This window comes from Paucibacter soli, from assembly GCF_037482845.1.
Taxonomy (GTDB): Bacteria; Pseudomonadota; Gammaproteobacteria; order Burkholderiales; family Burkholderiaceae_C; genus Paucibacter_B; species Paucibacter_B soli.
Genome location: NZ_JBBHJW010000011.1, coordinates 165,090 through 220,319, shown reverse-complemented (window position 1 = coordinate 220,319; position 55,230 = coordinate 165,090). Strand labels below are relative to the sequence as shown.

Annotated in this window: 53 protein-coding genes and 1 riboswitch (2 of these 54 running past the window's edge); of the genes, 27 read left to right on the top strand and 26 right to left on the bottom strand. The window is 67.5% G+C overall.

Annotation, left to right across the window (positions count from 1 at the left end; genetic code table 11):
• A riboswitch (cyclic di-GMP riboswitch) is annotated at positions 1-46 on the top strand (it extends 52 nt beyond the left edge of the window).
• 42 nt (positions 47-88) lie between these two features.
• The gene (locus WG898_RS21805; RefSeq protein WP_339604885.1) at positions 89-1,873 is read left to right on the top strand and encodes a S8 family peptidase; all 1,785 of its coding nucleotides are present in this window, start codon (positions 89-91) and stop codon (positions 1,871-1,873) included.
• A 21-nt stretch (positions 1,874-1,894) separates the two neighbouring features.
• Here WG898_RS21805 and WG898_RS21800 read toward each other — a convergent pair whose 3' ends face one another.
• Complete coding sequence (locus WG898_RS21800) at positions 1,895-2,695, bottom strand: substrate-binding periplasmic protein (RefSeq protein ID WP_339604884.1); 801 nt, start codon at positions 2,693-2,695, stop codon at positions 1,895-1,897.
• Positions 2,696-2,809: 114 nt separating this feature from the next.
• Between WG898_RS21800 and WG898_RS21795 the strand changes: the two genes are divergently transcribed.
• The 10 genes from WG898_RS21795 to queE all read left to right on the top strand — a co-directional run bounded on the left by WG898_RS21795 (position 2,810) and on the right by queE (position 14,305).
• Positions 2,810-4,255, top strand: coding sequence for a wax ester/triacylglycerol synthase family O-acyltransferase (locus tag WG898_RS21795; protein WP_339604883.1), 1,446 nt, complete (start codon positions 2,810-2,812; stop codon positions 4,253-4,255).
• A gap of 53 nt (positions 4,256-4,308) precedes the next feature.
• Positions 4,309-5,142 carry an esterase/lipase family protein gene (locus WG898_RS21790; protein ID WP_339604882.1) on the top strand — a complete coding sequence of 278 codons (834 nt, stop codon included), beginning with the start codon at positions 4,309-4,311 and terminating at the stop codon, positions 5,140-5,142.
• On the top strand, positions 5,142-6,023 hold the full coding sequence (locus WG898_RS21785) for an alpha/beta fold hydrolase (protein ID WP_339604881.1): 882 nt from the start codon (positions 5,142-5,144) through the stop codon (positions 6,021-6,023). Before WG898_RS21790 ends, WG898_RS21785 begins: the two co-directional genes overlap by 1 nt.
• 106 nt (positions 6,024-6,129) lie before the next feature.
• Positions 6,130-7,671 carry a methyl-accepting chemotaxis protein gene (locus tag WG898_RS21780; RefSeq protein WP_339604880.1) on the top strand — a complete coding sequence of 514 codons (1,542 nt, stop codon included), beginning with the start codon at positions 6,130-6,132 and terminating at the stop codon, positions 7,669-7,671.
• A gap of 53 nt (positions 7,672-7,724) precedes the next feature.
• Positions 7,725-8,750, top strand: a complete 1,026-nt coding sequence (locus WG898_RS21775; protein ID WP_339604879.1) for a S1/P1 nuclease — start codon at positions 7,725-7,727, stop codon at positions 8,748-8,750.
• Between the two features lie 51 nt (positions 8,751-8,801).
• A complete protein-coding gene (locus WG898_RS21770) occupies positions 8,802-9,263 on the top strand; it encodes a (2Fe-2S)-binding protein (RefSeq protein ID WP_339604878.1) in 462 nt (153 codons plus the stop codon).
• Positions 9,260-11,524: a xanthine dehydrogenase family protein molybdopterin-binding subunit gene (locus tag WG898_RS21765; protein WP_339604877.1), complete on the top strand. Its 2,265-nt coding sequence runs from the start codon at positions 9,260-9,262 to the stop codon at positions 11,522-11,524. The genes WG898_RS21770 and WG898_RS21765 overlap by 4 nt, the downstream gene beginning before the upstream one ends.
• A gap of 81 nt (positions 11,525-11,605) precedes the next feature.
• Positions 11,606-12,301 (top strand): class I SAM-dependent methyltransferase, encoded by a 696-nt coding sequence (locus tag WG898_RS21760; protein WP_339604876.1) that lies wholly within the window; start codon positions 11,606-11,608, stop codon positions 12,299-12,301.
• A gap of 262 nt (positions 12,302-12,563) precedes the next feature.
• Positions 12,564-13,670 carry a 6-pyruvoyl trahydropterin synthase family protein gene (locus tag WG898_RS21755; protein WP_339604875.1) on the top strand — a complete coding sequence of 369 codons (1,107 nt, stop codon included), beginning with the start codon at positions 12,564-12,566 and terminating at the stop codon, positions 13,668-13,670.
• Positions 13,667-14,305: a 7-carboxy-7-deazaguanine synthase gene (gene queE, locus WG898_RS21750; protein ID WP_339604874.1), complete on the top strand. Its 639-nt coding sequence runs from the start codon at positions 13,667-13,669 to the stop codon at positions 14,303-14,305. The genes WG898_RS21755 and queE overlap by 4 nt, the downstream gene beginning before the upstream one ends.
• Before the next feature lie 7 nt (positions 14,306-14,312).
• On the opposite strand, the gene WG898_RS21745 is transcribed toward queE, so the two are convergent.
• The gene (locus WG898_RS21745) at positions 14,313-15,647 is read right to left on the bottom strand and encodes a dicarboxylate/amino acid:cation symporter (protein ID WP_339604873.1); all 1,335 of its coding nucleotides are present in this window, start codon (positions 15,645-15,647) and stop codon (positions 14,313-14,315) included.
• Positions 15,648-16,075: 428 nt separating this feature from the next.
• On the opposite strand from WG898_RS21745, the gene WG898_RS21740 reads away from it, so the two are divergent.
• The 6 genes from WG898_RS21740 to WG898_RS21715 all read left to right on the top strand — a co-directional run bounded on the left by WG898_RS21740 (position 16,076) and on the right by WG898_RS21715 (position 18,896).
• Positions 16,076-16,393: a nucleotide pyrophosphohydrolase gene (locus WG898_RS21740; RefSeq protein WP_339604872.1), complete on the top strand. Its 318-nt coding sequence runs from the start codon at positions 16,076-16,078 to the stop codon at positions 16,391-16,393.
• A 6-nt stretch (positions 16,394-16,399) separates the two neighbouring features.
• The gene (locus WG898_RS21735; protein WP_339604871.1) at positions 16,400-17,068 is read left to right on the top strand and encodes a 3'-5' exonuclease; all 669 of its coding nucleotides are present in this window, start codon (positions 16,400-16,402) and stop codon (positions 17,066-17,068) included.
• Positions 17,069-17,163: 95 nt separating this feature from the next.
• Positions 17,164-17,682: a GNAT family N-acetyltransferase gene (locus WG898_RS21730; protein WP_285234510.1), complete on the top strand. Its 519-nt coding sequence runs from the start codon at positions 17,164-17,166 to the stop codon at positions 17,680-17,682.
• A 101-nt stretch (positions 17,683-17,783) separates the two neighbouring features.
• On the top strand, positions 17,784-18,176 hold the full coding sequence (locus WG898_RS21725) for an AbrB/MazE/SpoVT family DNA-binding domain-containing protein (RefSeq protein WP_339604870.1): 393 nt from the start codon (positions 17,784-17,786) through the stop codon (positions 18,174-18,176).
• A complete protein-coding gene (locus WG898_RS21720) occupies positions 18,173-18,628 on the top strand; it encodes a PIN domain-containing protein (protein WP_339604869.1) in 456 nt (151 codons plus the stop codon). The genes WG898_RS21725 and WG898_RS21720 overlap by 4 nt, the downstream gene beginning before the upstream one ends.
• Positions 18,629-18,677: 49 nt before the next feature.
• Positions 18,678-18,896, top strand: a complete 219-nt coding sequence (locus tag WG898_RS21715; protein ID WP_339604868.1) for a hypothetical protein — start codon at positions 18,678-18,680, stop codon at positions 18,894-18,896.
• A 16-nt stretch (positions 18,897-18,912) separates the two neighbouring features.
• Here WG898_RS21715 and WG898_RS21710 read toward each other — a convergent pair whose 3' ends face one another.
• Positions 18,913-19,962 carry a hypothetical protein gene (locus WG898_RS21710; protein ID WP_339604867.1) on the bottom strand — a complete coding sequence of 350 codons (1,050 nt, stop codon included), beginning with the start codon at positions 19,960-19,962 and terminating at the stop codon, positions 18,913-18,915.
• A gap of 120 nt (positions 19,963-20,082) precedes the next feature.
• Here WG898_RS21710 and WG898_RS21705 point away from each other — a divergent pair, with 120 nt between their 5' ends.
• The gene (locus WG898_RS21705) at positions 20,083-21,060 is read left to right on the top strand and encodes a helix-turn-helix transcriptional regulator (protein WP_339604866.1); all 978 of its coding nucleotides are present in this window, start codon (positions 20,083-20,085) and stop codon (positions 21,058-21,060) included.
• A 4-nt stretch (positions 21,061-21,064) separates the two neighbouring features.
• Here the strand turns inward: WG898_RS21705 and WG898_RS21700 are convergent, their stop codons facing one another.
• The 3 genes from WG898_RS21700 to WG898_RS21690 form a co-directional block, all read right to left on the bottom strand.
• Positions 21,065-21,640 (bottom strand): cob(I)yrinic acid a,c-diamide adenosyltransferase, encoded by a 576-nt coding sequence (locus WG898_RS21700; RefSeq protein WP_339604865.1) that lies wholly within the window; start codon positions 21,638-21,640, stop codon positions 21,065-21,067.
• A gap of 44 nt (positions 21,641-21,684) precedes the next feature.
• Entirely contained in the window at positions 21,685-23,628 is a 1,944-nt protein-coding gene (locus WG898_RS21695; protein ID WP_339604864.1) for a methyl-accepting chemotaxis protein, read from the bottom strand.
• Between the two features lie 160 nt (positions 23,629-23,788).
• Positions 23,789-24,028, bottom strand: a complete 240-nt coding sequence (locus tag WG898_RS21690) for a hypothetical protein (protein ID WP_339604863.1) — start codon at positions 24,026-24,028, stop codon at positions 23,789-23,791.
• Positions 24,029-24,177: 149 nt separating this feature from the next.
• On the opposite strand from WG898_RS21690, the gene WG898_RS21685 reads away from it, so the two are divergent.
• Complete coding sequence (locus tag WG898_RS21685; protein ID WP_339604862.1) at positions 24,178-25,599, top strand: FAD-binding oxidoreductase; 1,422 nt, start codon at positions 24,178-24,180, stop codon at positions 25,597-25,599.
• On the opposite strand, the gene WG898_RS21680 is transcribed toward WG898_RS21685, so the two are convergent.
• The 6 genes from WG898_RS21680 to WG898_RS21655 all read right to left on the bottom strand — a co-directional run bounded on the left by WG898_RS21680 (position 25,596) and on the right by WG898_RS21655 (position 33,334).
• On the bottom strand, positions 25,596-26,624 hold the full coding sequence (locus WG898_RS21680) for a hypothetical protein (RefSeq protein WP_339604861.1): 1,029 nt from the start codon (positions 26,622-26,624) through the stop codon (positions 25,596-25,598). The genes WG898_RS21685 and WG898_RS21680 overlap by 4 nt on opposite strands.
• Before the next feature lie 96 nt (positions 26,625-26,720).
• Complete coding sequence (locus WG898_RS21675; RefSeq protein ID WP_339604902.1) at positions 26,721-28,229, bottom strand: SpoVR family protein; 1,509 nt, start codon at positions 28,227-28,229, stop codon at positions 26,721-26,723.
• 86 nt (positions 28,230-28,315) lie between these two features.
• Positions 28,316-29,596 carry a YeaH/YhbH family protein gene (locus tag WG898_RS21670; protein ID WP_339604860.1) on the bottom strand — a complete coding sequence of 427 codons (1,281 nt, stop codon included), beginning with the start codon at positions 29,594-29,596 and terminating at the stop codon, positions 28,316-28,318.
• 13 nt (positions 29,597-29,609) lie between these two features.
• Positions 29,610-31,532, bottom strand: a complete 1,923-nt coding sequence (locus WG898_RS21665; RefSeq protein ID WP_339604859.1) for a PrkA family serine protein kinase — start codon at positions 31,530-31,532, stop codon at positions 29,610-29,612.
• Between the two features lie 337 nt (positions 31,533-31,869).
• Complete coding sequence (locus WG898_RS21660) at positions 31,870-32,769, bottom strand: ParB/RepB/Spo0J family partition protein (protein WP_339604858.1); 900 nt, start codon at positions 32,767-32,769, stop codon at positions 31,870-31,872.
• 16 nt (positions 32,770-32,785) lie between these two features.
• Entirely contained in the window at positions 32,786-33,334 is a 549-nt protein-coding gene (locus WG898_RS21655; protein WP_339604857.1) for an RBBP9/YdeN family alpha/beta hydrolase, read from the bottom strand.
• A 55-nt stretch (positions 33,335-33,389) separates the two neighbouring features.
• On the opposite strand from WG898_RS21655, the gene argC reads away from it, so the two are divergent.
• Entirely contained in the window at positions 33,390-34,331 is a 942-nt protein-coding gene (argC, locus tag WG898_RS21650; protein ID WP_339604856.1) for an N-acetyl-gamma-glutamyl-phosphate reductase, read from the top strand.
• Positions 34,332-34,333: 2 nt separating this feature from the next.
• Positions 34,334-34,762 (top strand): GNAT family N-acetyltransferase, encoded by a 429-nt coding sequence (locus WG898_RS21645; RefSeq protein WP_339604901.1) that lies wholly within the window; start codon positions 34,334-34,336, stop codon positions 34,760-34,762.
• Positions 34,763-34,768: 6 nt separating this feature from the next.
• On the opposite strand, the gene WG898_RS21640 is transcribed toward WG898_RS21645, so the two are convergent.
• The 4 genes from WG898_RS21640 to mnmG are packed head-to-tail and all read right to left on the bottom strand — an operon-like array spanning position 34,769 to position 39,006.
• Complete coding sequence (locus WG898_RS21640; RefSeq protein ID WP_339604900.1) at positions 34,769-35,560, bottom strand: GNAT family N-acetyltransferase; 792 nt, start codon at positions 35,558-35,560, stop codon at positions 34,769-34,771.
• A complete protein-coding gene (locus tag WG898_RS21635; RefSeq protein WP_339604855.1) occupies positions 35,560-36,330 on the bottom strand; it encodes a ParA family protein in 771 nt (256 codons plus the stop codon). Before WG898_RS21635 ends, WG898_RS21640 begins: the two co-directional genes overlap by 1 nt.
• Before the next feature lie 37 nt (positions 36,331-36,367).
• A complete protein-coding gene (gene rsmG / locus WG898_RS21630) occupies positions 36,368-37,027 on the bottom strand; it encodes a 16S rRNA (guanine(527)-N(7))-methyltransferase RsmG (protein WP_339604854.1) in 660 nt (219 codons plus the stop codon).
• The gene (mnmG, locus tag WG898_RS21625) at positions 37,024-39,006 is read right to left on the bottom strand and encodes a tRNA uridine-5-carboxymethylaminomethyl(34) synthesis enzyme MnmG (RefSeq protein ID WP_339604853.1); all 1,983 of its coding nucleotides are present in this window, start codon (positions 39,004-39,006) and stop codon (positions 37,024-37,026) included. Before mnmG ends, rsmG begins: the two co-directional genes overlap by 4 nt.
• Before the next feature lie 131 nt (positions 39,007-39,137).
• Between mnmG and WG898_RS21620 the strand changes: the two genes are divergently transcribed.
• Entirely contained in the window at positions 39,138-39,410 is a 273-nt protein-coding gene (locus WG898_RS21620; protein ID WP_339604899.1) for a YkgJ family cysteine cluster protein, read from the top strand.
• Here the strand turns inward: WG898_RS21620 and WG898_RS21615 are convergent.
• The 4 genes from WG898_RS21615 to WG898_RS21600 all read right to left on the bottom strand — a co-directional run bounded on the left by WG898_RS21615 (position 39,407) and on the right by WG898_RS21600 (position 43,833).
• Positions 39,407-41,536, bottom strand: coding sequence for a peptidase domain-containing ABC transporter (locus WG898_RS21615; protein WP_339604852.1), 2,130 nt, complete (start codon positions 41,534-41,536; stop codon positions 39,407-39,409). The genes WG898_RS21620 and WG898_RS21615 overlap by 4 nt on opposite strands.
• Before the next feature lie 7 nt (positions 41,537-41,543).
• On the bottom strand, positions 41,544-42,710 hold the full coding sequence (locus WG898_RS21610; RefSeq protein WP_339604851.1) for an HlyD family secretion protein: 1,167 nt from the start codon (positions 42,708-42,710) through the stop codon (positions 41,544-41,546).
• A 116-nt stretch (positions 42,711-42,826) separates the two neighbouring features.
• Entirely contained in the window at positions 42,827-43,000 is a 174-nt protein-coding gene (locus tag WG898_RS21605; protein WP_339604850.1) for a hypothetical protein, read from the bottom strand.
• A gap of 119 nt (positions 43,001-43,119) precedes the next feature.
• Positions 43,120-43,833 (bottom strand): autoinducer binding domain-containing protein, encoded by a 714-nt coding sequence (locus tag WG898_RS21600; RefSeq protein ID WP_339604849.1) that lies wholly within the window; start codon positions 43,831-43,833, stop codon positions 43,120-43,122.
• A gap of 237 nt (positions 43,834-44,070) precedes the next feature.
• Here WG898_RS21600 and WG898_RS21595 point away from each other — a divergent pair, with 237 nt between their 5' ends.
• On the top strand, positions 44,071-44,358 hold the full coding sequence (locus tag WG898_RS21595) for a DUF4902 domain-containing protein (RefSeq protein WP_339604848.1): 288 nt from the start codon (positions 44,071-44,073) through the stop codon (positions 44,356-44,358).
• A 3-nt stretch (positions 44,359-44,361) separates the two neighbouring features.
• Here the strand turns inward: WG898_RS21595 and WG898_RS21590 are convergent, their stop codons facing one another.
• The 5 genes from WG898_RS21590 to WG898_RS21570 all read right to left on the bottom strand — a co-directional run bounded on the left by WG898_RS21590 (position 44,362) and on the right by WG898_RS21570 (position 50,605).
• Complete coding sequence (locus tag WG898_RS21590; protein ID WP_339604847.1) at positions 44,362-45,546, bottom strand: ABC transporter permease; 1,185 nt, start codon at positions 45,544-45,546, stop codon at positions 44,362-44,364.
• Positions 45,543-46,337 carry an ABC transporter ATP-binding protein gene (locus tag WG898_RS21585; RefSeq protein ID WP_339604846.1) on the bottom strand — a complete coding sequence of 265 codons (795 nt, stop codon included), beginning with the start codon at positions 46,335-46,337 and terminating at the stop codon, positions 45,543-45,545. Before WG898_RS21585 ends, WG898_RS21590 begins: the two co-directional genes overlap by 4 nt.
• Complete coding sequence (locus WG898_RS21580; protein ID WP_339604845.1) at positions 46,334-47,812, bottom strand: alpha/beta hydrolase; 1,479 nt, start codon at positions 47,810-47,812, stop codon at positions 46,334-46,336. The genes WG898_RS21585 and WG898_RS21580 overlap by 4 nt, the downstream gene beginning before the upstream one ends.
• A 114-nt stretch (positions 47,813-47,926) precedes the next feature.
• Positions 47,927-48,397, bottom strand: coding sequence for a MaoC family dehydratase (locus tag WG898_RS21575; protein ID WP_339604844.1), 471 nt, complete (start codon positions 48,395-48,397; stop codon positions 47,927-47,929).
• 228 nt (positions 48,398-48,625) lie between these two features.
• Entirely contained in the window at positions 48,626-50,605 is a 1,980-nt protein-coding gene (locus WG898_RS21570; protein WP_339604843.1) for a tetratricopeptide repeat protein, read from the bottom strand.
• 289 nt (positions 50,606-50,894) lie between these two features.
• On the opposite strand from WG898_RS21570, the gene WG898_RS21565 reads away from it, so the two are divergent.
• Positions 50,895-51,068 carry a hypothetical protein gene (locus tag WG898_RS21565; protein ID WP_339604842.1) on the top strand — a complete coding sequence of 58 codons (174 nt, stop codon included), beginning with the start codon at positions 50,895-50,897 and terminating at the stop codon, positions 51,066-51,068.
• Entirely contained in the window at positions 51,065-51,649 is a 585-nt protein-coding gene (locus WG898_RS21560) for an NUDIX hydrolase (RefSeq protein WP_339604841.1), read from the top strand. The genes WG898_RS21565 and WG898_RS21560 overlap by 4 nt, the downstream gene beginning before the upstream one ends.
• Here WG898_RS21560 and WG898_RS21555 read toward each other — a convergent pair.
• Positions 51,646-53,229 carry a thioredoxin family protein gene (locus WG898_RS21555; RefSeq protein WP_339604840.1) on the bottom strand — a complete coding sequence of 528 codons (1,584 nt, stop codon included), beginning with the start codon at positions 53,227-53,229 and terminating at the stop codon, positions 51,646-51,648. The genes WG898_RS21560 and WG898_RS21555 overlap by 4 nt on opposite strands.
• A gap of 98 nt (positions 53,230-53,327) precedes the next feature.
• Here WG898_RS21555 and WG898_RS21550 point away from each other — a divergent pair, with 98 nt between their 5' ends.
• The gene (locus tag WG898_RS21550) at positions 53,328-54,020 is read left to right on the top strand and encodes a DNA alkylation repair protein (RefSeq protein WP_339604839.1); all 693 of its coding nucleotides are present in this window, start codon (positions 53,328-53,330) and stop codon (positions 54,018-54,020) included.
• 27 nt (positions 54,021-54,047) lie between these two features.
• Positions 54,048-55,230: the start of a cation-translocating P-type ATPase gene (locus tag WG898_RS21545; protein WP_339604838.1), read on the top strand. It continues 1,280 nt past the right edge of the window; only the first 1,183 of its 2,463 coding nucleotides appear in the window; it begins with the start codon at positions 54,048-54,050; its stop codon lies beyond the right edge, outside the window.

Here is a 55,230-nt window from a genome sequence, read left to right as displayed (position 1 = left end):
CCGCGCCCCTTGAAATCCCGGGCGCCACGGTAGCGGGGCTGCCAGAGCAGCACGGCCGCTCTGGCCTCGCAGCTTGACGAGGCAGCCCATGAAGTACGTTTTCCTGCTCAGCCTGCTGGCCCTGGCCAGCACCACCCACGCCATGCAAGGCGCCGATGCGGCGCCGACCCAGGACCTGGTGCTGCGCGCCAGCAGCAGCAGCGGCAGCACCGACCGGCTGATCGTCAAGTACCGCGACGGCAACGGCGCCTACCCCACTGCCCGCGGCCGCCTGGCTGCGATGGTGGCGGCCAACCGGCAGGGCGTGGCGATGACGCATTTCCGCCAGACCGCCCATGGTGCCCAGGTCTTCAAGCTGAACCGCCGCCTTGGCGCTGGCGAGCTGGAGGCCATGGCCGGCAGCCTGCGCGCCGGCGATCCAAACATCGAGTACGTGGAACCCGACCGCCTGATGCAGCCGGCCCTGGTGCCCAACGACAGCTATTACGCCCAGCAATGGAGCCTCTTCGACGCCAGCGCGGGCATCCGCGCCCCCGCCGCCTGGGACAGGGCCAAGGGCAGCGGCGTGACGGTGGCGGTGATCGACACCGGCGTGCGCCCGCATGCCGACTTCGCCGCCAGGCTGCTGCCCGGCTACGACTTCATCACCAGCAGCGCCATCGCCGGCGATGGCGGCGGCCGCGAGGCCGATGCCTACGACCCGGGCGACTACACCACGGCCGGCCAGTGCGGCAGCGGCACGCCGGCGCAGGACAGCTCCTGGCATGGCACCCATGTGGCCGGCATCGTGGCCGCCGGCGCCAACAACGGCATCGGCGTGGCGGGCGTGGCCTTCGGTGCCAGGATCCTGCCGCTGCGTGCGTTGGGCCGCTGCGGCGGCTATACCTCGGACATCGCCGACGCCATCGTCTGGGCGGCGGGCGGCAGCGTCAGCGGCGTGCCGGCGAATGCCAATCCGGCGCGCGTCATCAACCTCTCGCTGGGCGGCAGCGGCGCCTGCGGTATCACCACCCAGAACGCCATCAACAGCGCGCGTGCCCGCGGCGCCGTGGTGGTGGTGGCGGCCGGCAATGACAACGTCGACGCCGGCAGCGCCGCGCCCGCCAACTGCAGCGGCGTGATCAGCGTGGCCGCCACCGGCAAGAGCGGCGGCAAGGCCTCCTACTCGAACTACGGCAGCAAGGTCACGCTGTCCGCGCCGGGCGGCGACGCCGGCGCCGGCATCCTGTCCACCTACAACAGCGGCAGCACCGTGCCGGGCAGCGATGCCTATGCCTGGATGATGGGCACCTCGATGGCCACGCCCATGGTCAGCGGCGTGGCGGCGCTGATGCTCTCGGTCAACAAGAGCCTCACGCCGGACCAGCTGGCCGCCATGCTCAAGAGCAGCGCGCGCGCCTTCCCGGCCAGTTGCGCGGGCTGCGGCGCCGGTCTGGTGGATGCGAACGCCGCCGTGGCCCTGGCCATCAGCGGCGGAAGCAGCCTCCCGAGCACCCCGCCCGCACCCAGCAGCACCAACACGGTCACCGATATTGAGCCCAACAACAGCGTCGCCAGCGCCCAGGTACTGACCGGCCTAGCCGTCAACGTGAGCGGCACGCTGGGCAGCAGCAGCGATGAGGACTTCTTCAGGGTCTCGGTGCCTGCCGGCAAGACCCTGGTGGCCAATCTCAGCAGCGGCGCGGGCTCGGGCTTCGGCATCGGTGCCTACAGCGCTGCCGGCCAGCAGCTGCTGTTGCTGACAGCGGTGCTGGGCCAGCAGTCGCGGCTCAGCATCAGTAATCCGGGCACGGCCGCCGCGCCGGTGGTGCTGCGCGTGCTGCGCAGCGTCGGCGCTGCCGGCGCCTATACCCTCAGCATCAGCAGCAACTGAGGCGGGGCGGGGTCAAGGGGTTCAGGGGCTCTTGGGGCGCTCGCCCTCGATCAGCCGGCCGGCCTCACCGCTGTTGCGCAGCCGGGCCAGCTGCAGGTCCAGCGCGCGCACGAAATCCGGCAGCTCGGGCCGCTTGGCGATCGACTGCGCCGAGAAGCCGACCCAGGCGGTCTGCGTCGCCAGCACATAGCCGGGCTCCAGCTGCTCGGGCATGCGTCTGGCCCACATCGGGTCGATCTTGGCCAGGCGGTAGGCGCTTTCGATGCTGATGCGGTCGTTGGCATAGCAGTCGATCTGCGCGCTGGCGAGCGCGGCGAGGGCGTCGCGGGGATTGCGGAATTCGGCCTTGATCAGCAGCTGGCGGGCAAAGGCATCGCTCAGTTGCTGGCTCAGCAGATAGCCGCGCATCACGCCGATGCGCTTGCCGGCAAAGTCGCCGGGCCATTGGCTGGCCGGGCCCAGCGCCGTCTGCCGGCGGCAGCTCAAGATCACTTCCTCGCGGTGCAGCGGGCCGGCATAGCTCGCGATCCACTCGCGCCCGAGGCCCCGGTAAGGCGGCAGGAAGCCGTCCACCTGGCCCTGCTCGGCCGCCACCAGCGCGCGCGCCCAGGGCATGGCCACCAGGCGCAGCTGCCAGCCCGGAATGGCCTGGGCGGCGCGCTGCACCAGCTGCACATAGAGGCCGGCGGGCTGCTCGTTCTCCACATGGCTGTAGGGCGGGTAGGCGTCATCAACCGCCAGCACGACCACCTGGGGCTCGGCGGCGTGCACCGCTATGCCCCAACATGCCAGCCACACCAGTGCGCAACGACGACGCCACATCTGTATTTGTTCCGGACTCAGAGGCTGTGAATCAATGGCTTGCCCTGCTTGTGCGGGCCAGTGTAAGGCCGATGCTCCGGGTAGCATCGGGCAACCTGCAGCCATGGGCCCCCTATGAAGCAACTCGCCGGACTGGACGCCAGTTTTCTGTTCCTGGAAACGCCCGAGATGCCCATGCATGTGGGCGCCCTGCATGTGCTGGAGCTGCCGCCGGGCTTCCGGGGCAGCTATCTGGACGCGCTGCGCGCCCATATCGCCAAACGCCTGCCCTATCTGGCGCCGCTGCGCCGGCGCCTGGCCAGCGTGGGGCTGAATATGGTGGCGCCGGCCTGGGTGGATGCCGAACCCGACCTCAGCCAGCACATCGTGCCCGTGGCCCTGCCGCCCGGCAGCGGCATCGCCGCGCTGGAAGAGGCGGTGGGCCGGCTGCATCCGGTGCTGCTGGACCGCAGCCGGCCGCTGTGGAAGTTCCATGTATTCGAGAAGCTCTCGCCCGCGCCGGACGGCAGCACGCGGGTGGCCCTCTACACCCAGGTGCACCACGCCGCCGTCGATGGCCAGGCCGCGGTGGCGCTGGCCGCGGTGATGCTGGACCTGGGCCCGGTGCCGCGCGAACTGCCGGAGAAGCCCAAACGCCAGCGCCATGAGCCCGGCACGCTGGCCCTGCTGCGCGGTGCGCTGGCGCACCAGTGGCAGCAATATGTGCAGCTGGCCAAGGCCTTGCCCGCGGCCGTCGGCACGCTAGCCAGCCTGGCGGGCGAGACGGTAGGCCATGCCCTTGCCGACAGGGCCAGTGGCCTCTCGCAACGCCTGCGCGGCCACACACCCGAGGGCGTGAGCCAGCTGCGCCTGGCGCCGCGCACCCGCCTCAACCGCAGCATTGGCAGCAGCCGCGCCTTCGCCTCGGTGAGCCTGCCGCTGGCCGACATCCACGCGGCGCGCCAGCGCCATGGCGCCAGCCTCAACGACGCGGTGCTGATGATGTGCGGCTCGGCACTGCGCCGCATCTTCCTGGACTGGGGTGAGCTGCCAGCCAAGCCGCTCATCGCGGCGGTGCCGGTGTCGCTGCGCGCCGCGGGCGATGCCAGTTCCAACAACCAGGCCACCATGACCACGGTGAGCCTGGGCACCCATATCGCCAACCCGGCCAAGCGCTGGGCCCATGTGCTGGCGGCCTCGCGCAATATGAAGTCCTCGCTGGGCCATCTGAAGGACCTGATGCCGCTGGACTTTCCCTCGCTGGGCCTGCCCTGGCTGATGGCCGGCGCGGCGCGGCTCTACGGCAAGGCCCATGTGGCCGAGAAGATCCCGGTGCTGGCCAATCTGGTGATCTCCAATGTGCCGGGGCCCCGGCAGGCGCTCTACCTGGCCGGCGCGCGCATGCTGACGAATGCGCCCACCTCCATCGTCGTGCATGGCCTGGCACTGAACATCACGGTGCAGAGCTATGGCGACTCGCTGGAGTTCGGCCTGATCGCCTGCGGCGAGGCCATGCCCGATGTGGCGGCACTGGCCCAGCATCTGCGTGCAGCCTTCAAGGAGTTCCTGGCCCTGGTGTGACGACTAGGGCAAGCGCTCCACATGCGAGCGGGCGCGGCCGCTACCATGACGGCATGACTGCAGCCCAGCGCAAGCCCCGCGTGCCCAAGCAGCCGCAACGCGGCCTGCCGGCCGAAGCCGATGATGATCTCGCGCAGGACGATTTGCGCGCGCCCAATGCCCTGCTGATGATGCTGGAGGGCCGCGCGCCCTGGGAGTTCGCGGCCCTGCTGGCCAGCTACCCCTGGCTGCGCAAGCTGCCGCCGGGCGATGGCCATCCGGTGCTGGTGTTTCCGGGCCTGGGCGCCAACGACATCACCACGCTGGCGCTGCGGCGCTTCCTCGACGAGCTGGGCTATGTGACCCATCCCTGGGGCCAGGGCTTCAATTTCGGGCCGCGCCACGGCGTGCTGGAGCAATGCTCGGCCGACGTGAAGCGCCTGTTCCGCCACCATGCCAGGCCGGTCAGCCTGATCGGCTGGAGCCTGGGCGGCATCTATGCGCGCGAGCTGGCCAAGGAGCTGCCCGACCATACGCGCTGCGTCATCACCCTGGGCACGCCCTTCACCGGCCACCCGCGCGCCACCAATGCCTGGCGCTTCTTCGAGCTGGTGAGCGGCCAGCAGGTCAAGGATCACGCCCTGCTCGAAGAGATACGCCGCACCCCGCCGGTGCCCACCACCTCGATCTACTCGCGCAGCGACGGCGTGGTGGCCTGGCGCTGCAGCGTGATGGAGCCCGGCCCGCTGTGCGAGAACATCGAGGTGCATGCCAGCCATCTGGGCCTGGGGCTGAACCCGTTGGCCCTCTATGTGGTGGCCGATCGCCTGGCCCAGCAGCCGGGCGACTGGCGGCGCTTCGAGCCGCATGGCGCAAGGCGCTGGTTTTACCCGAAGGGCGGCCACTGATGCAGATCAGCGCCAACGGCATCGCCATCGAGCTGGAGGACCATGGGCCCGCCAACGGCGAGCCGCTGCTGCTCATCATGGGCCTGGGCATGCAGCTGCTGGCCTGGCCCGACGAGTTCGTGCAGCAGCTGGTGGCGCGGGGCTTTCGCGTGATCCGCTACGACAACCGCGACATCGGCCTGAGCCAGCGCTTCGACGAGCTGGGTGTGCCCCATGTGGGCCTGGCCTCGATGCAGCATCTGCTGCACCTGCCGGTGAAGAGCGCCTACAGCATCGGCGACATGGCCGAGGATGCGCGCGGCGTGCTGGACGCGCTGGGCATCGCGTGCGCCCATGTCTGCGGCGCCTCGATGGGCGGCATGATCGCCCAGCATCTGGCGGCCCGCCATCCCGCCCGCGTGAAGAGCCTGACGCTGATGATGAGCACCAGTGGCTCGCGCCGCCTGCCCGGCCCCAGCTTCAAGGTACGCAGCGCCCTGCTGGCACGCCCGCCGCGCGAGCACGAGGCCCTGGTGGCCCATTCCGCCGCCTTCATACGCCTGATCGGCAGCCCTGCCTACCCGACCCCCAAGGGCTGGCTGGAGGCCCGCACCGACCGCGCCATCCGCCGCAGCTACCGGCCGCGCGGCATGCTGCGCCAGCTGGTGGCGGTGGCCGCCGACGGCGACCGCAGCGCCCTGCTGCGGCAGATCCAGGCCCCCACCCTGGTGATCCACGGCAGCGCCGACCCGCTGGTGCCGGTGCCCGCAGGCCGCGACCTGGCCGCGCGCATCGCCGGGGCCGCGCTGGACGAAATCCCCGGCATGGGGCACGACCTGCCCCCCGAGCTCTGGCCGCGCTTCGTCGACGGCATCAGCGCGCTCGCCGCCAAGGCCCGCTGAGTTCCAAGCCACGAGAACAGCACCGGCTTCACCACGTTTTCCTGCCTGCACAGGGCGGGCCGATCGCGCTATGTTGCCGTTCTCGCTGCGCGCAAGGAGAACGGCCATGAACCTGAACAGCCTGAAGATCACCACCAAGCTCTGGGGCTTCGTGTCGTTGGTGGTGCTGCTGATCGTCACCATCGCGGTGCTGGGCGTGGCGCGCGGCAACGCCATCCTGGCCGAGGGGCGGGCCGCCCAGGACATCGCCACCGAGCTAGTGCAGCTGACCACGCAGTGGTACGGCATGACCGAGAGCAATGCGGCGCGCAACCAGGCGCTGGCGCTGAGCGGCGAGCCGGCGCTCAAGAATGCCTTTGCAGCCCAGATCGACAAGACCAGCGCGGAGATCTCCACGCTGCAAAAGCGCCTGGAAGCCCTGCCCCTGCGCGACCAGGACCGCGCCCAGCTGAAGAAGATCGGCGAGCTGCGCACCCAGGTGATCGAGACGCGCAAGAAGGCCGTGGCGGCGCGCGCCGAGGGCCATGCGGACGAGGCCGTACAGCTCGTCACGGAGCAGTACCTGCCGGCCATGGGCGGCTATCTGGGCGCCTTGAAGGAGCTGGTGAAGATGCAGGAGCAGCATGTCGTCAACATCCAGGGCGACACCGAGGCGCGCCGCCAGCGCAACAGCATGGCCATCATGGCCGGCCTGGCGCTGGTGATGGTGACGATCTTCTTCTCCACCGCCTGGCTGGTGCGCTCGATACGCGAGCCGCTGGCGCAGGCCAATGCGCTGGCCGCCAGCATTGCCCGGGGCGATCTGCGCGGCAGCGTCAGCAGCCAGCGCGACGATGAATTCGGCGCCCTGCTGCGCTCGCTCGCCGAGATGGCGGCGGCCCTGCTGAGCATGGTGAACCAGGTGCGCCTGAGCAGCGACAGCATCGCCACCGGCAGCGCCGAGATCGCCACCGGCAACAACGACCTGGCGCAGCGCACCGAGCAGACCTCCAGCAGCCTGCAATCCACCGCCTCGTCGATGGAGCAGCTGACGCACACGGTGCGCCAGAGCGCCGACAACGCGCGCCAGGCCAGCAGCCTGGCGGTCGATGCCTCGGGCGTGGCGCAGAAGGGCGGCGCGGTGGTGGGCCAGGTGGTCAGCACCATGCAGGAGATCAACGACAGCAGCAAGCGCATCGCGGACATCATTGGCGTGATCGACGGCATCGCCTTCCAGACCAATATCCTGGCGCTGAACGCCGCGGTGGAGGCGGCGCGTGCCGGCGAGCAGGGCCGCGGTTTCGCGGTGGTGGCCAGCGAGGTGCGCAGCCTGGCGCAGCGCAGCGCCGCGGCGGCGCGCGAGATCAAGACCCTGATCCAGGCCTCGGTGGAGCGGGTCGAATCCGGCAGCCGCCTGGTCAGCGATGCCGGCGCCACCATGAACGACATCGTGCATTCGGTGCGCAAGGTGGCCGATGTGCTGAGCGAGATCACCGCCACCTCGGCCGAGCAGAGCGCCGGCATCGCCGCCGTCAACGAGGCAATCGCCAAGCTGGACCAGATGACCCAGCAGAACGCCGCCCTGGTGGAGCAGAGCGCCGCCGCGGCCGAAAGCCTGAAGGATCAATCGACCCAGCTGGACCGCGCCGTCTCGGCCTTCAAGACCTGAGGCCTGCGCGGCATGCACAATCGCGCCTTGCCCTGAGTTTCGAGGTTCGATCCATGCTGCATTCCTTCAAGCAGCGCGCCGGCGCGCTGCTCGTTTCCCTTGCCTGCGCCGCCATGGGCCAGCAGGCCCAGGCCTTTGCCGCCGTGGGCCACGCGGCGGTGGGCGATGTGGCGGCCGTGCTCATCAAGGGCAGCCGGGCCGAGGCCGAGGTGAAGCGCATCCTGGGCCCGGTGTCGCTGCACGACATTGCCGTCTGGGCCGATTGCGCCAAGGGCATCGACGCCTACAACGACTTCAAGTACACCGTCACCGGCCGCTATCCCGAGTGCGCGCCCTTCGAGAACAACGCCGCCGAAGAGCTGTTGATGCGCGACTACGTGCAGCGCAACAACGATGCCTGCGCGCCCAAGCCGGGGGAGGAAAGCTGCCACAAGCAGTACCACTACACCAACCCCGCGCTGCAGACCGGCCGCTATGTGGCCGGCGCGCTGGGCACCGGCAGGAACGACATCGTCATGAGCTTGCGTGCCGCCATCGCCCGGCTGCAGGGCGGCAGCGTGCCGGCCCCCTACAGCCTGACGAACGAGCGCGAGGCCCTGGCCCTGCTGGTGCACCTGGTCGGCGACCTGCACCAGCCCCTGCATGTGGGTTCGATCTACCTCGATGCCGAGGGCAAGGTCATCGTGCCGCAGGCCGAGCACTACGACCCGCTGAGCCACACGGTGGGCGGCAATGCCATCACCATGGTCGGCGGCAATCTGCACGGCTATTGGGACAACGCACCGAATCGCCTCAGCGAGGCCGAGCTGCAGGCCCTGCCCGAGGCGGCACGCGCGCTGGCGGCCAGCGCCGGCGCCGTCAACACCTGGCCCCAGGCCTGGGCCGACGACACCATCCAGCTGGCAAGCCAGGTGTTCGAGGGCCTGAGCTATGGCGCGCGCCAGCAAAGCCTGCGCGGCCCGCGCTGGCTCGCCACCCTGCCGCCCGACTACGACGCCCGCTCGCTGGCCCTCAGCAAGGCCCAGCTGGCCAAGGGCGGGGCGCGCCTGGCCCAGCTGCTGAAGGCGCTCTGGCCCTGAGCCAGACCGCCTGGCTGCCTGGCCGGTTTTCCCTGCAGGAGCGAAGGCCTGATGAAACTGACGATCAACGGCCGGCAGCACCGGCTGGATATCGAAGCCGACACGCCGCTGCTGTGGGTGCTGCGCGACGAACTGGGCCTCACCGGCACCAAGTTCGGCTGCGGCGTCGCCAGCTGCGGTGCCTGCACGGTGGAAATCGACGGCGTGGCCACGCGCTCCTGCGTGATGCCCATACAGGCGCTGGAGGGCCGGGCGGTGCGCACCATCGAGGCCGTGCCCGACCGCATCGTGGCGGCCCTGCAAGCCGCCTGGCTGCAGCACCAGGTGCCGCAATGCGGCTATTGCCAGAGCGGCATGATCATGGCCGCGGCCGGCCTGCTGCGCGGCAACCCGCAACCCAGCGATGCCGACATCGACGCCGGCATCAGCAATATCTGCCGCTGCGGCACCTACCAGCGCATCCGCACGGCCATCCATAGCGCCGCAGCGGACCTGCGGGGAGCACGCGCGTGAAGCGCCGTGGCTTTCTGATCGCCGGCGGCCTGGCCGGCGGCGGCCTGCTGCTGGGCGTGGGTATCAGCAGCAACCCGCCCACGGCGCGCGCGCGCCTGGGCGACAAGCAGGTGTTCGCGCCCGCCCAAGGCCAGCTGGCCCTGAACGGCTGGGTCAAGATCACGCGCGAGGGCCGGGTGATCGTGGCCACACCGCGCGCCGAGATGGGCCAGGGCGTGCACAGCGCGCTGGCCATGTTGGTGGCCGAGGAGCTGGACGCCGACTGGTCCAAGGTCGGCACCGAGCAGGCGCCGGCGGCGCAGATCTATGCCAACGCCGCCCTGCTGTTGAATGTGGCGCCGTTTGATGCCGATGACGACGGCCTGCTGGCCCGCGTTGCGCGCGGTAGCCTGCAGCGCCTGGGCTACACCCTGGGCCTGCAGGTCACCGGCGGCTCGTCCAGCATCCGCGATGCCTGGGAGCCGATGCGCCTGGCCGGCGCGAGCGCGCGCGCCATGCTGGTGGAGGCGGCCGCCCAGCGCTGGCAGGTGCGGGCCGGCGAATGCATGGTGGCGCAGGGCGTGGTGAGCCATCCGCCCAGCGGCCGCCGTGCCGGCTTCGGCGAGCTGGCCGAGGCCACGGCCGCCATAGCCCCGCGCAGCGAGGTGGTTTTCAAGGACCCCGGCAGCTACAAGCTGATCGGCAAGCCCACGCCGCGCCTGGACCTGCCTTCCAAAGTAAACGGCAAGGCGCGCTTCGGCATCGATATGCGCCCCGAGGGCCTGCTGTACGCGGCGATCCGCCATGCGCCGGCCTTTGGCGGCACCATCAAGCGCCTGGACGGCGCCCGCGCCAGGCAGGGCCGCGGCGTGGTGGATGCCTTTGTGTTGCCCAAGGGCCAGGCCGCCGTGGTGGTGGCCGATCGCTATTGGCGCGCCAAGCGCGTGCTCGACGAACTGCCGCTGGAGTTCGATGCCGGCCCGCATGGCCAGCTGGATTCGGCCCGGATCGGCCAGCAGCTCCGGGCCGCGCTGGAGGGCGGCGACAGCGGCACCGGCTTTCGCAGCCGGGGCGATGCCACGGGCCAGCTCAAGCTGGCCACGCGCAAGCTGAGCGCCGTCTACGAGGTGCCCTTCCTGGCCCATGCGGCGATGGAGCCCATCAACTGCACGGCGCAATTCAAGGATGGCCGGCTGACGCTCTGGTGCGGCACCCAGGTGGCCTCGCTGGCGCGCTGGCGTGCGGCGCAGCTGGCCGGCGTGGACAGCGACCGGGTGGAACTGCATGTGCCCCTGCTGGGCGGCGGCTTCGGCCGCCGGCTCGAGCTGGACATGGTGGAAGAGGCGGTGGCGATTGCCATGCGCCTGCCCGGCCGGCCTGTCCAGCTGCTGTGGTCGCGCGAGGAGGACATGCAGCACGATATGTACCGGCCCGCGGCGATGGCCAGTTTCGAGGCGGCGCTGGACGAGGCAGGCCGGCCGCTGGCCTGGCTGAACCGGGTGGCGGCGCCCTCGGTGGGCCAGTCCACCATGCAGCGCCTGCTGCCCAGCATGGCGATGGACGCGCCCGACAAGAACCATATCGAGGGCGCCTTCGACCTGCCCTATGCGTTGCCGCACCTGAGTGTGCGCCAGCTGCGCGTGGCCACGCCGGTGCCGGTGGGCTCCTGGCGCAGCGTGGGCCATTCCTACAACGCCTTCTTCACCGAGAGCTTCATCGACGAGCTGGCCCATGCCGCCGGGCAGGACCCGTTCGAATACCGCCGCGGCCTGCTGGCCGCCAAGCCGCGCCATCGCGCCGTGCTGGAGTTGGCCGCCGCCCAGGCCGGCTGGGGTCAGGCCTTGCCAGCGGGCCATGCGCGCGGCATCGCCCTGCATGAATCCTTTGGCTCGATCTGCGCCCAGGTGGCCGAGGTTTCGCTGGAAGACAGCGGCAAACCGCGCGTGCACCGGGTGGTCTGTGCGCTCGACTGCGGCATCGTCGTCAACCCCGACACCGTGCGGGCGCAGATGGAGGGCGCCATCGTCTATGGCCTCAGTGCGGCGCTGTTCGGCGAGATCACGATCAAGAACGGTGCGGTGGAGCAGGACAACTTCCCCAGCTACGAGGTGCTGCGCCTGGCGCAGATGCCGCGGGTGGAAACCCATCTCGTGCCCAGCAGCGCCGCGCCCGGCGGCGTGGGCGAACCCGGCACACCGCCGATCGCGCCGGCGCTGGCAAATGCCTTGTTTGCCCTCACGCAGCAAAGGCTACGGCACCTGCCGCTGCGCCTGAAGGCCTGAGGACTACACTCAAAGCGCCGTCTTGCCCCACAGCCCTGTGCTGCATTGCGCCGATTCACGCATCACGCATGGGAGCCAGGCATGCCCGGGTACCAGGTCAAACAGGAGCGCGTCCACTTCGATGGGGTGGCCGCGCTCGAGATCCGCTCGCTGCTCGACAAGCAGCAGTACGCCGACCCGCTGGGCCAGGCCGAGGCCCTGGGCATCTCCAGCGCCCATTGGCCGCTGTTCGGCCTGCTCTGGCCCTCGGGCCTGCGGCTGGCCCAGGCGATGGCGGACCGCCCGCTGATCGCGGGCGAAAGCATTCTGGAGATCGGCTGCGGCCTGGCCCTGGCCAGCCTGGTGAGCCACCGCCGCGGCGCCCTGGTGACCGCCAGCGACTGCCATCCGCTGGCGGGCGCCTTTCTGCTCGAGAACCTTTTGCTCAACCGGCTCGCGCCGATGCGCTACTGCCATGGCGACTGGTCGGCCGCCCCGGCCGAGCGCCAGGGCGCCCAGCTCACGCCCGGGGTGCAGGGCCGCTTCGATCTCATCATGGGCAGCGACGTGCTGTACGAGCGCGACGAGGGCGGCGCGTTGCCGCTCTTCATCGAGCGCCATGCCACGCCCATCAGCGAGGTGCTGATCGTCGACCCCGAGCGCGGCAACCGCTCGGCCTTCAGCAAGCGCATGGCCGCCCTGGGCTACCGCCTGGACGAGACCCTGCTGCACCGCGATCTGCCGCCGGCCCAGGCCTACCGCGGCCGCCTGCTGCGCTACCGGCGTGGCCATGGATGAATAAGTCTGTGCACAAGTCTTGAACAACTTGGTGCTTATCCACAGGCGCCGGCCGCGCGGCGAAGTTGTTATCGCCCGGGCCGGAACAATGTGCGCGCCGGCCCACATGCTTTGGCGGCGCCTAAGCGCTTGTCAGGCCTGCACAAAAGCCGCTTGTCCACAAATACAGGCTGGCTCTATTACGACTACCACCTTGAGAAGCTTCAAATTCAATTGATAGAGAGTGCGGTGCGAAAATACGCCCACACAGCTCCCCGCTTCCATGAACACCTCCACCCTGCATGTGGCATCGGCCGGTTTCGAGTCGGCCTGCCAGATCGGCGCCTTGCCCCTTGGCCACCGCAGCCATGGCCTGCATGGCCACAGCTATTTCGCCAGCGTGCGTGCCATGCTGCCGGCCGATTTCGCGCCCTTCCCGGGTGCCGAGGTGGAGGAATTGCGCCGGCGCCTGCTGGCCTGCGTGGCCCCGCTGGACCATGCGCTGCTGAACCTCCATATCGAGCAGCCCACCGACGAGAACATCGCGCGCTGGATACGCCAGCGCCTGGCGGCCGAGTACGGCGTGCCGGGCATCCAGCAGATCGGCATCCAGAGCACCCAGCATTCCGGCGTGGATCTGGATGTGAACGGCCAGGCCCATGTCTGGCGGCGCTACCGATTCCAGGCCGCGCACCAGCTTCCGAACGTGCCGCTGGGGCATAAATGCGGCCGCATGCATGGCCATGGCTTCGAGGTCATCCTGCATGCCAACCAGGACCTGGGCGAGCGCGACCTGAGCGTGGACTACGACCACCTCGACGAGATCTGGGCGCCCCTGCATGCCCAACTCAACTACCAATGCCTCAACGAGCTGGAGGGCCTGACCAACCCCACCAGCGAGGTGATCTCGGCCTGGCTGTGGGCGCGCATCAAGCCGCTGCTGCCCGAGCTGAGCTGGGTGACGGTGTACGAGACCGGCAGCTGCGGCGCCAACTTCGACGGCAGCCAGTACCGCATCTGGAAGGAGCTGACACTGGACAGTGCAATCCAGCTCAAGCGCGCGCCGGCGGCGAGCCCGCTGCGCGCCATCCATGGCCATACCTACACGCTGCGCCTGCACCTCAGCGCCGAGCTCGACGCGCTGATGGGCTGGACGGTGGACTTCGGCGATGTGAAGACGCTGTTCGATCCGATCTTCAAGGCCATCGACCATCGCCCGCTCTACGAGATCGCCGACCTGCCCGACGGCGACACCGCCAGCCTCTCGGCCTGGGTGCTGGCCAAGGGCCGCGCCGTGCTGCCCCAGCTGGACCGGGTGGACATGTACGAAACCCGCGGTTCGGGCGCGATCGTGAGCGCCTCGGCAGCGGATGAGCTGATACCGGTATGACTTACGCCGTTAAGGAAATCTTCTATACGCTGCAGGGCGAGGGCGCGCAGGCGGGCCGAGCCTCGGTGTTCTGCCGCTTTGCCGGCTGCAACCTCTGGAGCGGGCGCGAGCAGGACCGCGCCGACGCGGTCTGCAATTTCTGCGATACCGATTTCGTCGGCACCGATGGCCAGGGCGGCGGCAAGTTTGTCACGGCCGATGACTTGGCCGAGGCGATCGCCTCGCGCTGGCCGCAGGGCCAAGCCGGCAAGCCCTATGTGGTGTGCACCGGCGGCGAGCCGCTGCTGCAGGTGGACGAGGCCTTGATCGCCGCGCTGCATGCACGCGGCTTCGAGATTGCGGTGGAAACGAATGGCACGCAGCCGGCGCCGCCCGGGCTGGACTGGATCTGCGTCAGCCCCAAGGCCGATGCCGAGATCGTGCTGACCCGGGGCGACGAGTTGAAGCTGGTGTTCCCGCAGCCACTGGCGCGGCCCGAGCGCTTCGCGGGCCTGCAGTTCCAGCATTTCTTCCTGCAGCCCATGGACTCGCCGCTCTTGCAGAAGCAGCACACCCGCGATGCGGTGGCCTATTGCATGGCCCATCCGCAATGGCGGCTCTCGGTGCAGATGCACAAGGTCATCGGCATCGAGTAGGCAGCGCTCAGGCGGGCTTGTTGGTCGGCATGTGCTGGTCCACCGCGTCGAGCACCTGCTCGGGCGCATCGGCCTCCAGCGCGGTCTCGTTGTTGAGGTGGCGCTGCATCTGGGCCACATCCAGATCGCCGGTCCACTTGGCCACCACCAGGGTCGCCACGCCGTTGCCGATCAGGTTGGTGAGGGCGCGCGCCTCGCTCATGAAGCGGTCTATGCCCAGGATCAGGGCCAGTCCCGCCACCGGCACGCCACCCACCGCCGAGAGCGTGGCCGCCAAGACGATGAAGCCGCTGCCCGTCACGCCCGCCGCGCCCTTGGAGGTGAGCAGCAGCACCGCCAGCAGGGTGAGCTGCTGGGTCAGGGTCATGGGCGTGTTGGTGGCCTGGGCGATGAAGACGGCGGCCATGGTCAGGTAGATCGAGGTGCCGTCGAGGTTGAAGGAATAGCCGGTGGGGATCACCAGGCCCACGGTGGACTTGCGCGCACCGAGGATTTCCATCTTGGCCATCATGCGCGGCAGCACCGATTCGGACGACGAGGTGCCCAGCACGATCAGCAGCTCTTCCTTGATGTACTTGATGAACTTCCAGATCGAGAAGCCGTGGGCGCGCGCGATGCCGCCCAGCACCACGAAGATGAAGAGCAGGCAGGTCAGGTAGAAGCTGGCCATCAGCTGGCCCAGCTGCACCAGCGAGCCCAGGCCGTACTTGCCGATGGTGAAGGCCATCGCGCCAAAGGCGCCGATGGGGGCCAGCTTCATGATGTAGCCGATGATCACGAAGAGCACATGCGAGCCCTTTTCGATCAGGTCGAACACCAGGGTGCCACGGCCGCCGAAGCGGTGCAGGGCGAAGCCGAATAGGGTGGCGATCAGCAGCACCTGCAGCATCTCGCCCTTGGCAAAGGCATCGACCACGGTGCTGGGAATGATGGCGAGCAGGAAATCGGTGGTGCTCTGCATCTTGCCGGGGCCGGTGTAGGCGGCGATGCCCTTGGTGTCGAGCGCGGCCGGGTCCACATTCATGCCGCTGCCGGGGTGCACCAGGTTCACCACCAGCAGGCCTATCACCAGCGCCAGGCTGGAAACGACCTCGAAGTACAGCAGGGCCAGGCCGCCGGTCTTGCCGACCTTCTTCATGTCTTCCATGCCGGCGATGCCCACCACCACGGTGCAGAAGATGATGGGCGCGATCATCATCTTGATGAGTTTGATGAAGCCATCGCCCAGCGGCTTCATGGCGGCGCCGCTCTCGGGATAGAAATGCCCCAGCGCAACCCCCACCAAGATGGCAAAGATCACCTGGGCATAAAGCGATTTGTAGATGGGCTGGCTGGACTTCATGGCGCGATTCCTTGGGGTATTGCGCAGCATGTTGCATGGCAACAGGGCCGAAGTCTGTACGTGGAAATGCAGATTTCGACGCCTGCACCATGGCCGCTGGCCTGTCCAGTCACAAGTCTGTGGACAAGTCTTGCGCAACAAGGCTGTTGTCCACAGGCAGGGGCCTCGTGGCCAAGTTGTTGTAGATCAATGCGCCCACAAAAGAGGCCCGCGCGCACATGCTTGTGAATTTTCCAAGCCCTTGTCTTGACTGGAGAAAATGCGCTTATCCACAGAAACGCGCCGGCTCTACTACGGCTACCAATTCCTTATCTAAAACAATGTTGTTGAAAACAGTGGGCGCCCCTTTTTCTATGCTGTTGTCCTGCCGCAGCCCTGGCGCACGCTGCGCTTGGCGGCGGCGCTCGGCCCATGCACACTCGCGGCCCATGAACATCGCCGAGCTCCAATCCCGACTGCGCGCCTTTGCCGCCGAGCGCCAGTGGGAGCCCTACCAGACGCCCAAGAACCTGGCCATGGCCATGGTGGTCGAGGCCGCCGAGCTGGTGGAAATCTTTCAGTGGCTGACGCCCGAGGAATCGCAGGCGATCGCACAGGATCCCGCCAGGCAGCAGCACCTGGGCGAGGAGATTGCTGATGTGCTGCTCTACCTGCTGCAGATCGCCGACCACAGCGGCGTCGATGTGGCCGCGGCGGTGGAGGCCAAGCTGGCCAAGAACGCGCTGAAGTACCCCGCCAAGCGCTGAACCGCCATGTCCGAGACCATTGCCGTCATCGACTTCGAGACCACCGGCATGTCGCCGCAGAGCGGCGGCCGGGCCACCGAGATTGCCGCTGTGCTGGTGCGCGATGGCCGGGTGGTGGACGAGTTCCAGAGCCTGATGCGCACGGGGGTCTGGGTGCCGCCCTTCATCGAGCAACTGACCGGCATCAGCAACGCCATGCTGGCCAAGGCACCGCCGGCCGAGGCGGTGATGCGCGAGCTGGCCCGCTTCACGCAAGGCTGCCCGCTGGTGGCGCACAACGCGTCTTTCGATCGCGGCTTCTGGCATTTCGAGCTCGAGCGCGCCGGTTGCGAGCGCGACCCGGCGCACGAGTTCGCCTGCACCGTGCTGCTGGCCAGGCGGCTCTATCCGGAGGCGCCGAACTGCAAGCTCGGCACGCTGGCGCGCTACCACGCCCTGCCCGACACCGGCCGCGCGCACCGCGCGCTGGCAGATGCGCAGACCACCGCCCATCTGCTGCTGCGCATGCAGGACGATCTGGCCCAGCGTTATGCCGCCGAGCTGGGCGGCGTGCCGGTGGTGCATGGCTTGCTCGCGCGCCTGCAACGCAGCGCCAGGACGGCGCTGAAGCGCTGCGTGCAGGACTATGCCAAGACCCGCCGAGCCCATGGCCAGGCGCTGCTGCACGCAAACTGAAGACGAAAATATCGCGCTGTCAAGCGGCCGGGATGGCGTATTTCGCTGGGAAAATTCCGCCCTTCGTTTTCATTTTCGACCCACTGGTTCTTCGTATGCCGAGTATTCAGGTACGTCCCGCAAGCCTGCGCGACGCCAAAGCCATTGCCGAAATCCACGTCGCAGCCGTGCAGGACGCCTACAAGGGTCTGCTGCCCGAAGCCACGCTGGACAGCTTCTCGGTGCAAAAGCGCCAGGCCTTCTGGCGCGAGGCGATCGACCTCTGCGAACCCCAGGTGATGGTTGCCCACATCGATAACGAGATGATGGGCTTTGTGGGCTTCGACCGTTCGAGAGACAAGGGCACGCCCTCCAGCACCGGCGAGATCTGGGCCATGTATGCGGCGCCCCAGCATTGGGACAAGGGCGTGGGCCTGGCGCTGTGGGACGCCGCCCGCGACGGCCTACAGGAAGAGGGCTGCACCAAGGTCACGCTGTGGACCTATCTGCGCAACGAGCGCGCGCTGCGCTTCTTCGAGCTGGCCGGCTTCAAGCGCGAGCTCAACACCACCAAGACCACCGAGGTGGGCAATGTGCGCCTCGAGGAGCTGCGCCTGCAGCGCTCGCTGGTCTGAGCGGCCGGACGGAAAGAATCAGAGAGCCCGGCACGACCGGGCTTTTTTTCGTTCGAAGCATGACTATTTAGTTGCGCGTCTCACTTATGGCGCATGGGGTCATGTCTTGCCTGAGCGCCGGGCGACTGTCGGAAAGCGCTAAAGTAATGCCTCCTTACTTTCTGACTCTCCTCCAATTGCTCGCGAAGATCACCTCCAAGAATCAATTGACCCTGCCGAAAAGCGTGACGGAAGCACTGGGTCCGGTGCAGTACTTCGACGTGCAGACCAAGGCCGGGCAAATCGTGCTGACACCGGTGCGCATCCAGCGCGGCGATGCCCTCAGAGCCAAGCTGGCCGAGCTCGATCTGAGCGACAAAACCATTGAGAGGGCGCTGGCTCAGGAAAAACCGCCGGCGCGCAGAAAAGCGCCGGCCAGAAAGAAACCGCTGGTGGCCAAGAAAACGGCCGCAAAACCATTGAGTGGCAGCGCGCGCCGCGTCGGCCGCAAATGAGTGGTCGAAAAAGCACTGCCGCGCAGGCCTTGCGCGTGGCCATCGATGCACGCGTGCTGCTGGCCAGCCTGCTGCGTGGCGATGGCCGCGCCACGGCGCTGCGCCAGGCCTGGCAAGCGGGCCGCATCCGGCCCCTGGTCAGCCCGGCGATGGCGCAACAGCTGATGCGCGGCCTGGCCTTTGCGGGCTTCGGCCTGAACCCGGCGCAGCAGCAGGAGTTGCTGGCCGACTTCCTGCCCTATGCCGAGGTGCTGCGGCCACTGTCCAAGCCCGCGCCCGCCGGGCTGGGGGCAGCGGCCTGGTCGGCGCTGGAACTGGCCGCGGCCGGCCAGGCCGGCCTGCTGGTGAGCGACGATCCCGCCCTGCAGCTCTGGCTGAAGCGCAGTCGCAGCGCAATGGCGCGCGCCATGTGCGATTTGCGTAGCGTCGAAATGCTGGTGGCCGAACTATGAGGAGTAGTTCGCAGCGACGTTTGCCGGGTCTTGATACATTGCTAGCGCTATGAGTAGTTTTGATAACAAGATCTCGAAGAACATGTGGAGGGTGGTGTTCTACGAACGCCGCCAGAACCGAGTGCAGATGGACAGAACCGGGCCCTGGCTACCGAACAGGCAACTGGCCATGAACTGGGCTCAATGGTTCGCCGAGCAAGGCTATTTCGTGGCCCTGCAAGACCAGGCGGGCACGCTGGAGCGGCTGCACCAGGGCCTGCCGGCCTGAGCTGAGCGAGCGGCTCTCAGGGCAGGGCCCAACCCTCGGTGGCATGGGCATGCTGTTGCACGCGCAAGGGGCAAAGCTTCTTGGCCACCGCCTTGTGCAGCACTGCCTCGGCCTGGGTCGCCGTCATGTGCAGGGCAAACCTGGCCCAGCGCTTTTGCACCAGCGCGTCGCTCCAGGCATCTTCCAGGGCCCAGCGGATCTCCTGCGGCTTGATCAGCTGACCCTGGCGCTGCAGCACGCGCGGCACCAGGGCCAGCACAAAGCGGTTGAAGTCGGCGCGCAGGGCATCGGCGGGTAGCAGCGCCTCGATGCGCGCCAGGCGCTGGCTCCAGCCGGGCGTGGCGAGCTGCCTCGTCACCAGGGCCTGCAAGGCCTGGATGGGATTGAACAGGCGCAGGCGGTTCGGTGGCAGCAGATGCAGCGGGATCAGTGCCGCCTGTTCATGCGGCAGCTCGGTGACGAAGCTGCACAGCACGGCAATGCGCTGCCATTCCTGGCTGCCGAGACCGGCGATTTCCTTGAAGGGGCCGATGGCCAGGCTGCGCGCGATCTCGCTGGCCTCGGCCCAGCCATGGCCGGCCTTGGCCTGGTTGGCGGCGGGGCTCATCACCGCGAGGTTGCCGGCGGCATAGCCGGCGTCGTCGCGCACGCGGTCGACCGAGCGCTGGTCCAGCGCATGGCGGGTGATGGGGCACCAGTCGGTGTCGAGCTGCTGCAGGTAGTTGGGCGTCAGCAGCAGGGTCTCGAAGTGGCGGCCGCGTGTCCAGGCATGGGTGCGCAGCTGCAGCCACAGCAGGGTGTGCGGGCGTGCCTTCAGGGTGCGGCGGCCGAAGGTGGCCTGGCCGGCCTGCCAGCCCTGGCGCAGCGGCGAGTTGCTAAACAGGTGTTCGACCGGTGGTGTGACGCCATGATGGGCGTAGTCCCAGCCGAGTTCGAAGCCGACGCGCTTGCCGGCGGGCAGGGGGGCCAGATCCGGCATCCGGACCTCGTCGGGCGTGATGCCCAGTTCGATCTGCGCGGGGATGCGACTTTGGGTAACGCGGGATGCTGCTGCGATCTGTGCCATGGTTGTTGCTCCAGTTAAGGCACCTGCCACACGCTTGTCAGGAACCATATGGCACAGTGTGGGCGCTGGCTAGCTCATGGCGTGAGCCAGCTCAAACCAGGGGTAAATACGGGAGAGGGCATGGACCGGACCGAGCGCTTCTACAAGATCGAGATGCTGATTCGCGCACGCGAATGCGTCAGCTTCGCCGCGCTGCTGGAGGCGCTGGAGGTCTCGCCCGCGACGCTCAAGCGCGACTTGCAGTACCTGCGCGAGCGTATGGATGCGCCGATCGAGTACGACGCCATGGCCAATGGCTACCGCTTCGGCCAGCAATGGCGCGGCGCAAAACATGAGCTGCCCGGCGTCTGGTTCAGCGAGAAGGAGCTGCATGCGCTCTTGACCATGCACCAGCTGATGTCCAGCCTGGACGAGGAGGGCTTGCTGACGCGCCATCTGCAGCCCATGTTCGACAAGCTCAGCGGCATGCTGGGCAGCGACGAGGCCGAGGCGCGCGAGCTCACCAGGCGCGTCAAGCTCATCGTCACCGCCCGTCGGCGCGTGCCCTCCGAGCATTTCGAGACGGTGGGCAGTGCGGTGGTGAAGCGCCAGCGCCTGCGCCTGCGCTATCGCAAACGTGCAGCCGGTGGTGCCAGCGTCAGTGAGCGCGTGGTCTCACCGCAGCGCCTGGTGCACTACCGAAATACCTGGTACCTGGACGCCTGGTGCCATCAGAGCGAGGGTTTCCGGCGCTTCGCGCTCGATGCCATCGAGCAGGCCCAAGCGCTGGAGGATAAGGCCAAGGCGGTGAGCAGCAAGCAGCTGGAGGCCGAGCTGGACCAGGGTTACGGCATCTTTGCAGGCGGCAAGACGCAATGGGCGACGCTGGTGTTCAGCGCCGCGGCGGCGCAATGGGTGGCGCGCGAGGAATGGCATCCGAGCCAGCGCAGCGCCTGGCTGGAAGACGGCCGCTGGCGCCTGGAGCTGCCCTATGTGGACGCCACCGAGCTGCTGATGGACCTGCTGCGTCATGCCGGCCAGGTGCGGGTGGAGGCGCCGGCCGCGCTGCGCCAGGCCTACGCCCAGCGGCTCAAAGAAGCAGCGGCGGCGCTGGACTGAACGCTCAGTCGCCCTGCTGCTTCAGGCGTTCGCTGTGCCAGTAGACGTCGTCGCCGCCCAGGCCGTCGAGGTTGGCGCGGTTGAGCACGCGGGCCAGCACGAAGAGCAGGTCGGAGAGCCGGTTCAGGTATTGGCGCGGCGCCTCGTTGATGGTCTCGGCGCCGGCCAGGGTGACGACGGCGCGCTCGGCGCGCCGCGCCACCGTGCGGCACACATGGGCGATGGCGGCGCTGCGCGTGCCGGCAGGCAGGATGAATTCCTTCAGGCGCGGCAGATTGGCGTTGTGATCGGCCAGCGCCTGGTCCAGGCGCAGCACCGCGTCCATCTTTAGCAGCGCATAGCCCGGCATGCAGAGTTCGCCGCCGAGGTTGAAAAGCTCATGCTGGATGGTGATGAGCAGTTCGCGCACAGCCTCGGGCAGGGGCTCGGCCAGCAGCACGCCGAGCTGGGAGTTGAGTTCGTCCACATCGCCCATGGCCTGCACGCGCAGGTGGTTCTTGGGCACGCGGCTGCCATCGCCGAGGCCGGTGGTGCCGTCGTCACCCGTGCGGGTGGCTATCTGGGAAAGTCGGTTTGCCATTGTTCGTATGAAGCTCTGCGGGCCGGTAAAGCCCGCATCTTGCCTCAAGCCTTGCTGCCCATGCCGGGCACGCGGAATGTGTTCACCAACTCGGCCAGATGTTCCGCCTGTTCGCGCAAGCTCATGCCGGCCGCCGCGGTCTGTTCGACCAGGGCAGCGTTCTGCTGCGTCAGCTCGTCCATATGCGATACCGCCTCATTGATCTGCACCAGGCCACCGGTCTGCTCGGAGGAGGCCTGGCTGATGCGCGCCACCATTTCGGCCAGGCTACGGATCGAGTTGACGGTGTCCTGCATGGTGACGCCCGCGCCATTCACCAGCTTGGCACCCGCGCCCACCTGATCGACGCTGGTGGCGATCAGCTGCTTGATCTGCTTGGCGGCCTCGGCGCTGCGCTGCGCCAGCGCGCGCACCTCGGAGGCCACCACCGCGAAGCCGCGCCCTTGCTCGCCAGCGCGGGCCGCCTCGACGGCGGCGTTCAGGGCCAGGATATTGGTCTGGAAGGCGATGCTGTCGATCACCGCGATGATCTCCTCGATCTTCCGGCTGCTGGCCTCGATATCGCCCATGGTGCTGATGATTTGCGCCACCGCCTGGCCGCCGTTCAGTGCGACCTCGCAGGCACGTTGAGCCAGCCCACTGGCCTCGGCCGCCTGGCTGGCATTGCTGCGCACCGTCACGGTCAGCTCTTCCATTGAGCTGGCGGTTTGCTGCAGTGCCGAGGCCTGCTGCTCGGTGCGTTGCGAGAGGTCGTTGTTGCCCTGGGCCAGCTCTTGCGAGGCGTGGGCTACATGGTCGGCATTGCCACGCACCTCGCCAATCACGCCGCGCAGGCCGTCGCGCATTGCCAGCAACGACTGGTTGAGTTGGCCGATCTCGTCCCTGGAGCTGGCATCGACGTCGCCGCTCAGATCGCGGCGCGCAATCTGATCGGCCAATGCCATCGCGTGACCGAGCGGCACGACGATGCTGCGCGAGATGCCGCGTGCAAACAGCAGGATGATGGTCATCATCAGCGCCAGCAGGATCAGCACGATCCAGCTGCTCCATTGCAGCTCGTGCAGGCGCTGGCTCAGCAGCTTCTCCAACGCGTCCATGGCCTGCTCGCCACAGACGAACATCGCGTCTATGGTCTTGGTGTAGCTGGCGATGTAGTCGGGCGCCGGGTACTTGAGCTCGGTGGCGGCGACGAGCTCCTGGCGTGTCAGCTGCAAAGAGCCTTCCACCTGGCTGGCCAGGCTGCTGACCTGGCCGCCGAGCAGCTGCCGCAAGTCCGCGTTGACGGCAAAGCTCTTTTCGAAGGCCGCGACCATGCCGCTGTGCTGGTCCGAGGCCTGCTGAACCAGGCCGGTCAGCATGGTGCGGCCTTCCGGGCCGATCTGGGCCTCGGCCAGGAAGCCGGCACCGCGCGCACGCGCCTGCCCCATGGCCTCGGTGGCCAGTGGCAGCTTGACCAGGCTGGCGGTGATGAGGAAGTAGGTGGCGGCCTCGGGGTCCAGGATCAGCCCCGACTGGTCCACCAGCTGATCGAGCAGGGTGAAGTAGACCGCGATCAGCTGCGCATGCTTGCTGCTGCTTTGCGCCGCCTTCAGCGACTTGGCGTCGACCTCGCCGGACAGCGTCTGCCACTGCTGCTGGGCGTTCTGCCAAGTCTTGCGCATGGGCTCGGTCAACTCCAGCTGGGTCAGCATGTCGCCCAGCTTGGCGAATTGCTTCTGGACCTCGGCGTTCTTGGCCGCGCGCGCGTCCTGAACCTTGCTGTTACCGCCCAGTTGCGCGGCCGAGAGGCCACGGTGTTGCTGGGTCAGCTGGGTGAGTTTGACGAGCTGGCGTGCCGGCGCCAGGCCATCGAGCTCGCCCTGCGCGGCGGCGGCAAGGTCGCGTGCCTGTTTGATCTGGAAGGCCGAGGGGATGCTGAGTGCCAGCAGGACCAGCAGGCTCAACAGCAGGAGCTTGCGGCGGATGGTGAGTCGGTTCAGCAGGCTCATGGAGATTCTCCTTAGAGCGCGAAAAGGGCGGCAGCCATGCCACCCGAACGACTCAGCGCGTGCTCCCACCTGTGCTCTTGGGCAACAGGACCGCTGACTTGGCCATTGCTAGTCTACGCAGTCGGGCCGGGGCCGGCCAGCCCTTATTCGCGGCAGGGCGTCAGCCGCGCCGGCCGCTGCGATGAAAGTCTGGCTTGCGCGCCATCTGCGATTGCGCGGGTTCGGCAGGTTCGGGGAACCCGGCGCGATGATGCAGCTCGGTGGGTGGCGGCGGTACCGGCGGGCTGGGGGCCTTGAAGAGGTTCAGCACGATGGCAGGCAAGAGATCAAAGCGCACCGCACCGGCCAGGGCCAGCACCAGCACCAACAGGATCAGCAGGGATGAAACAAGGTCGGACATAGGGGGCCTCCAGGCTGTGCGCGTGGCACGATGGTGGCACCGCGGCGTCGGCCGCACAAGTGGCGCAGCTTGCGTGAGCGCAAGCCTTCAGCATGGGTTCAGCCCGCGCTTCCTAGAATGCAGCTTCCACCGGTTCGAAGGACCTTGCCATGCATGCTGCCATGCCCCTTGAGCTGCTGCCCGATGACGCGCCGCGGCCGCTGCCGCCGGCCATGCTGTTGGCCTTGCAAGCACGCTTTGGCGGCCGTTGCTCGGTGGCGCTGGCGCTGCGCGAGCAGCATGGCCGGGATGAGTCGCCCTTCGACGTGCCGCCGCCCGATGCGGTGGTGTTTGCCGAAACGAACGAGGAGGTGGCCTTGGTCGTGGCGCTGGCCCAGCAGCACCGCGTGCCGGTGATCCCCTATGGCGCCGGCACCTCGCTGGAAGGCCATCTGCTGGCGGTGCAGGGTGGGGTGAGCCTGGATGTGTCGCGCATGAACAAGATCCTGCGCGTGCATGCCGAGGACCTGACCGTGAGGTGCCAAGCCGGCGTGACGCGCAAGCAACTCAACGACGAGCTGCGTCACCAGGGCCTGTTCTTTCCCATCGACCCGGGCGCCGATGCCTCGCTGGGCGGCATGGCGGCCACGCGCGCCAGCGGTACGAATGCGGTGCGCTACGGCACCATGCGCGAGAACGTGCTGGGCCTGACGGTGGTGACGGCGCAGGGCGAGATCGTGCAGACCGGCACGCGTGCGCGCAAGAGCAGCGCCGGCTACGACCTGACCCGCCTGTATGTGGGCAGCGAGGGCACGCTGGGCGTGATCACCGAAGTGACGCTCAGGCTCTATCCGCTGCCCGAGGCGGTGTCGGCGGCGGTGTGCTTCTTTCCCAGCGTAGACGCGGCGGTGCAGACCACCATACAGATCATCCAGATGGGCGTGCCGATCGCACGCTGCGAGCTGCTGGACGCCAACACGGTGCGGGCGGTGAACCTGCACGACCACCTGGGCCTGCGCGAGGCCGCCATGCTCTTGATGGAATTCCATGGCTCGCCGGCCAGCGTGGCCGAGCAGGCCGCCACAGCGCAGGAGATTGCGCGCGAATTCGGTGGCGAAGACTTCGACTGGGCCACCACGCCCGAGGCGCGCAGCCGGCTCTGGGCCGCGCGCCACCATGCCTATCTCTCGGCCCTGCAGACGCGGCCGGGTTGCCGTTGCGTCACCACCGATACCTGCGTGCCGATCTCGCGTCTGGCAGAAAGCATCAATGCCTCGGTGCGGGAGGTGGAGGAGGCCGGCATGCCCTACTTCATCGTCGGCCATGTGGGCGACGGCAATTTCCATCTGGGCTATCTGATCGACCCGACCAAGCCCGATGAGCGCGAGACCGCAGAGCGCCTCAGCCACCAGATGGTGGCGCGCGCGCTGGCGCTGGAGGGCACCTGCACCGGCGAGCATGGCATCGGCCTGCACAAGCAGGGCTTTCTGGTCGAGGAGGCGGGCGAGGAGGCGGTGGCCTTGATGCGCACGCTCAAGCGCGCGCTGGATCCTCACAACATCATGAATCCAGGCAAGATCTTTCGCATCTAGTTCAACTCGGCAACGCCGTAGCTGGGCGTGTCGCTGCCACTGGCATAGCTGGCGGTGACGGTGTAGCGCTTGGTGGTGCCCGCCGCGCTGATCTGCACCGCATAGACCACGCTGGCGGCGGCCGAGGCGGTGACCTCCACCTTGGCGCTGGCGGCGTTGCTGGCGGCCAGCGTGGCGGTCGAGCCCGGGGCGGGCCGCGCGGCCTTCAGTTCCCAGGGCTGGAGCAGGTAGTCGATCTTGTTGCTGCTGCCGCTGGCCCAGTAGGGCTGGCGCACCTGGGCGTTGGCCAGACGGTACTGGGTGTTGCTGAGCGGGCCTTCCAGCTGGACCTTGCTCAGCACCAGCTCGCCGATGGTGAGCGTGGGGGCGCCGCTGGCGTCGTAGTCCACCAGGGCCACCGAGCTATCGGGGCCAAAGCTGTAGTCGCCCAGCTTGCCGGCGAAGGCCGTGGTGCTGAGCTTGAGGTGGGCGTTGGCGTAGCTGCTGGCCTTGCTGTCGACCTCGCTGAGGAAGTCGATGCGGTACTGGCCGCTCATGCTGATCGCTAGCGTGTCGACCGGTCCGGCCAGATTTGTGAAGCTCATCGCGATGAAGCTGCCGGCCGGGATCTTGGCGGCGCCTGCCGCGAAATTGGCCTCCACCGTGGCCGAGCCGGTGCAGGGGCCGGTGAACAGCTCCAGTTCCACGCAGGTGAATGCCTCGACGGCTTGCGGCTTGCTGAGCACGGCATGCGCGCGCGGCCTGGCCGCGGCCTTCGCGGCGGCTGTGGCGCTGGGGCTGCCAAGGTCGAACAAGGGGTTCTGGCCCAGCACCACGCTCTTGCTGACCGCGGCATTGGCGGCGCTCAGACTGCCTTCCACCGCCTTCTGCGCCTCGGAGCTGGCGGCGTAGAGGTTGTCGGTCGGGTTGCTGCCGCTGCTGTCGGAGGAGCCCCCGCCACCGCAGGCTGCCAGGCATGTGGCCCATAGCGCGGCCACGCCCAAGGCAGCCAGGCGGCCGGGCCGAGAGTTGATGAGCACGGACATGGGAACTCCCTGGGCAAGCATTAGCCTGCAAATTCTAGGAGCCGGCCCGCCTTGCGCACGCCGCAAGTGCGGCACCTAAGCCCCGCAATTCAAGGCTCAGTGCTCGGGGGCGGGCACGCTCCAACGCTGGGTGATGTCGCCCAGGGCGTTGGCGCTTTCCAGATGCACGGCAAAGCCCCACAGGCGCGCCACATGCTTGAGCACCTCCTGAGCGGTTTCGTGCAGCGGCCGGTTCATGTGCTGGGTGTGGCGCAGTGTCAGCGAACGGTCGCCGCGCAGATTGACGTTCCAGACCTGGATATTGGGTTCGCGGGTGGAGAGGTCGTACTGCTTGGAGAGTGCCTCGCGCACATGCTGGTAGCCAGACTCGTCATGGATGGCCGAGATCTCGTAATCCTTGAGCTTCTCGTCGTCGACGATGGAGAAGAGGCGGAACTCGCGCATCAGGTTCGGGCTGAGGTACTGGCCGATGAAGCTCTCGTCCTTGAAGTTGCGCATCGCATGGTGCAGGGTGGGCAGCCAGTCGCTGCCGGCGATGTCGGGGAACCAGCGGCGGTCCTCCTCGGTGGGTGCCTCGCAGATGCGCTTGATGTCGGTGTACATGGCAAAACCCAGCGCATAGGGGTTGAGGTTGGCCATGGGCGCTTGGGCAATCACATTGGTGTGCGACTTCAGCCACTCGATCATCATGCCGTCGCTCAAGTACCCGTCGTCATACATCTGGTTAAGCAGGCGGTGGTGCCAGAAGGTGGCCCAACCCTCGTTCATCACCTGGGTCTGGCGCTGCGGGTAGAAGTACTGGGCGATCTTGCGCACGATGCGCACCACTTCGCGCTGCCAGGGCTCCAGCAGGGGCGCGTTCTTCTCGATGAAGTAGAGGATGTTCTCCTGCGGCTCCTCGGGGAAGCGGCGCGCGCCCAGTGCCTCGGCCTCCTTGTCGGCGCGGCGCGGCAGGGTGCGCCAGAGGTCGTTGATCTGCTGTTGGGCGTAATGCTCGCGGTCCTTGAGCCGGGCGCGCTCCTCGGCCAGCGAGAGCTTGGCCGGGCGGCGATAGCGGTCCACGCCATGGTTCATCAGCGCGTGGCAGGAGTCCAGCAAGGCCTCCACCGCGTCCATGCCATGGCGCTCCTCGCATTCGGCCACGAAGTTCTTGGCATAGACCAGGTAGTCGATGATGGACGAGGCGTCCGTCCACATGCGGAACAGGTAGTTGCCTTTGAAAAAGCTGTTATGGCCGTAGCAGGCATGGGCGATCACCAGGGCCTGCATTGCCATGGTGTTCTCCTCCATCAGGTAGGCAATGCAGGGGTCGGAGTTGATGACGATCTCGTAGGCCAGGCCCATCTGGCCGCGCTTGTAGTTGCGCTCGGTGGCGATGAACTCCTTGCCATAGCTCCAATGTCGGTAGTTCACCGGCATGCCCACCGAGGCGTAGGCGTCCATCATCTGCTCGGCGGTGATGATTTCGAGCTGGTTTGGATAGGTGTCCAGGCCATAGCGCTCGGCGGTGGCACGGATCACGTCGTGGTACTCGTCGATCAGCTCGAAGGTCCAGTCGCTGGGACTAGGCAGGTGCTGGGCGGGGCGCTTGGCCAATGGTTTCATTTCACGCTGAGGCTGACTGCAACGGCGCCCGCCGTATTCGTGCCTATCGGCCGCACGGCCGATATTGCGGCGATTTTCTGCGTCGCTCATGTGCTTGCTCCTTCCTTCTTGAACAAGTCACGGAACACCGGGTAGATCTGCGCCACCTCCACCGCCTTGCGCATCGCGAAGGCGTAGCCCTCGTCAGCCAGCTTGCTGTATTCCTCCCAGAGGTTCTGCTCCTGCTCGGCCACCTGCACATAGGCGAAGTAGCGGCACAGGGGCAGGATCTTCTCGGCCAGCAACTCGCGGCAGCGGCCGCTGTCGTGGTGCCAGTTGTCGCCGTCGCTGGCCTGGGCGCCGTAGATATTCCATTCGGTGGGGGAATAGCGCTCGCGGATGATCTGCTCCATCAGCACCAGTGCCGAGGAGACCACCGTGCCGCCGGTTTCGGTGGCGTGGAAGAAGTTCTGCTCATCCACCTCCTGGGCCTGGGTGTGGTGGCGGATGAAGACCACGTCGATCTTCTCGTAGTGCCGCGTCAGGAAGAGGTAGAGCAGGATGAAGAAGCGCTTGGCCAGGTCCTTGCGCGATTCGTCCATCGAGCCCGACACATCCATCAGGCAGAACATCACCGCGCGGGTGGTCGGCACCGGCACCCGGACGCGGCTGCGAAAGCGCAGATCGATGGGGTCGAGAAAGGGAATCCTGGCGACGCGTTCCTTCAGCAGCGCGATGCGCGCCTCGGTCTCGGCGATCAGCGCCTTCACATCGGGCTTGCCGGCGTCCTCGCGCTTGAGCAGTTCCAGCCGCTCTTCCAGTTCATGCAGTTCGCGCCGCTTGCCCATGCCCAGGGCAATGCGCCTGGCGAGTGCGCCGCGCATCGAGCGCACCACATGCAGATTGGTGGGCGTGCCGTCGCTGGTATAGCCGGCGCGGTGGGTCTTGTACTCGGGCGTGTCGGCCAGGGTGGTGCGGGCCAGATTGGGCAGGGCCAGGTCCTCGAAGAAGACCTGCATGAATTCCTCCTTGCTGAGGTGGAAGACGAAATCGTCCTCGCCCTCGCCGGAGTCGCTCGCCTTGCCGCCACCCTGGCCCTGGCCGCCGCCCTTGGGCTTGGGCACGCGGTCGCCCTTCACATGCTCGGTATTGCCCGGCCGCACCACCTCGCGCACCCCGCCCTCGCCATGGCCGAACACCGGCTCGCTGAGGTCCTTCTTGGGGATATGCACATCCTCGCCGCGCTCCATGTCGCGGATGCCGCGCCCGTCCACGGCGCGGCGCACCGCCTCGCGGATCTGCTCCTTGTGGCGGCGCAGGAAGCGCTCGCGATTGCCTATCGATTTGTTCTTTCCCGAGAGCCGCCGATCGATGATCTGTTGCAGCATTTGTGCTCCTGGTTCAAGAACTCTTCCTTACGCGCAGGTACCACTCGCAGAGCAGGCGCACCTGCTTGGCCGTGTAGCCCTTGTCCACCATGCGCTGCACGAAGTTCTCATGCTTCTTGGCCTCGTCGGCACTGGCCTTGGCGTTGAAGCTGATCACCGGCAGCAACTCCTCGGTGTTGGAGAACATCTTCTTTTCGATCACCGTGCGCAGCTTTTCGTAGCTGGTCCAGGCCGGGTTCTTGCCGGCATTGTTGGCACGCGCGCGCAGCACGAAGTTGACGATCTCGTTGCGGAAGTCCTTGGGGTTGCTGATGCCCGCCGGTTTCTCGATCTTCTCCAACTCGGCGTTCAGGGCCGAGCGGTCGAACACCTCGCCGGTGTCGGTGTCGCGGTACTCCTGGTCCTGGATCCAGTAGTCGGCATAGGTGACGTAACGGTCGAAGATGTTCTGGCCGTATTCGCTATAGCTCTCCAGATACGCGGTCTGGATCTCCTTGCCTATGAACTCCGCATAGCGCGGTGCCAGATGCTCCTTGATGAAGCCGACATACTTGTCTTCCAGCTCCTTGGGGAACTGCTCGCGTTCGATCTGCTGCTCCAGCACATACATCAGGTGCACCGGGTTGGCCGCCACCTCGCTGGAATCAAAATTGAAGACCTTGGAGAGGATCTTGTAGGCAAAACGCGTGGAGATGCCGCTCATGCCTTCGTCGACGCCGGCGTAGTCGCGGTACTCCTGGTAGCTCTTGGCGCGCGGGTCGGTGTCCTTGAGGTTCTCGCCGTCGTAGATCTGCATCTTGGAGTACAGCGAGCTGTTCTCGGGCTCCTTGAGGCGCGTCAGGATGGCGAACTGGCTCATCATCTTGAGCGTGCCGGGGGCGCACTTGGCGTCGGCCAGCGATGAGCCGCGGATCAGCTTCTCGTAGATCTTCACCTCTTCGCTGACGCGTAGGCAGTAAGGCACCTTGACGATGTAGATGCGATCCAGGAAGGCCTCGTTGTTCTTGTTGTTGCGGAACGTCTTCCACTCACTCTCGTTGCTATGTGCCAGCACGATGCCGTCGAAGGGAATCGCGCCGAAGCCCTCAGTGCCCTTGAAATTGCCCTCCTGCGTGGCCGTCAGCAGCGGGTGCAGCACCTTGATGGGCGCCTTGAACATCTCCACGAACTCCAGCAGGCCCTGGTTCGCCAGGCACAGGCCACCGGAATAGCTGTAGGCATCGGGGTCGTCCTGCGCATAGGTCTCGAGCTTGCGGATATCGACCTTGCCGACCAGCGAGGAAATGTCCTGGTTGTTCTCGTCGCCCGGCTCGGTCTTGGCCACGCCGATCTGCTTGAGCACGCTGGGATAGCGCTTCACCACCTTGAAGCGGCGGATGTCGCCACCGAACTCGTCCAGGCGCTTCACCGCCCAGGGGCTGAGGATGCGGTTCAGGTAGCGGCGCGGGATGCCGTATTCCTTCTCCAGCAGCGGGCCGTCCTCGACGGCATCGAACAGGCCCAGCGGCGACTCGTTCACCGGCGAGCCGGCCAGCGCGTAGAAGGGCACGCGCTCCATCAATTGCTTGAGGCGTTCGGCGATCGAGCTCTTGCCGCCGCCCACCGGACCCAGCAGGTAGAGAATCTGCTTCTTCTCTTCCAGGCCTTGCGCGGCATGGCGGAAATAGCTCACCACCTGCTCGATCGCGTCTTCCATGCCGTAGAACTCGGCGAAGGCGGGGTAGAGCTTGATGGTCTTGTTGGCGAACAGGCGCGAGAGGCGCTGGTCATGGCGGGTGTCCACCGACTGCGGCTCACCGATGGCCTGCAGCATGCGCTCGGCGGCGCTGGCATAGGCGAGCGGATTGCGCTTGCACTCGGCGAGGTATTCCTCAAGCGTGAGTTCCTCGACGCGGGTGCGTTCGTAGCGTGCGGCAAAGCTGCTGATCACGTCCATGCTGACCTCCTGTGTACGTGGGAGGCGACGCCGGGTCCGGCAGCGGTTCCGGCGTCGTCTGGGAAGTTCTGGCGGCGTCCTGATGCAAGGCGCCTGCAGAGCTTTCCTGAGCTCAGCATGTCTGCAGCTTCGTACCGTGCTTATGCACCAATGCCCCGAAAAGGAGGGGAGTACCGGCACCACAATTTCGATCGCTTGGCACCATGCTACGCCCATCCGCAGCCATGTGTGCGGCGCGGGCTGTGATGCCCTTCACACTCTCTTCAGTGGTGCATGTCGAGCGCCCTTTGCGGGGCCACAAACGTGCATGAAAAGGTCTTGTTGACGCGGGGCCCGCTTACTGCGGATCGCGCAGCCGGTCGATCAGGCCGTTGAGTTCTTCGAGCGAACCGAACTGTATCGTCAGCTCGCCCTGTTCGCCCCGCTTGGTGCGCTTCTTCACCACGATCTCGACCTGTGCGGTAAGCAGATCGGAGAGTTCTTCCTCCAGCCGCAAGAGGTCGCGGCTCTTGTCGTTCTTGACGCGCAGCAAGGGCGTCTGGCGGCCCGCGCCCTGGCGCTGTACCAGCTTCTCGGCCTCGCGCACGCTGAGCTTCTTGGCGGCGATCTCGGTGGCACAGGTGATCTGGTGCGCACCGTCCAGGGCGAGCAGCGCACGTGCGTGGCCCATGTCCAAGTCGCCCGCCATCAGCATGTTCTGCACCGGCGCGGCGAGATTGAGCAGGCGCAAGAGATTGCTGGCGGCGCTGCGCGAGCGGCCCACCGCCTGGGCGGCCTGCTCGTGGGTAAGGCCGAACTCGTCGGTGAGGCGCTTGAGGCCCTGCGCTTCTTCGAGCGGGTTGAGGTCTTCGCGCTGGATGTTCTCGATCAGCGCCATCGCCGCGGCGGCCTCGTCGGGCACCGCTTTCACCAGCACCGGCACCTCGCGCAGACCCGCCAGCTTGGCGGCGCGGAAGCGCCGTTCACCGGCGATGATCTCGTAGCGCACCGCGCCATCCGGCGCGATCGGGCGCACCAGAATCGGTTGCATGATGCCCTGCGCCTTGATGCTTTCGGCCAGCTCGTAGAGCGAGCCTTCGTCCATGCGCGTGCGTGGCTGGTACTTGCCGGCCTGCATCTGCTCCAGCCTCAGCTGGCTGGGCTCACCCTCACCGGCGGGCGTGGCGGATTCGCTGACTTTGGGGCCGAGCAAGGCCTCCAGGCCCATGCCAAGGCCCTTGGGTTTTTTTGTCACCATAGCTTGCGATTGTCCCTTACTGCCGGAGTTCGGCCAGCAGGGCCTGGCCGGCGGGCCAGGCACCCAGACCGGAGGCGCTGTTGAGATGGCCCAGCGCGCCGGCGATCACCAGCTTGGCGCCCCAATCGGCGGCCATCTGTGCGCCGCGCTCGGGCGCACAAAAGGGGTCGTCGCTGCTCACCACCGCGATGGCGGGAAAGGGCAGGGCGCGGCGCCGGATCGGCCGCCAGTTGTGCAGCTGCGGCGGCATGTCTTCGCGTTCGGTGTCGGGCGGCGCCACCAGCAGCGCGCCGGCCACGCGCGCCGTGTGCCGGCTGTGCTCGGCCCAGCTCGCCACCAGTTGGCAACCCAGGCTGTGAGCCACCAGCAGGGCCGGCTGTTGCGGCAGGCGGGCGTCGCCCAGCAGCACCTCGTCCAGGCGTGCCATCCAGTCGCCACGGCGCGGCCAATCCCAGTCGGCCTGTGCTATGCGCCGGTGGCCCAGCTCGCGCTCCCAGCGGCTCTGCCAATGCTCGGGGTCCGAGTTCTGCCAGCCGGGCAAGAGGTAAACAGGGTGGTCCGACATGCTTTGTTTGGCTTTATGCTTTCAGTCCTTTTGTTTGGATTGTGCTGGAGAAGTCATGACGTACGCGGTGTTTGTGGATGGCCAGGAGGGCACGACGGGCCTGCGTATTCACGAGTACCTGGCCGCGCGCCAGGACATCGAGGTGCTGCGCATTGACGCCGACAAACGCAAGGACGCTGCCGAGCGCGCGCGCCTGCTGAACGCCGCCGACGTGGCGTTTCTGTGCCTGCCCGACGCAGCCTCGCGCGAGGCCGCGGCGATGATCACGAATCCCAACACCTGTTTGATCGACGCCAGCACCGCGCACCGCACCGTGCCGGGCTGGACCTTCGGCCTGCCCGAGCTGTGCCGGGGCCAGCGCGAGGCCATCCGCGCCGCCAAGCGCATCGCCAACCCGGGCTGCCATGCCAGCGCCTTCATCCTGGCGCTGCGCCCCCTGGTGGATGCCGGCCTGCTGGGCGCCGATGCCCTGGTCTCGGCCACCTCCATCACGGGTTATTCGGGCGGCGGCAAGAGCATGATTGCCCAGTATGAAGCGGGTGGCGATGCGAAGCTGCAGGCGCCGCGCCCCTATGCCCTGGGCCTGACGCACAAGCACTTGCCCGAGATGATGGCGCACACCGGCCTGCGCCATGCGCCGGTGTTCCAGCCCATCGTCGGCAATTTCTACAAGGGCCTGGCGGTGTCGGTGCCGCTGCACCTGAGCCAGCTGCGCGCCGGCAGCACGCCCGCGCAGGTGCGCGAGGCACTGGCCGCGCATTACGAGGGCGAGCGCTTCATCCGCGTGATGCCGCTGCGCGACCCGGCCACCTTGGAGGAAGGTTTCTTCGACGTGCAGGCCTGCAACGACACGAACCGCGTCGACATCTTCGTGTTCGGCAGCGAGACGCAGATCCTCGTGATGGCGCGCCTGGACAACCTCGGCAAGGGCGCCAGCGGTGCCGCGGTGCAGGCGATGAATGTGCACCTTGGCTTGGAAGAAAGCCTCGGACTTTGAGCGTGCAGCGTCAGTGGCGGCGCGACGAGGAGGTGCCGCAGGCGGCGCTGGACGCGGTGCGCGAAGGCGTGTTCCTGTACGGCCGCCAGCAGGCCCAGGGCAGCGATGCGCGCGACATCGCCTGCGCGCTCTACGAAGGGGATGCGCTGCTGGCCGGGGCCACCGGCCGCACCGAGTTTGGCAGGCTCTACGTCAACTACCTCTGGGTGGAGGCGGATAGGCGCGGCCAGGGCCTGGGCGGCGAGTGCCTGCGCCAGATCGAGGCCCAGGCGCTGCGGCGCGGCTGCGTGGATGCGTTGATCGAAACCCTCTCGGACGAGAGCGCGCAGATCTACGAGCACCTGGGCTATGCCTGCATCGCCCATGTGCACGACTATGTGCCGGGCTTCACCCGCCACATCCTGCTCAAGGTCTGGAAGCCGCGCGACTGACGAGGTTCAGTCGGCGGCGCGCGGGTCGTGGCTGCGGTAGTGGTAGCGATAGGCCCAGACAAAGCCCAGGCGGGCATAGAGGCGCTGCGCCACCGCGTTCTCGGCCCCGACCTGCAGATAGGCCTGGCGCGCGCCCTGTGAGGCCGCCTCCTGCAGCAGGGCCCGGCACAGCTGCTCGGCATGGCCCTGGCCGCGTTGCTCGGCCGGGGTGAAGATGTCGAACAGCCCGACCATTGCGTCCTCGCGCGCAAACTGGCCGCAGCAGAGCAGGGCGCCGTCGGCGCTGCGCTGCAGCATGAAGCCCTGGTAGGGAACGGCCGATGCCAGCAGGCGCTCGGCGTGGGCCGCGATCTCGCTGGCGCTGGAGCCGCGCAGCGCGCCCACGGTCTGCGCATAGCTTGCGGCATCCAGGGCCCTCAAGACCTGACCCTCGGGCAGACCCTTCCAGCCCGCATCCAGGAGATGCTCGCGCACCATCACATCGGCAGCATCGAACTCGAACCAGCCGCGCTCGGCCAGCAGCCGGTCCAGATCGGACGGCTGGCTGTAAGGCGTGATGCGCAGCACCAGGGGCAGGCCGGCCGCGTCGAAGCTGGCCTGGCAACGCGCCAGCAATTCGTCCAGGGGCAGGCTACCGGCCTGCAGGGCGTTGATGCAACGCGAGCGCTTGGCCTTGCCGGGGGAGAGGCGTATCAGCCAGCCATCCACCCAGGCCTCTTGCGGCGGCGCGCTGGCGTTCAGACCGGCCTGCTCGGCCCTGAGCGCCAGGTCATCAGCCAGCGGCGCTGCGTCCAACATCACATCGAGCCGATGCGCCGCACCATCTCGCGGGCAAAGTCCACAAAGGCCTGGGCGCCCTTGGAGCTGGGGTCGAACACCACGCCGGGCAGGCCATAGCTGGGCGCCTCGGCCAGGCGCACATTGCGCGGGATCACGGTGTCGAACACCTTGTCGCCGAAATGCGCCTTGAGCTGATCGCTGACCTGGTTCTGCAGGGTGATGCGCGGGTCGAACATGACGCGCAAGAGGCCGATGATCTGCAGGTCGGCGTTCAGATTGGCATGCACTTGCTTGATGGTGTTGACCAGATCCGACAGGCCTTCGAGCGCGAAGTACTCGCACTGCATCGGCACCACCACGCCGTGGGCGCAGCACAGGCCGTTGAGCGTCAGCATCGAGAGCGAGGGCGGGCAATCGATCAGGATGAAGTCGTAGTCGGCGCTGGCGGCGGCCAGCGCGGTCTTGAGGCGGCGCTCGCGCCGCTCCAGTTCCACCAGCTCGACCTCGGCACCTGCCAGCTCGCGGTTGGCGCCCAGCACGTCGTAGCCGGCCTTCTCGCTGTGCTGCTTGGCCTCGGCCACGCTGGCGGATTCCAGCAGCACGTCGTACACGCTCAACTCCAGCGCGCGCTTGTCTATGCCCGAGCCCATGGTGGCATTGCCCTGCGGGTCCAGGTCCACCACCAGCACGCGCTGGCCCACCTTGGCCAGGCCGGCGGCGAGGTTGACGGTGGTGGTGGTCTTGCCGACCCCGCCTTTTTGATTGGCAACGCAGAAGATCTTGGCCATGGTCTTATATTTTGTGCAGGCAGGATGGTAGCTGCGATCAGGCCTTGGGTTTGATCCAGATGAGACAGCGTTGTGCATCCAGGCCGGGCACCTGCAGTTGTTCCACGTGAAACACGTCCAGGTCGGTGGGGAGAGCGGCCAGTTCTTCCGCGGGGTGCTGGCCCTTCATGGCCAGCCAGATCGCCCCAGGCTTCAGGTGTGCCCGGGTGAGGGTGGTGAAGTCCAGCAGCGAGGCAAAGGCGCGCGAGGTGATCAGATCGAAGGCCGGTACCCTGAGCGCCTCGACCCGCGAATGCTCGCCATGCAGATTCGGTAGGCCCAGTTCGGCCGCCACCTGCTTGATGAAGCTGGCCTTCTTGGCCACGGCGTCCACGCAAGTCACGTCGATGGCGGGTTCGCAGATCGCCACCACCACCCCCGGCAGGCCGCCGCCGCTGCCCACGTCCATCAGGCGCAGAGGCTGGCCCTGGGCATGGCGGCGCAGCGCCGGCAGCAGGCTCAGGCTGTCCACCAGATGCTGGGTCAGCATGGCCTGGGGATCGCGCACGGCGGTGAGGTTGTAGACCTTGTTCCATTTCTGGATCAGGTCCAGATAGGCGAGCAGTTGCTCGAGTTGCTTGTCGCTGAGCGTCAGGCCCAGGGTCTGCGCGGCCGCCTGCAGGGGCGGGCGCAGCGATGCGATGTCTGCTGTCGTCATGCGGCGGCGTTGCTGTCGTCGTTGGTGGCTTGGGCTGAGGGGATGCTGTCAAAACCCTTGAAGCGGCCCTTCTTGAGGTGCACCAGCAGCAGCGAGATCGCGGCCGGGGTCACGCCCGAGATACGCGAGGCCTGGCCCAGGGTCTCGGGCAGGTGCTTGCTGAGCTTCTGCCGCACCTCGAAGGAGAGGGCGGCCACCTGGCTGTAGTCCAGCTCGGCGGGCAGGCGCAGGTTCTCGAAATGCGCGGCGCGCGCCACGTCCTCGACCTGCTTGTTGATGTAGCCGGCGTACTTGACGCTGGTCTCCAGCTGCTCGATCACCGCCGCAGCCAGGGTCTCGCCCAGCTCGGCGTTCAGGCTTGCGCGTGACACATCGGCCTCGGGGCGGGCAATGCGGCTCACCTCGCTCAGGGTGTCGAACACCACGCCGGGGCGGCGCAGCAGGTCGATCAAGGTGTACTCGCGTTCCAGCGCCTTGCCCACCAGCCGCTCGGCATCATCCGCCGGCAGGATGCCGGGATGCACCCAGGTCGACTTGAGCTTCTCTGTTTCACGTGAAACAGCATCGCGCTTGCGGTTGAACGCATCCCAACGCGCGTCATCCACCAGGCCCAGTTCTCGGCCGATCTCGGTCAGGCGCATATCGGCGTTGTCCTCGCGCAGCTGCAGGCGGAACTCGGCGCGGCTGGTGAACATGCGGTAGGGCTCGGTCACGCCCTTGGTGATGAGGTCGTCCACCAGCACGCCCAGATAGGCCTGGTCGCGCGCCGGCAGCCAGGGGCCGCGGCCCTGCACCTGCAGGGCGGCGTTCAGGCCGGCGACCAAGCCCTGGGCGGCGGCCTCCTCGTAGCCGGTCGTGCCATTGATCTGGCCGGCGAAGAACAGGCCCTGGATGGCGCGGGTCTCGAAGCTGCTCTTCAGCTCGCGCGGGTCGAAGTAGTCGTACTCGATGGCGTAGCCGGGGCGCAGGATATGCGCGTCTTCCAGGCCGGGGATGGAGCGCACGGCGGCCAGCTGGATGTCGAAGGGCAGGGAGGTGGAGATGCCGTTGGGGTAGAACTCGTGCGTCGTCAGCCCCTCGGGCTCCAGGAAGATCTGGTGGCTGTCCTTGTCGGCAAAGCGGTTCACCTTGTCTTCGATGCTGGGGCAGTAGCGCGGGCCCACGCCCTCGATCACGCCGGTGAACATGGGGCTGCGGTCGAAGCCCGAGCGGATGATCTCGTGCGTGCGCGCCGAGGTGTGCGTGATCCAGCAGGGCAGCTGGCGCGGGTGCTGGGCGGCGTTGCCCAGGAAGCTGAACACCGGCACCGGGTCCAGGTCGCCCGGCTGTTCCTGGCATTTTGAAAAGTCGATGCTGCGGCCGTCGATGCGCGGCGGCGTGCCGGTCTTCAGCCGCCCCTGCGGCAGCTTCAGCTCCTTGAGCCGCGCCGACAGCGAGACCGCCGGCGGATCGCCGGCGCGGCCGGCGCTGTAGTTCTGCATGCCGATATGGATCCGGCCATCGAGAAAAGTGCCGGCCGTCAGCACCACGGCACGGGCGCGGAACTGCAGGCCCGACTGGGTGACGGCGCCCACCACGCGCTCGCCCTCCACCATCAAATCGTCCACCGCTTGCTGGAACAGCCAGAGATTCGGCTGGTTCTCCAGGCGTGCGCGGATCGCGGCCTTGTAGAGCACGCGGTCGGCCTGGGCGCGCGTGGCGCGCACCGCCGGGCCCTTGGAGCCATTGAGGATGCGGAACTGGATGCCCGACTCGTCGGTGGCCGCGGCCATCGCGCCACCCAGGGCGTCGACTTCCTTGACCAGATGGCCCTTGCCGATGCCGCCGATCGAGGGGTTGCAGCTCATCTGGCCCAGGGTCTCGATATTGTGGGTCAGCAGCAAGGTGCTGACGCCCATGCGCGCGGCGGCCAGCGCGGCCTCGGTGCCGGCATGGCCGCCACCCACCACGATGACGTCGAATTCCTTGGGATAGAGCATGGGAGAAGAGGCCTCGATTCGGCGCCTTGGCAGGGATGTGCAAAGTGGCGCGGGCAAACCCTGGATTTTACGCAAGGGGCTGTGGATAAGTCACGGCCGCCGGCCATGTCCGCCCCGACAATATCGCGATGATGATTTGCCGAGACCATTGCGCTGCCTGCTGCATCGCGCCCTCCATCAGCTCGCCCATACCGGGCATGCCGGAGGGCAAGCCGGCCGGCATGCGCTGCGTGCAGCTCGACGAGCAGGACCGCTGCAAGATCTTCGGCCGCCCCGAGCGCCCCGCCGTGTGCGGCTCGCTGCAGCCCAGTGAGCTGATGTGTGGCGAATCGCGCGAACAGGCGCTGCGCTGGCTGGGTTGGATGGAGCGGGAAACCGCGCCGCCGCTGAGCTGCGGCGGCTAGGCCTGCACGCCGGCCACCGTGCGCAGATCCTGTGCCACCCGCCCGCCCTGCAGATTGATGACGCGCTGCGCCGCTGCGATGGTTTCCTGCCGGTGAGCGATCACTATCTTCGTGATCGAGAGCTGGCGTAGGCTGGCATTCACCTGGCGCTCGCGTTCGGCGTCCAGGGCGCTGGTCGCCTCGTCCAGGAACAGGAACTTCGGGCGCTTGTACAGGGCGCGCGCCAGCAGCACGCGCTGGCGTTGGCCGCCCGAGAGGCTGGAGCCCATGTCGCCGATCAGGGTCTGGTAGCCCATGGGCATGGCGGCAATGTCCTCGTGCACGCAGGCCAGGCCGGCGCATTCGGCCACCCAGGCAGGGTCGGCCTCGGGGTCGAAGAAGGAGATGTTGTCGGCCAGGCTGCCGGCGAAGAGCTGGTCGTCCTGCATCACCGTGCCGATCTGCTCGCGCCAATGCTGCAGGCCCAGCTGCGCCAGCGGTACGCCGCCCACCAGGATCTCGCCCCGCTGCGGCTGGTGTATGCCCAGCATCAGCTTCAGCAGGCTGGTCTTGCCGCAGCCCGAGGGGCCGACGATGGCCACCGATTCGCCGGCGGCGATTTCCAGGCTGCAGCCGCTGATGACCTCGGCCTCGCCCTCGGCATAGCGGAAATGCAGCTGCTTCAGCGTCAGGCCGGCGTCCGCGGGCAGGGGGCAGGGCGCGCTGCTGGCCAGCGCCTCGGCCGGGCTCAGCACGATGTCCGCCAGGCGCTCGCCCTGCAGGCGCAGCATGGTCAGCTGCACCGCCTTGTCGATCAGCGCGCTGACGCGCAGGCTGAACTGCTCCTTGTAGGCCAGGAAGGCGAACAACATGCCCACCGAGAGCTCGCGGTCCAGCACCAGCAGGGCACCCAGCCAGACGATGGCCACGCGCTCCAGGCCGAACAGCAGCTTGTTGCCCAGGCCCATCCAGAGGTCCAGCTTGCGCCCCACCAGGCTGGCATTCATCTGCTCCACCACCAGGTTGGCAAAGCGCGAGCCGCGGTCGGCCTGGGCATTGAAGAGCTTGATGGCCTGGGCGCCGCGCAGGCTCTCCAGAAAATGGCTGTTCTGGCGCGCCTCGTGCACCAGGGTTTCCTGCGCCGCCTCGCGCAGCGGCCGGAAGAAGGCCCAGCGCAGCAGCGCGTAGCCGGCCACCGCGGCAAGCGCGAGCGCGCTCAGGCGCAGGCTGTAGACGGCCATCATCGCCAGCGTGATCAGCACCATGGTGCCGTCCAGCAACGCCTCGATGAAGCTGCCGGTGAGGGTCTTCTGGATCTCCTGCACGCTCGCAAAGCGCGACCAGATATCGCCCATATGGCGCTTCTCGAACCAGGCCAGCGGCAGGCGCAGCAGATGCGCGAACACATTCGTCAGCCACTGCAGATTCAGCGAGGCCGAGAGGTAGAGCACCGCCCAGGAGCGCAGCGCACCGATGGCGCCTGAGAGCAGCACCAGCAGGCCGAAGCCCAGGCCCAGGGTGACGAGCAGATCGCGGTCGGCGCTGACGATCACCCCGTCCACCACCCATTGCAGCAAAAAGGGCGAGAGCAGGGCCAGCAGCTCCAGTGCCAGCGCCAGCACGAGGATCTGCGCCAGCGAGCGTCTAAGCCCGCTGATGCGGCCCAGCAGTGCGTGCCAGCGCGGCGCCGGCGCGGCGGCCTTGGGCGCAAAGTCCTGGCCGGGGCGCAGCTCCAGCGCCACGCCGGTGAAATGCTTGCCCAGCTCGGCCAGGCTCAGGCGGCGCTCGCCGCGCGCCGGATCAAGGATCAGCGCGCCGCCGGCGCCGACCTCGCTGAGCACCACGAAGTGATTGAAGTCCCAGTGCAGCACGCAGGGCAGATGCAGCTGCGCGAGCTGCTCGGGCTCGGCGCGCAGCGCGCGGCCGGTGAGGCCCAGCTGGCCGGCCATGCGCACCAGGGCGGCCATGGTCACGCCCTTCAGCGAGACCGCGAAGCGGCCGCGCAGCTCGGCCAGGCTCCAGCGCTGGCCATGCGCGCCGGCCACCATGGCCAGGCAGGCGAGGCCGCATTCGGCCGCCTCGCCCTGCAGCACCATGGGCGCGCGGCGATGACCCCAGCCGGGGCCCAGATTCAAGCGTTGCAGCATGGCTTTCTCAGACACGGCGTGCCAGGCTCAGCAGAGGTTCAAAGATCCACTCGATCAGGCGGCGCCTCTCCAGCAGCACATCGGCATCGAGCTGCATGCCCACCGCCAGCGCCTGTTCCTGCCCGTAGGCGGCCACGGTCTGCCGCTCCAGCTGCACGGTGATGCGGTAGAGCGGCTCGCTCGCCGGCCCCTGGCTGAGCGTGGCGGGCAGGGCCAGCCTGGCCAGCTCGCTGGCGCCCAGCGGCGTGCGCGAGACCTGCAAGACCTGACCCTTTTGCTGGCCGAAGCGCTGGTAGGGATAGGCCTGGTAGCGCAGCTGCACCGCCTGGCCCGGCCGCACAAAGCCCACCGCGCTGCTGGGCGCGTAGAGCTGGGCCAGCATGCGGGTCTGCGCGGGCAGCAGGCTGGCCAGCGCCGCGCCCGCCGCCACCGGCTCGCCGGGCTCGGCCTGCAAGGTGCTGACGATGCCATCGCTGGGCGCGCGCAGCACCAGCCGACGCTTGGCCTCGGTCTCCAGGCCCAGGGCCTTGAGGCTGGCGAGATCGCGGCTGATCTCGCCCTGCTGCACCTGCTGGCGCAGCGGTAGCTCGCGCTGCTGGGCTTGCAAGCTCAGCAACTCCCTGTGCAGGCCCTCGCGCTGGCGCGCCAGGGCCTGCTGCTGAGCTTGCAAACCCAGCAACTCCTCGCGTTTGGCCTGCACCTGGGCGCTGGACGCGAACTGCTCGCGCCCCAGCGCCTCCAGGCGGGCCTGTGCCTGTTCGGCCAGGGTCAGGCGCTCCTGCTGCAGCTTCGCCTCGGTGCTGATCTGCGCCAGCTCGCGCTGCAGGCCCGCCACGCGCAGCTCCAGCGCCTGTGCTTGCGCGCGTGCGAGCTGCTGCTGCTGGCCCGCGGCCTGACCCAGCGATTGCTCGCGCTCCGCCAGGCTTTGCGCGATGCCCTCGCCGCTCTGGCTGGCACTGTCCAGCGCCAGCACGAACAGCACCTCACCGGCCTTCACGCTCTGCCCCTCGCCAACCGGCCTGGCCAGCACCGTGGCGCCCTGCGGCGGCGCAATGCGCAGCACCCCGCGGTCGGGCACCAGATAGCCGCTCACGCGCGCCTTGCGGGTGTATTCGGCGGTGCAGAGAAAGACCGCCACCGTAAGCACCGCGAGCGTGGCCGCTGCGGTCAGCATGCTCAAGGGCAGTGGCCGTGCGAGCGAAATCGAGCCCTGTGCGGCAAGCCCTTGTGTTTGAACAGCCTCGGGCCTAAACACGGCGCAAGCGCATGACGGATGGAATCATTCGCGAACTACCAGCCATTCTTGGGCGACTCGACATATTCGCCCGCACCGCCACTGACGAGTTCCAGGGCCTGAAGGTCCAATTCTTCGACAGCGGGCAGCTGTGGCTTGGGGCTGCTGATCTGGCGCTCTTGCTTGGCGGCTTGGCTCTGCTCGTAGGTATTCGTGATTTCGCGTTGCATGATCTACTCCTGAACTGGTTGAGGTGCAACCATTGCGTGCACGGAGTAGATTCGAGCAGGCGCACGCGCCGCTGGGCACTGTCAGGTCTTACAGTGTGGACAAGAAGTATCGGCCGCGACTAACGCAGCAGACCCAATCGCAGCGCTTTCAGCACGGCCAAATGCTTGTTGGTGCAAGCCAGTTTGTGCATCGCGTTGTTGATGTGAAGGACCGCGGTGCGCTCTGAAATACTCAGGATGCTGCCGACTTCCCAGGCGGTCTTGCCCTCCATGGTCCAGTGCAGGCATTCAACCTCGCGCGGCGTGAGATGCGGCGCTTCCATTTGCGCCGGTTCGGGCAGCAGCACGCGCATGGCCGAGTCGACTGCATGCACAGCAAACAATTGCAAATCAGCGACCAGCCGGGTCAACTCGGTGGCGTTTGAGGTCAGGTCTTGGTCGCGGTCGACACCCAAGATGAAATGCCGCCCTTCGGGCAGGTGTAGCGCCAGGCAAATACCGGTTCTGTAGCCGTATGGCGCCTGTGTTTCCCAGAGGTCTCCTGCGCCTGACCCCGTGTACGTCGCCTGGTCCCAGACAATTGGCACGCTGTTGCGTTTGCAATGCTGCATCACTGGGTCTATCCGCGCGATGCTGAGGTCGTTGATCACCTCGGTGAAGCTGGGAGGGCAGTTGTCAACAGAGACGAACTGGGTATCGCCAATGGTGTGATCAACAACCGCGGTGGCCGATACGCGATCGAAACCGAGTTGCTTGGCAAAGCGCACAACCTCCCCGCGGAACTCGTCCCGGGTTCGTGCTTCCAGCACCGATTGGTACACACCCTGCAGCATCGCACCTTTCACATTCGCAAAGCTCAATGACGGGGCACAGAGCAGCCCTCGCGTGCATCGCCCTGACAAGGTTTACAGCTATCTGCGCGTCGTGCAAGTTCCGAAACTGCTGGAACAGGGCACTCAGACCTTTTCTTTTCCTAATCAGCAAAGCAGATGACGCCAGCTTGGATTGTGTACGCATGGCCGCGGATATTGTGCGAAGCAGAGCGCGCACCTTGTCTGCAGTTCGCTCATTTGAGCACCCGGGTGTTGGTCGCGGGCGACGCGGCGCGGCCCTCCACCGGGCAGACCCTTTGGTTTGGCGAGTCGGGCCATGGGGCCGCCGGGGTGGCCTGGGATTGGGTGCGCCTGCCCTATGGCGTGGTGGCGATGGCCGATCCGATGGCGCTGATCACCAATCTGCAGCTGATCAACACGGCCGGCGAGGTGCTGGCGCCGATGGAATCGGTGCGCCAGCTCAACGAGATCGTGCACGCGCTGCCCTGGCAAAGCGAGGTGCAGCGCGCGCTGGGGCTCCATTGACCGCTATCGAGAAACAGCGTTGCGCATTGAATGCGCCACATAGGACAGGCAAGCCACCGTCAGCGCCACGCCCACCAGCATCGGCGGCAGCAGCTTGGCCAGATCCAGGGTCTCGCCCTTCAGCACCAGCATCATCTGGGTGTTCTGCGCCAGGCCCGGCACCCAGTAGTACCAGGCCGCCTCGCCGCCGGGGTTGAGCAGGCTCACCATCGGCGCCAGGCCCACCAGGGTGATGATGATGGTGCTGCTGGCCTGCGCCTCCTTGAAGGTCTTGGAGCGGATCGCAATCGCCATCAGCGCCGCACCCAGGCCGGCGGCCAGCGGCAGCTGCAGCAGCAAAAAGCTCGTCACCTCATGCCAGCCGAACTGGAACATGGCTTGCAGGCTGTCGCTCTTGATGAGCTGCTGCGCCGGGATGAAGCTCAGGTTGGCCAGCAGGGCCACGGCCATGCCCAGCAGCGCCACCGCGCCCCATTTGCCCAGCACCAGGGCCATGTGCGGCGCCGGGTTCATCAGCAGGGGCTCGAGCGAGCCACGCTCGCGCTCGCCGGCGGTGCTGTCCAGCGCCGCGGTGAGCGCGCCATAGAGCACCGCCATGATGATGAACATCGGGATGATGCCGGTGAGCCTGGCGGCGCGGGCCTGGGTGCTGGCCAGGTCGCGCTCCTCCACCGTCACCGGCTGCAGCAGCTCGGCCGGGATGCCGCGCAGCGCCAGCTGGGCGCGCGTGCGCTCGCGGCCAAAGCCCTGCAGCAGGCGCGTGAGCGTGCCCACCCCGGCGCTGGCGCGCTGGTTGGCGCTGTCGGTCACCAGGGTCAGCGTGGGCTGGTCGCCGGCGGCGAGTTCCTGCTCGAAGTCCTTGCCCACCAGCAGCACCGGGTCCAGCAGGGTGCTGGCACGCAGCCGGGCCTCGTAGTCGGCGGGCGCTGACTTGATGGTGTAGGTCTGGCGCTCCAGGAAGTTGCGCAGCGTCGGTGCATGTTCGATGCCCACCACCTGGATCTGGCGCAGCTCGGCGCGCTCCTCCAGCGAGGCGATCAGGCCCGAGAGCGCCAGCAGCAGCAGCGGCCCCATCAGCACCGAGGGGATCAGCAGGCGCAGGAGCGTGCGGCGGTCGCGCAGCGCGTCCACCACTTCCTTGAAAAACACCACCTTGAGGGGGCGCGTGAAAGCTTGTGTGCTGCTCATGCCTGAGCCTCCTGGCTGTGATCGGGTTGAAAGGCCAGCCTGACGAAGGCGTCCTCGAAACGGCTCTCACCGGCCTGGGCCAGCAGTTCGGGCACCGTGCCCTGGGCCACCGAGCGCCCATGCGCCACCACCACCACGTGGTCGCAGAGCTGTTCCACCTCCTGCATGATGTGGCTGGAGAAGACGATGCATTTGCTGCCGCCGGCGGGCGAGCGCAGATGGCGCAGCGCCTCGCGCAGCGCGCGGGTGGCGAGCACGTCGAGGCCGTTGGTGGGCTCGTCCAGCACGATGTTGGCGGGGTCGTGCACCAGCGCACGCGCCAGCGCCGTCTTCATGCGCTCGCCCTGGCTATAGCCCTCGCTGCGGCGGTCGAGGATGTGGCGCATGTCCAGCAGCTCGGCCAGCGCCTCGGCGCGCGCGTTGGCTGCGTCGGCCTCCATGCCCTGCAGCTGGCCGAAGTAGACGATGTTCTCGCGCGCCGACAGGCGCGGGTAGAGCCCATGCGCGTCGCCCAGGATGCCCATGCGGGCCAGCGCCTCGCGCGGCTGGCGCTGCACGTCGATGCCGTCCACGCCGATCTCGCCATGGTCGGGCGCGAACAGGCCGCCCAGCATGCGCAGGGTGGTGGTCTTGCCTGCGCCGTTCGGGCCTAACAGGCCGGTGATGCGTCCGTCGGGTGCGTCCAGGTCGACCCGGCGCACCGCATGCACGATCTGCTTGGGGGCGCGCTTGAACACCGAGCCGCCGGGCCGGGTGACGAATTGCTTGCTGAGTTGGCTGATCTTGATCATGGCTTGCTCGCCTCCGTGCCGGCGGCCGAACTGGCTGCCTGCACCGGCAGGAAGGGGGTGGGGCGGGGGATGCGGGTGGCGCAGCTGGCATCGACCTTGAGCGCCTCGGCATCCGCCTTGGCGTCGATGAAGCGGGTCAGCACCTCGCCCATGCAGCCTATGCCCATCACGCCGTGGCCGGCCTCGGGCACCACCACATGCAGGGCCTGCGCGCCCAGCGCCTTGGCCACGCGCTCGCCATGGCGCGGCGGCGTGGCCGGGTCGGCGCCGCCGCTGAGCAGCAGCACCGGGGTCTGGGCCGGCGGCAGGCTGTAGAAGGCCGCCGGCACCTCGCCGCGCGGCCAATGCTTGCACACCTGGCCGTAGAGCTCGGCGTCGCTGCGGCCGAAGTCGCTGCCGGGCGGGTCGCTGCTCTGCGCCAGGCGCGGCATGTCCTCGGCGCAGACCACCGAGAAATGCATGCCCATGGCCAGGCGCGCGCTCTTGCCGCTGATCGCCCCGGCCAGGCCGGCAATGCCCTCGAAGCGGCCCTGGTGCGCCGCATGGATGGCCGCGGGCAGGGCGGCCGCCTGGCTGGGCACATAGAGCGGCATGCGCACCGCGCGCAGCAGCATCTCGCGCGTCAGCGTCAGGCGCTCGGGTTCGCCGCTGAGCGGGTGCTGCAGGCTGATGCTGCGCGGCAGGCCTTGCAGCAGGCCGGCCCATTCGGCGCGCAGCGCCGGATAGCGCGCCTGGCAGGCGGCGTCGCCCTCGCAGCTCTTGAACACCGCGTCCAGCGCCGCCTGGCCATCGGTGGAGAAGCTGGCCGGCAGCACCATATCGGGCGGGGCCACGCCGTCGATCACGCTGCGGCGCACCTGCTGCGGGAACTGGCGCAGGTATTCCAGCGCGGCGCGCGTGCCGTAGGAGGCGCCCAGCAGATTCCATTGCGCGGTGCCCAGCGCGGCGCGCACCGCGTCGAAATCCTGCATCGCGATGGCGGTGGTGTACTGGCGCAGATCGCCCTGCGGCAGCTTCTGCAGGTCAGCGCGGCATTGCTCCAGGCGCTGCTGCATGGCCCGGCCGTCGAGCGCCTCGGCGGTGGGCAGCTTGCTGTCGTCCGCGCATTGCAGCGGGGCCGAGCGGCCGGTGCCGCGCTGGTCGATGAAGACCAGGTCGCGGCGGTTGTTGAGCCGCGCCAGGCGCGGCAGCACCAGGGGCGCCACCTGGATGGCGCTCTGGCCCGGGCCGCCGGCCAGCAGCAGCACCGGGTCGGGCAGCTTGTTGCGCGCCATCGCCGGTACCACCAGATAGTGGATGTCGATTTGCGTGCCCTGGGGCTTGGCGGGGTCCAGCGGGCGCGCCAGCTTGCCGCACTGCAGCTCGGTGGGCACGCCCTCGATGCGGCAGGGCGCGGTGCCGGCGGCAGCGGCCTGGGCCGCCGTGCCCAGCGCCGCGATCAGCAGCAGCGCCAGCGCCTCTCTGTTGGGAAACATATCCGTCCTCCTTGGTGGGGCGGATTATGTTCAGCGCGGCCGGGCGCCGCCTCGGTCATGTCCCGAATGGCAATGGGCGCCGATGAGCTGCCCGATTCAGCCGGCGGCTGGCGGCTAGGCGGAGGGTCCCCCACGCAGGCCGAACATGCCCCAGCCCTCCATCGTCATCACCGCCTCGCCATGCTGGTTGAAGACCTCCCAGCCCGAGCGCACCAGGCCGATCTGGGGTCGGGTCTTGCTCTGGCGCGCTTCCAGCACCGTCATGCGCACCCTGAGCGTGTCGCCCGGCCGCACCGGCTTGAGCCAGCGCAGCGCGTCGATGCCCGGCGAGCCCTGGCTGGTGGAGTCCAGCAGATAGGCGTCGCACATCATGCGCATGGTCATGGCGCAGGTATGCCAACCGCTGGCCGAGAGCCCCGCCAGCACCGAGGCCTCGGCGGCGGCCTCGTCCAGATGCAGGGGCTGGGGGTCGTAGGCGGCGGCAAAGCGCAGCAGCTCATCGCGCTCCACCACGCGCTGGCCGAATTCAAAGACGCGGCCGGGGTGGAAGTCCTCGAAGGCGTAGGTGGGTGCGGTGCTCGTCATGGGCAGGCTTCTATCACAGGGAGGGTGTCGGCCGCTGTCACTTGGGTGCCGCGGGGCGTTGCTGGCGGCGCCGTCCAGGGCAGTGGTTGTTGACGCTGAGGCTGGCGTGCGATGGTTGACGTTGGAGCGGCGCGGCGGCGGGTCTCGACCCGTCGCGCACCAAGAAACGGTCATTCAATGCTTGGCTTGCGAGACAGTTGAATGCTGCTCACGGTAGTTGAGGTGCCATTACTCTGAGACCCTTCTCAACCAGTCTATGTACGCCAGATTTGCATCAGCAGGTTGATTCTGCATATGGGTCTGCAGTTCTGTTGTCATGCCGAACGCTTTCCAGACGAGCGGAGCCAAGCGCCTGGCGAAACTCGTTGTCTGATTGCATTCGCGTAGCAATTGAAGACTGCGTTCCTTGTACTCAGCTAGAACGTCCGATTGATAGTCCAGAGCCTTGCCTAGACCGGAGATGTACATCAGCTTCGGTACCTCGGCTGTAGGCCAGTGCAGGGCCATATTGAGCGGCCATTCGAGCATGGCGCGCTCGCCCCACATTGTTGATTTCGGCATGTGATCGTTGGCGAGCAGTGTCAACATGAGGGCTTGGCCCAACTCGCTCAGATACACCGGCATAACCTCGGTCGAAGGGCGCTGATAAAACACGTCCAGTGGCTGTTGGCGTTTCAAACCGATGTGGGTGAGTAGCCGTTCCTCCAGTGCAAGCACTAGAGCCCCAAGTTCAGCCTGCGCTGCCCTGCCGCTTTCGCTGGCATGTTTGGTCCGTGTATTGCAATCCCACAGGCATAGGCCGATTTGCCACTGAACATCATCGCCGTCTCTCGTGCAGCCAATCTTGCCAGTTACGAAGTACTTCATCCCCTTTGGCACGATTTCGAAGAGCGCAGTACCGTCGGTTTCACCTCCTGAGACAACTGGGCCGCCGCCTTCGACGATCAGGATGTAGCTGCTCGCTGCGTAGTCACTCCAATAGTGCGCGGCTTCCGCAAGGTAAAGCGGAATGGCTCGGGTGAATCGACCCAAATCGTCTTCGCGTTGAGACTCGGCCCGTTCGGCGCCTTCCATGATCTTTGAAAGCGGAAAGAAGCCGATCTCCGGTGCCCCCGTGGCTTTCTGTGCAAAGAACCAGTCGGCACTACGCAACCCGTAGTGCCAGATTGGTTGAGTCAAGGCGATGGTGATGACCTCCAAACTACTGGTCTCGATTGGCGTACCTGTTGCCATCTGCTTGCGCATGTCCTGAAAGGCTTGCGAGAACAGATCCAGGTGCTGCTTGATTGGCGCGATTCCCAACGCGTACATGCGGGAAAGCAAAGCCTCGCCTTCATCTACTTTCCCGAGTTCCTGGCAAGCGCGCAGCAAGTTGAGGCCTGTCATCGGATCGTGCTTGCGTTCGTCGTAGGCTGGACCAATCAGTTCGAGAATCAGCGGAGTCTGACCGTTGTTACCCAAGTCGCCAGAAATCATCATCAACGAACTGCCGTCGAACAGACCACTCGCGAGCACATCGGCGTACAGCGTACGTGCGGCATCAACGTCCTTGTGTGCAAGATGATGGCGTGCCAGCCATAGTTTCGCCCGCCAGCTTCCTGGCAGGGCAGCTGCTGTGCGCAACGCCTGAAGGTAGCCCGTTTCTCCACCGCGTTCCTGATGGATGGCTGCCCACCATAACAGTCCGCTGTCCAAATTGGGGTCCGCCTGCACCGCTCGCCAAAGCGTTTCATCCGCGTCGCCCTGGTCTCCGCGTTCGGCAAACACCTTGGCCAGATTGGTTAGCAGGGTTCCAGTCTCGCCAGCCTGCTCAATGCCGGATCGCAACGCAGTCTCGGCAAGGTCAAGGTGCCCGTTCTTCATCAGCACGATGCCCAGGATTGCATGACTGCGCTCAGGGATCGGATCAATCTCCAGCAAGCGCTCAGCGGCAGGCCTCAGATCGGCCGCAAAGCCATCCTTGAGTCCCGAAACGATCAAGTTGTAGAGCTCGCTCGCTTCGTTCCATTTCTGCCGCAGATTCGGCAGGAATACCTTGTCGCGCCATTCTTGCCGCGTGATCTTTAGCTCGCGCCCATAGGCGTCATAGACCGTAATAAGTTCTCCACCGGGTGGCGATGAGGCCGTTCCTTGAGTGTGTCCACTAGAAGCGACCGCGGGCGTTTCGTCTTTCGTTCCGGCTAGAGCCGAGAGGATGCGCTTGAACATGAATGGAGCAATAGGAGTCCGTGGCTCGTTGGCAATGAGGTGCTGTGTTGCCAGATGGCGAGCGCCCCGGCGGTGTAGGCAGCGGTGACGACTCTAACGTAGCGGCAACAGTTTCAACTGGACGACCGTTCTCGGAGGAATCGTCGTGCTTCCACTCCTGGCCGACCCCATCCAATCGACCTTATGCTGCCGATGCCTGAATGCCTTCATCGGCTCTAATGCCTGACCCCCACCCGGATGCGCCCCTCGGTCTCACCGGCACATGCATGCAAGCATGAATGATTGAACGATGACCACGCAAACCCAGATGAATCCGACCCCCGATGCCAACAACCCCGGCGCCGCCCCCATGCACCTCCCGCGCCCGCGCATCGCGCCCTCCAACGCCTACCGCGCCCGTGTAGCGGCAGCGCGCATGGCGGCGATGTTGGCAGCAACGCGTACCGATGGATGCCTGCCATGACGCCGCGCGCCGAGGCGATTGCGCAGCTGGCGCGCTATCTGGCGCGCTACCCGGAGGAAGAGGCGCGCCTGGCCGCACTATCGGCGCAGTTGGCCGATGATGCTGGCGATGTGTTCGGCCGCGCCAATATGCGCGGGCACATCACCACCAGCGCGATCGTGCTGGACGCCAGCCTGAGCCGGGTGCTGCTGATCCATCACAAGACGCTGGATCGCTGGCTGCAGCCCGGCGGCCATTACGAGGCGCCGGGCTCGCTGTGGGACTCGGCGCTGCGCGAGGTGGCCGAAGAGACCGGCGTGACCGGACTGCGCCCGCATCCGCTGTGCGCCGGCCTGCCGCTGGACATCGACAGCCACGCCATTCCCGGCAATCCGCGCAAACAAGAGGGCGCGCATTGGCACCACGACTACGCCTATCTGGCGCTGGCGGATGGCCATGACGCTGCCGCGCCGCAGGCACTCAGCGCGCAGCTGGACGAGGTGCATGCGGCCGCCTGGCGGCCGCTGGCGCAGCTCGCCGGCTTGCCCAGCGACCGGCTGCACACCGTGGCCGCCAAGCTGGCGGCCCTGCTGGCTTCCTAGCCCTTCTTGCCCGGCGCCTTCACCAGACCCTCGCAGGTCTCGCGCTGCTTGTCGGCCGCGTCGACCTTGGCGCAGATGCCGTCCAGCTGGGTCTTGAGACGCGCCAGCACGGCGTCATGCTGGCCGTTCGCGTTCCATTTGGCGAGCGCGCCGCCTACCTTCTGCAGCGAACGCGCGCTGCGCTCGTAAAAACTGCCCTTGTCCTGCGCGGCCTCGCTGAAGAGCTGGGCGGCGGTCTTCTCAATGCGGGTGGCATCCTGCGGCGCCAGCTCGGTGAGGGCAGCAAAATAGCCCGAGCCCCATTGCAGGCGTGTGGCCGGGCCCTCGCTCTTGGCGAAGGCCTCCTCGTACCATTTCAGCGCCTCGTCCTTGCGGCCCTGCTTCTTGGCATTGCCGCCCAGCGAGCTCATCAGGTAGTAGGGCGAGTGGCTCTTGGCGAGGCTGGCCTTGAGCAGCTCGTCGCTGTCCTTCCAGAGTCCGGCCTGGCCCAGCACATGAGCGGCCGAGGTGATCACGGCCTGGCGCTCGTAGCCGTCGGTGATTTCGCGGTCGGCGCGGGCGGCATGTTCCTTGACCTCGTTCACCAGGCCGGCGCTGAGCTTGGGATGCAGCTCGCTGGGCGCCACCTCCAGGCGCGCCAGCTCCACGCGCGCGATCAGCGCGCTGATGCGGTCGGCGCGCGAAAGCGTGGCATCGGCCTCCAGGCGCTTGAGCGTGGCTTCGAAGGCGGCCACCAGGGCCTTGCGCTCGGCACCGGCAGCGGGTGCCAGGGTCTTGACGATGTCGGCCGCGCCATTCGTCAGCACGTCCATGTGCAGGCGCGACTCGGCGGGGCTCGCCAGCACGGCCCGGACCTTGTCGCCCAAGGCCTTGTCGGCCTTGAGCCCTTTGCCCTCGTCGCTGGCGGCCAGGGCCTTGAGCCACAGGCGCGTGGTGGTTTCGCCGTCCACGCCCTGGCTGGCCGCGGCCAGCTGGGCCAGCAGGCCGGCGCGCTCGGCCACCGGCACCAGCTGCTGCTCGTCGGTCTCCCAGGAGTAGAAGCTCAGCAGCTTCCATTCATTTGCCGACAGCTTCTTGTTGCCGGCCTTGGCATCGGCCAGCACCGCCTTGATCGGGCGGCCGCCGGCCAGGCCCAGCTGCAGCACCTTCAGCACCTGCGGCGCATCGGCCTCGCCGGGCAGGCGGGTGAGCTCCTGGCCATCGGGGCTGAACAGAATCATGGTCGGGTAGCCGCGCACCTTGAAGCGGGTGCCCAGCTTTTGCGCGCCGGGCTGGTCGCCGTCGATATGCACCGGCACGATGGCGCGCGTCTGCTCGATGAAGTCCTGGCGGTTGAACAGCGTGGCCTTGAGCTGGTTGCAGGGCGGGCACCACTTGGCGCCCCAGTACAGCAGCACCGGCTTCTTCTCGGCGCGCGCCTGCGCAAAGGCCTTGTCGACATCGCCATCCCCCGCGGCCTCCTGCCAGGCAATGCTGGCGCTGGCGGCGGCGGCAGCAGCAGCAGCATGTACTTGGGGCGCGGCCAGCAGGGCGGCCAGGCTGAGCGCGGCGGCGAGGGCGATGGGCGTGAAGAGTCTCATGATGATGGCTTGGATATGGTGAGCGGATTGTCCGCGTTGGCGCCGGCCGCCGATAGTCGGGCTTATGCTGGCGGCCCATTCTGACCAGCCGCCCCGCCATGGCCAAAACGCATAGTCCCTCCGCGCCGCTGGCGCAGCGGCTTCAAGAGGCGCTGGCGGCCCTGCAGGCCCAGGCGCGCCCCGATCAGCTGGCCGGCATGGCGCGCTTCGGCCTGGTGGGCGCCGGCCGCCTGGGCCTGGCCGTGCCCGCCCTGCGCGCCTTGGGCAAGCGCCTGGGCCCCGACCATGAGCTGGCGCTGGCGCTGTGGGACAGCGGCATTCCCGACGCGCAGATCCTGGCCTCGCTGCTGGCCGAGCCGGCCCGGCTGACGCTGGCGCAAATGAACCATTGGACCGATGGCATGCAGGCCTGGGATGTGTGCGACCAGGCCTGCCTGAACGCGTTCCGGCGCGCGCCGCTGGCCTGGGCGCGCATCCCGGTATGGGCGCGCCGCCGCGAGGAATTCGCCAAGCGTGCCGCCTTCTCGCTGCTGGCCGTGCTGGCGGTGCACGACAAGGCGCGTCCAGATGCCGATTTCGAGGCCATGCTGCCGCTGATAGACGCGGCCGCCGGCGACGCGCGCAACTTCGTCAAGAAGTCGGTCAACTGGGCGCTGCGCCAGATCGGCAAGCGGAATGCCGCGCTGCGGGCCCAGGCCATTGTCGCGGCCGAGCGGCTGCGCGAGCGCCCCGAACGCGCCGCCCGCTGGATTGCCAGCGACGCCTTGCGCGAATTTCAGCCCCGGGGCTGATCGTCACCCGGAGCAGGGGCACAGGCCATGGAATCCGGAGCCGACCTGCCACGCCAAGGACTGAGCGCCGCGCAAGCGGCCGCGCGCCTGGCGCAGGACGGCCCCAACCAGCTCACGCCATCGCGCCCGCGCACGCTCTGGCAGATGCTGGCCGAGCTGGTGCGCGAGCCGATGCTGCAGCTGATGCTGGCGGCCGGCCTGGTCTATCTGCTGCTGGGCGATCGCCGCGAGGCGCTCATGCTGCTGGCCTTCGTGCTGCTGATGGTGGCGATCAGCCTGGTGCAGGAGCAGCGCACCGAGCGCGTGCTGGAGGCGCTGCGCGACCTCACCAGCCCGCGCGCCCTGGTGCTGCGCGATGGCGCGCCGCAGCGCATTGCCGGCACGGCGGTGGTGCGCGGCGATGTGCTGCTGCTGGCCGAGGGCGATCGCATCGCCGCCGACGCACGCCTGCTCGAGGCCTACGACCTGCAGACCGACGAATCCCTGCTCAGCGGCGAATCGCTGCCCGTGCTCAAGTCGCGCGGCGAGGCGGTGCTGGCCGGTTCCATGGTGGTGGGCGGCCAGGGCCTGGCCGAGGTCACGGCGATCGGCGCGGCCAGCGAGATCGGCCGCATCGGCGGCGCGCTGGCCGAGATCGCCAGCCCCGATTCGCCGCTGCGCAGCCAGACGCGCCGGCTGGTGCGCGTGTTCGCGCTGCTGGGCCTCGCGCTCAGCGCCGGCCTGGTGCTGCTCTATGGCCTGGCGCGCGGCGACTGGCTGGCCGCCGTGCTGGCGGGCATCTCGCTGGGGATGGCCATGCTGCCGCAGGAGTTCCTGCTGATACTGACCGTCTTCATGGCGATGGGCGCCTGGCGGCTCTCGCGCCAGCGTGTGCTGACGCGCCGCGCCGCCACCATCGAGACCCTTGGTTCGGCCACCGTGCTGTGCACCGACAAGACCGGCACGCTCACGCTCAACCGCATGGCGGTGGCTGAGCTGCGGCCCTGGGGCCAGGTCTTGCCGGCCGAGCTGCTGGAGTTTGCCCTGCTGGCCAGCGAGCGCGAACCCTTCGACGCGATGGAGCGCGCGCTGCTGGAGTGCGCGCGCGGCCAGTTATCGCCGCCCGTGCCGCTGCACCCGGGCTGGCGCCTGGTGCACGAGTACGGCCTCAGCAGCAGCCTGCCGGCCATGACCCATGTCTGGCGCGACGAGGCGGGCGCCGCGGTGGTGG

Coding starts and splice junctions, on each gene's coding strand:
- WG898_RS21675 (WP_339604902.1), bottom strand. CDS start 28,229: ATGAAACCATTGGCCAAGCGCCCCGCCCAGCACCTGCCTAGTCCCAGC.
- argC (WP_339604856.1), top strand. CDS start 33,390: ATGACGTACGCGGTGTTTGTGGATGGCCAGGAGGGCACGACGGGCCTG.
- WG898_RS21605 (WP_339604850.1), bottom strand. CDS start 43,000: ATGCAACGCGAAATCACGAATACCTACGAGCAGAGCCAAGCCGCCAAG.
- WG898_RS21555 (WP_339604840.1), bottom strand. CDS start 53,229: ATGAGACTCTTCACGCCCATCGCCCTCGCCGCCGCGCTCAGCCTGGCC.
- WG898_RS21785 (WP_339604881.1), top strand. CDS start 5,142: ATGCAGATCAGCGCCAACGGCATCGCCATCGAGCTGGAGGACCATGGG.
- WG898_RS21575 (WP_339604844.1), bottom strand. CDS start 48,397: ATGACGAGCACCGCACCCACCTACGCCTTCGAGGACTTCCACCCCGGC.
- WG898_RS21660 (WP_339604858.1), bottom strand. CDS start 32,769: ATGGTGACAAAAAAACCCAAGGGCCTTGGCATGGGCCTGGAGGCCTTG.
- WG898_RS21715 (WP_339604868.1), top strand. CDS start 18,678: ATGAGTAGTTTTGATAACAAGATCTCGAAGAACATGTGGAGGGTGGTG.
- WG898_RS21635 (WP_339604855.1), bottom strand. CDS start 36,330: ATGGCCAAGATCTTCTGCGTTGCCAATCAAAAAGGCGGGGTCGGCAAG.
- WG898_RS21700 (WP_339604865.1), bottom strand. CDS start 21,640: ATGGCAAACCGACTTTCCCAGATAGCCACCCGCACGGGTGACGACGGC.
- WG898_RS21690 (WP_339604863.1), bottom strand. CDS start 24,028: ATGTCCGACCTTGTTTCATCCCTGCTGATCCTGTTGGTGCTGGTGCTG.
- WG898_RS21710 (WP_339604867.1), bottom strand. CDS start 19,962: ATGGCACAGATCGCAGCAGCATCCCGCGTTACCCAAAGTCGCATCCCC.
- WG898_RS21680 (WP_339604861.1), bottom strand. CDS start 26,624: ATGTCCGTGCTCATCAACTCTCGGCCCGGCCGCCTGGCTGCCTTGGGC.
- WG898_RS21590 (WP_339604847.1), bottom strand. CDS start 45,546: ATGAGCAGCACACAAGCTTTCACGCGCCCCCTCAAGGTGGTGTTTTTC.
- WG898_RS21805 (WP_339604885.1), top strand. CDS start 89: ATGAAGTACGTTTTCCTGCTCAGCCTGCTGGCCCTGGCCAGCACCACC.
- WG898_RS21795 (WP_339604883.1), top strand. CDS start 2,810: ATGAAGCAACTCGCCGGACTGGACGCCAGTTTTCTGTTCCTGGAAACG.
- WG898_RS21735 (WP_339604871.1), top strand. CDS start 16,400: ATGTCCGAGACCATTGCCGTCATCGACTTCGAGACCACCGGCATGTCG.
- WG898_RS21745 (WP_339604873.1), bottom strand. CDS start 15,647: ATGAAGTCCAGCCAGCCCATCTACAAATCGCTTTATGCCCAGGTGATC.
- queE (WP_339604874.1), top strand. CDS start 13,667: ATGACTTACGCCGTTAAGGAAATCTTCTATACGCTGCAGGGCGAGGGC.
- WG898_RS21685 (WP_339604862.1), top strand. CDS start 24,178: ATGCATGCTGCCATGCCCCTTGAGCTGCTGCCCGATGACGCGCCGCGG.
- WG898_RS21655 (WP_339604857.1), bottom strand. CDS start 33,334: ATGTCGGACCACCCTGTTTACCTCTTGCCCGGCTGGCAGAACTCGGAC.
- WG898_RS21695 (WP_339604864.1), bottom strand. CDS start 23,628: ATGAGCCTGCTGAACCGACTCACCATCCGCCGCAAGCTCCTGCTGTTG.
- WG898_RS21790 (WP_339604882.1), top strand. CDS start 4,309: ATGACTGCAGCCCAGCGCAAGCCCCGCGTGCCCAAGCAGCCGCAACGC.
- WG898_RS21615 (WP_339604852.1), bottom strand. CDS start 41,536: ATGCTGCAACGCTTGAATCTGGGCCCCGGCTGGGGTCATCGCCGCGCG.
- WG898_RS21730 (WP_285234510.1), top strand. CDS start 17,164: ATGCCGAGTATTCAGGTACGTCCCGCAAGCCTGCGCGACGCCAAAGCC.
- WG898_RS21775 (WP_339604879.1), top strand. CDS start 7,725: ATGCTGCATTCCTTCAAGCAGCGCGCCGGCGCGCTGCTCGTTTCCCTT.
- WG898_RS21770 (WP_339604878.1), top strand. CDS start 8,802: ATGAAACTGACGATCAACGGCCGGCAGCACCGGCTGGATATCGAAGCC.
- WG898_RS21705 (WP_339604866.1), top strand. CDS start 20,083: ATGGACCGGACCGAGCGCTTCTACAAGATCGAGATGCTGATTCGCGCA.
- WG898_RS21600 (WP_339604849.1), bottom strand. CDS start 43,833: ATGCTGCAGGGTGTGTACCAATCGGTGCTGGAAGCACGAACCCGGGAC.
- WG898_RS21620 (WP_339604899.1), top strand. CDS start 39,138: ATGATTTGCCGAGACCATTGCGCTGCCTGCTGCATCGCGCCCTCCATC.
- WG898_RS21760 (WP_339604876.1), top strand. CDS start 11,606: ATGCCCGGGTACCAGGTCAAACAGGAGCGCGTCCACTTCGATGGGGTG.
- WG898_RS21640 (WP_339604900.1), bottom strand. CDS start 35,560: ATGTTGGACGCAGCGCCGCTGGCTGATGACCTGGCGCTCAGGGCCGAG.
- WG898_RS21580 (WP_339604845.1), bottom strand. CDS start 47,812: ATGTTTCCCAACAGAGAGGCGCTGGCGCTGCTGCTGATCGCGGCGCTG.
- WG898_RS21565 (WP_339604842.1), top strand. CDS start 50,895: ATGACCACGCAAACCCAGATGAATCCGACCCCCGATGCCAACAACCCC.
- WG898_RS21720 (WP_339604869.1), top strand. CDS start 18,173: ATGAGTGGTCGAAAAAGCACTGCCGCGCAGGCCTTGCGCGTGGCCATC.
- WG898_RS21780 (WP_339604880.1), top strand. CDS start 6,130: ATGAACCTGAACAGCCTGAAGATCACCACCAAGCTCTGGGGCTTCGTG.
- WG898_RS21550 (WP_339604839.1), top strand. CDS start 53,328: ATGGCCAAAACGCATAGTCCCTCCGCGCCGCTGGCGCAGCGGCTTCAA.
- WG898_RS21610 (WP_339604851.1), bottom strand. CDS start 42,710: ATGCTGACCGCAGCGGCCACGCTCGCGGTGCTTACGGTGGCGGTCTTT.
- WG898_RS21670 (WP_339604860.1), bottom strand. CDS start 29,596: ATGCTGCAACAGATCATCGATCGGCGGCTCTCGGGAAAGAACAAATCG.
- WG898_RS21725 (WP_339604870.1), top strand. CDS start 17,784: ATGTCTTGCCTGAGCGCCGGGCGACTGTCGGAAAGCGCTAAAGTAATG.
- rsmG (WP_339604854.1), bottom strand. CDS start 37,027: ATGACGACAGCAGACATCGCATCGCTGCGCCCGCCCCTGCAGGCGGCC.
- mnmG (WP_339604853.1), bottom strand. CDS start 39,006: ATGCTCTATCCCAAGGAATTCGACGTCATCGTGGTGGGTGGCGGCCAT.
- WG898_RS21755 (WP_339604875.1), top strand. CDS start 12,564: ATGAACACCTCCACCCTGCATGTGGCATCGGCCGGTTTCGAGTCGGCC.
- WG898_RS21585 (WP_339604846.1), bottom strand. CDS start 46,337: ATGATCAAGATCAGCCAACTCAGCAAGCAATTCGTCACCCGGCCCGGC.
- WG898_RS21560 (WP_339604841.1), top strand. CDS start 51,065: ATGACGCCGCGCGCCGAGGCGATTGCGCAGCTGGCGCGCTATCTGGCG.
- WG898_RS21570 (WP_339604843.1), bottom strand. CDS start 50,605: ATGTTCAAGCGCATCCTCTCGGCTCTAGCCGGAACGAAAGACGAAACG.
- WG898_RS21800 (WP_339604884.1), bottom strand. CDS start 2,695: ATGTGGCGTCGTCGTTGCGCACTGGTGTGGCTGGCATGTTGGGGCATA.
- WG898_RS21740 (WP_339604872.1), top strand. CDS start 16,076: ATGAACATCGCCGAGCTCCAATCCCGACTGCGCGCCTTTGCCGCCGAG.
- WG898_RS21665 (WP_339604859.1), bottom strand. CDS start 31,532: ATGGACGTGATCAGCAGCTTTGCCGCACGCTACGAACGCACCCGCGTC.